Origin of the sequence: Rhizobium sp. CCGE531, from assembly GCF_003627795.1 — a bacterium.
GTDB lineage: Bacteria > Pseudomonadota > Alphaproteobacteria > Rhizobiales > Rhizobiaceae > Rhizobium.
Genome location: NZ_CP032687.1, coordinates 401478 through 459148 on the forward strand (window position 1 = coordinate 401478; position 57671 = coordinate 459148).

Sequence of the window (57671 nt, forward strand, 5' to 3'; positions counted from 1 at the left end):
TACCGATGGCAGGCGCGAGGCTCTGGGCATGGAAGTTGGCACTCCCGAAGCCGAGCCGATCTGGACGGAGTCCCTGCGTAGGCTCGCCCGCCGAGGTCTGCGCGGTGTGAAGCTCGTCGTCTCCGATGCTCATGAGGGCCTCAAGGCCGCCGTCACCAAGGTTCTCAGTGCCACATGGCAAAGATGCCGGGTTCACTTCATGAGGAACGTGCTGGCGCACGCCGGAAAGAGCGGCAGACGCGTCGTATCCGCCTTCATCGCCACTGCTTTTGCTCAGGACACATCGGAGGCGGCGAGCACCCAGTGGCGCAACGTCGCCGTCCAGATCCGGCCGAAAGTGCAGAAGCTCGCCGCCATCATGAATGATGCCGAAGAGGATGTGCTCGCCTGCATGACCTTCCCGAAAGAGCACCGGGTCAATTGCATTCAACAAATCCGATCGAACATCTCAATGGCAAATCAAGCGACGCACCGAGGTCGTTGGCATCTTTCCCAACGACGAAGCCATCGTCCGTCTCGTCGGCGCACTGCTGCCCGAGCAAAACGATGACTGGGCCGTCCAGCGTGCCAGGTACATGACACTTGAGACAATGGCATCAATGAGCGATGATCCGGAAATCAGCCTGCCTGCAGTCACGCGCTGAAATCCCACTCCGGCGCTCGCCGGAAAACACGGCTACCTGCCGGAAGCTACACCAATCCCTTAGGCTGAGACACGATCGGGAAACGTGAAACAGCGCATGGGTAGTGCCTCCGGATGACGCTGGTCCGAGTTGAGTCGGCAATTCCGGGCCGTCCTCATTTCGAAGCTAGGCGTACTGAGCTATCGGCGCGAATATCGCCTCTCTTTGAACGTGGCGAGCGACGGCAACCTTGTTACGGATGGAAGTCTGCCGAACCTCTTGTTGACGATCCAGGATCGTTGATCGGATGTGTGGAGGGGCGGAATGTTCGGTCGCCTGCGTAGAGGGGGCACCTCTGGCGATCTCGCGTTTCGTAAGCCAACCAAACCGCCTTCGCGTGGATGACTGGCTCAACGCTTGCAGGCGCGCGCCCTTTGCCGGTTTGTCGCGTATTCGCGCGAAGCTTCGCGTTCTGCCGCGCGACGATCAAGGTGGAAGTTCCTCCCAGATCGCCGCGCTATAGCGTTCCGCCATTCGTTCCGCTGATCCTTGTCGATTATAGTTTATATCGAGGCCACCACGCGTGCATCAATCTAAATCAGACGCAAGTTCACGTCCCTAAGCCAATATCCCGCCATGCCTCGACGCTCGGTGGTCCAGCGCAGACTGATATTTTAGTACGCTCGCCGATCTCATAGACGACCGCGCCAACGGTCATCGGTTCCGTCGCCAGTTGCGGGGCAACTAGCGAAACCTCACCGCCGGCCCGGCATGCCGCCAGTGCCGCCTTGACATCATCCGTGGTTACCCGCACGTCATCAAGATCGAGATGCAAGCTTTGGAGGCGACCGCGCGAACTATCGCTTCCTGCGAGGGGTATTGTCGCCGAACGCCTGTCGTCGCTCGCAAGCGGATGATTGGTATGCAGCGAACATCTAGACTTAGTAGCGAGCGGCAATACTTTGCCCGCGGAGCATTCGACAGTCGCGATGTTCTGACGGTCTCCCAATTGATAGTTCTGTCCCGAGGCGTGCGGAACGTCATGCAGGAACCTAATGGCGTCCGACACGCTCGAGCAGGCGAGGGCGCCTCGCATCACGAAAGCCACTGGCAACCCTGTCGGGCTGACAGCCAGTTGTGATAAGGTGTTCACACAGACGCCGACCCCGCGCTCGGACACGCCCATCAGGCCAATCAGACCTGCAGATGTGAAGACCATGGTCTCACCGGCTTCCGAGTCCTGCGTTTTCAGCAAAACCTGCGCCCCGTCGTGCCATCGTGGCAAGTCCATTGTTTGAGCAATTATTGTCGGGATAGGCCCGCAGGGGGCGATTGCAAGGCTGGAGCAATGTCCGTCTCCAGTGGAGCGGCCGAACCACCACTCCTCATCCAGTAGCTGGAGCGCAAATGCGGTTTCGTGGGCGATGTTGGATCCTTCCGCTATTCCTGCAACCTCTTCGGCGAGGTGGGGTGTGTATCGCTTCACCGCATCGCCGAACCGTGTTGCCGCCAAGAAGCGCGGAATGAACGTCTTGGCGGTGACGCCGTAGGCTTCCGCGATGGCGTCATGCCAGCGCATTATCTTTTCAGCGATAGCGGTGCGCAGCGCTTCTCCATGAGTGCGTCCTCGTTGACGGGGCGACCCAGCGCAGTCAATGACGGAAAGGAGATCGGTCTTCATTGGTCCTCCAATTTAAATGCGTGTCGCAAGCGGTGTTGCAACGGTATCGGCGTTTCAATCTCAGAACACCTCGAGAAGACGCTTCGTACGTGGTGTTAGGATTTCGAAACCTTCCTCTGTAATTGCAATGGAATCACCGAACCCGGCGGCGACCTCCCCAAACACTCTGAACGAGTAGCACGCGTGGAAGCACATCCCCGGCACGAGAATCTGGTCAGACTCTGCCAGCCAGATCGAGTTTTCAGGCCAGGACGGAGGAAAGGCCAGGCCGACGGGATAGGCCTTCCACGACCTGAATTTCTCAGTCAGGTAGTCAGCCAAAGTGGAGCCTACTATTCGGGTTCCAAGGCGAGTTCGCGCGTCCAAACTCATCAGTTCGCACTTCGTGCTAGTCAGAACGTCTCGCATAGTTCGGCGGGGCTTCAGATTGCTATAAAGTGTCTCAAGACAATGGAGCGCGACATCTGACAGAAGGCGTGTACTATCTGACGCACGCCCTGCTATCGCCGTGGAATAAAGCGGCGCGTTATAGCGCTCATGGACCCCGCTCATCTCCATGATGATGGGGTCGCCCCGCTTGATCTTGTTCCTACGAAACGAAGAATGCACTATAGCATGCCAATCTCCGGTACGGATGATGGGATCAATGGAGAAATATTCACTGCCTGCGCGGATCATACCTGCAGACGCCGCCGCGGCAATGTCATTGTCGGTGATGCCCTCCTGGATGATCGCTTCTGCTGCCGTCAGACCAGCTACCGAATAAAGCCCGGCCTTGCGCATATAGGTAATCTCTGTTGGGGACTTTACGGCACGAATGCGAGTGACCAAACCGGACGCATCGGCCACTATTGCATTAGGAAATGCAGAGCACAGTTTCGAGTAGGCATACGGAGTTAGTCCCTTTTGCCGACTCTCCAAGCCAATTTTTTTCGGCGTTGAATTTAAACTGTCTATGATTAAGGCTAGTTCCGTACCAGCCTCATCCATGCGACTCCACATTATCGACTCGATGCGCTCGACATTAGTATGGACGCGGCCAAGATCGACCTCCAGATCGCAAACATGGAGAACTAGGTTTCCCTGCGCAGGAAGGATCAAGCAGGAATACCAGTCCGATACCAATGTTTGAAAACCTGTTAGATAGCAGATATTGGAAAGGTCGGTAACGAGCAGCACGTCAATCTCAGCTTGCGCCATTTTCTCGCGCACGCGCTGAACGCGATAGTTGTAGTCTTTCTGCTCGAAAGCCGTAAACTTAAACGGTTGAACCTTTGGAGTCGCTTCAGTAGTAGTCATTGAACGATGCTTTCTGTGATGGTGGAGGCGTCGGGCGCAACGGCATACGCCTAAATGCGTCCGGGCGAACTCGGCTCGAATGCTGGATGAGAAAGAGCCTTTTCTGTGTTCTGCGTGTCGGTTCGCCGGTCGACTAATTTCCGCAGTTTATCTGCACTCACTCGGTGCAGTGTCCACAACGATCCTGTCCGATTCTCGAACTGCGAGTCTCCATCTTTAGTTGAGGAAACAACAAGCGCGGTTGCGATGCGGCAGTTACTCTCGTCTGAAGCTAGACCATTTGTAATTCCCTGTGTTTGTGGCTGGGACAAGCCTCAGTCTGCTCCTTTCAGCGACATCGGTACTTCTGATAGTTAGAATGCATAGCGAACTCTCTCCTGCAATGCAACACATGTTTTATAAGTTCAACTTGTGATGCAAACGTCCCGCTCTTTTTCAGGAGGACAAGGTCCTTGGGTCTTGTGATCAAAGAACCTCTGGACCTCTGGACCTCTGGACCTCGTACGCATTCGGCGAGTACCGCATTAATTTCGTATTTGCACGTGATAAGCTCTCGCAATGGATATCGACGAAGACAAGATCGACGATGCGGTGCTGGCGCTGTTGTGGCTGACGCTGCATGACGGGTATCGAGCCTGGAAGGGTTTGGACTGGGAGACGACGGATCGTTTGTTCAAGAAGGGGCTGATCGCCGATCCGGTGAACAAGTCGAAGTCGTTGATCTTAACGGATGAAGGCCTGCAACGGTCAGAGGAGCTGTTTCGGGAACTGTTTACGCGGCCGCCGCAATAGGTGCCGCCTTTTCGGCCTTCCAAGCCCACGGCAACAACTCGTCGATCCTGTTTGCCGGGTGGTCGGCGATACGGGCAAGCACATCGGCAAGCCAGGCCTGCGGATCGACATGGTTCATCTTTGCGGTGACGATCAAACTGTACATGGCGGCAGCTCGTTGACCACCACGGTCGGAGCCGGCGAATAGCCAAGCCTTTCTTCCCAATGCAATTCCGCGCAGCGAACGCTCTGCCGCGTTGTTCGACAGGCAGATCCGGCCATCGTCGAGGAAACGAGTAAACGATACCCAGCGGTTCAACATGTAGTCGAACGCTTTGGCCAGATCATTGTCGCGAGACAGCTTGGCACGTTGCTCGCGCACCCACCGCTCCATGTTGGCGATCAGTGGCTTGCTATGCTGCTGACGCGTCGCCTTGCGCTCATCGGCCGTCTGGCCATTGATCTGACGTTCGATCTCGAACAGCGCATCGATCCGGCGCACCATCTCGATGGCGATTGGTGAGATGACGGCAGCGGGTTTGCCCTGAGCCTTGCGCCGGGCATTGGCCTCGAGATCGGCCATGATGAAGAATGGTCGCCTTGCGTGCGCCCAGCACGCTGCCTCATAGATCGGACCTGGACTGCGATCAGGAAGATAGAGCTTGGTAATACCGCCATAGGCATCTGCTTGCAGGATGCCGCAATAGCCGGCCAGATGCGCCTGCGGATGGTCACCGCTGCGGTCGCGGGAATAATAGAACATCGCCGACGGCGGCGCCGTGCCACCGAACGGGGCATCATCGTGCACATATGTCCAGATCCGAGCAGTATCGGTCTTGCCGGCTGCGAGAACCGGAACCGTGGTATCGTCGCCGTGAATCTGGAGGGTTATTTGAGGGCGCATCAGGCGGTCCGGCGAATTCGGGCGACCTCATGTAAGCCGGATTGAACTAAGGCGCGGGTAGTTTGACGCTGCTATGGGGAATTTTAGAGCACGCCCGCCGGAGCGGTACCGGGAACAATTTAGCCACGGCCGGTCCATCGGGAAGATAGGTCGAATGTACGCTTTCAGGAGCGGTTTGCCGTACGTTTCGGGGATCTATTTGCGAAATGGGTCGGTACCGGCGGTCTTTTGACCTGGCTAAGGTCAAGCGATATCGCACGCTGGAGATGCGCTGGGTCTGTGGTCGTATAACGTGGCGCGGATTGTCGGGCGTCATGATGTATCGCACCGGAAGGATGAAGGTCGGAGGGGCGCAACTGGTGCAACGTTGACGCCTGTCCTACGCATGGGGCGCCGGCAGTCGGGGCATTCGTAGGAGTGCGTTTGCTGCGATTTGGCTGAATGGGGTTGCCCGCCTGTTGGTGATGGCTGGCCGAGGAGGCTTCTGCAGAGACTGATACGATCCCGCCGATGACAATTGGCGAGAAAGCCGAAGTGGCGCATGCGGTGGAAACCATCCGGAATTACATGAAGGAGAAAGCGCCGAATGAACTCGTAGGGACGAAGGCGCATGATCTTGTCACGGTCGCGACCATTGCCACGATAATCCTTCCATCGGAAGGCGACGTGGTCGCCATCGGCATGAACGATACGGCTGTTTGCGATAGCGACACGATGGGTGTAGCGGCCGAGATAGGCAAGCACCTGGTCCGGCCCACCGAAGGGCGGCTTGGCATAGACGACCCATTCGATGCTGCGAGCGCGCGAGAGATGGCAGGTGAATGTGTTGTCGTCGTTGAGATGAGCGAGTTCGTTGACGAAGTGCAGCTCACCTTGGGCGAAAGCTTCAGCGAGGGCGGTCAGAAAGAGTCGCCGAAACAGGCGTGACAACACCCGAACGGGTAGAAAGAAGCCCGGTCGGCACGCGACCCACCTTGATCTGTCTGGTGAAAGACCGCCGCCCGGCACGAGACAATGGGCATGGGGATGGTGGGTCATCGCCTGGCCCCAAGTGTGAAGGACGGCGGTGACGCCGATCTCGGCGCCCAGCCATTTGGGGTTGGCCGCGATGGTCTGCAGCGTCTCGGCTGAGATCCGCATCAGCAATGCATAGACGACCGCCTTGTTCTGGAAGGCGATCTCGGCGACGCCACGCGGTAGCGTGAAGACCACATGGAAGTATGGGACTGGCAAGAGATCGGCGACGCGTGCGTCGACCCACTCCTTGCGAGCCGCGCCCTGACACTTCGGGCAGTGGCGGTTACGGCAGGAATTGTAAGAGATGCGGGTCTTGCCGCACTCGTCGCAGGCATCGACGTGACCCCCGAGCCTGGGTGTCCGGCAAGCTTCTATCGCGCCCATGACGCGTCGTTCGCCGCGGCCAAGATGACCGACGTTCTCCCACCTATAAGAGTCCCCATGTCGCCGGAAGATGTCGGCGACTTCGAAGGTCGGGCGCAACCGATTTACGATCCCGGCGGCGTCACCTCCAGCTGCAACAGATCAAGTGGGCTGGCTGTTGATCGGATCGTGTCGGTGGAAACCTGCGTATAGTGTGCCGTGCTCGACAGATGGGCATGGCCGAGCAGGACCTGGATGATCCGGATGTCAGTGCCATTCTCCAGTAGGTGAGTGGCAAAGGAATGCCGCAACGTATGAACGGTGACGCGTTTTGAAAGACCCGTTGCGGCAACCGCCGATCGGCAAGCGGCATTCAAGACTGTCGGTTCGATCGGTTTGTCGGCATCACGCCCTGGAAAAAGGAATGCCGTGGGGCGCGATAGACGCCAATAGCTGCGCAGGATGCCGAGCAGTTCTGTCGACAGCATAACGTATCGGGCTTTGGCGCCTTTACCATGGCGAACATGCATCACCATGCGGGAGCTGTCGACATCCTCGACCTTCAGTCCGCAGACCTCACCGACCCTGAGGCCAGCAGCATAAGCCGTAGTCAGCGCCACGCGCGCCTTCAGACTGGAGACGGCCTCAAGAAATTGCACCACTTCGTCCGCCGACAGAATAACAGGAAGTTTCCGTGGCTCGCGCGCGTACGGGATCCGCTCGGGGACATCGTCCTGACCCAGAGTGATCCCATAGAAAAACCGAAGAGCGCATACAATCTGGTTCAACGATGCCCAGGATATCCCGGTTGAGACGAGGTAAACCTGGAAGCTACGAATATCGTCAAGATCGAGCCGATCAGGCGATCGGGCGAAATAGCGGCTGAACTTCCGGACTGCACTGATGTAGGATCGTTGGGTCGCCGGGGACAAATTGCGGACCGTCATGTCCTCAATCATCCGGCGGCGAAGAGGGCTCATCTCAGCCATCGGGGCCTCCTGTCTGAAGGGTGGGTTGCAACACAACCATCCTCTCAGTCAGGGCGCTCTCGTCAAAGCCTGCCTCAAATCGCCGCGATCAGCGGCTTAGTTCAATCCGCTCGGCTGCAAAGGTGTGAGCCTCGATCCGCCTCAGGATTGGATCAAGGGCATGGCAACAAGAACCGATAGCATCGGCTGCCGTCGACAGGCTGATTGACACGCCCTCAAGCGCAAATCGTTCCACCTGACGATTAAGGGGAATGTGTTGGCCGAATTTGTCGTAGAGGATCATCGCCAGAAGGCTTGGACCTGCCCAGCCTCTGGGAATGACGTGGAATGGGGCCGGTGCCTGGCTGATCTTCTCGCAGTCGCGGCAGGTGAACTTCTCGCGCACCGTCTGAATGACTTTCCAGGAGCGTGGAATGCTCTCCATCGTCTCGGTGACATCTTCGCCCAGCTTGCGCAGCCGGTCACTACCGCAGCAGCTGCAGGCGACCGGACCGGGCACAACGACACGCTCGCGCGGCAGGTGATCGGGGAATGGCTTCTTAACGGGGCGTTTGCGTGTGAAGCCGGCGACAGCAATGGGGGCGGCCGCAGCAATGGCCATTTCAGCGGCAAGTTCATCCTCGGTGGCCGCCGCCTCGGCATCCTCGAGCATCAGCTCCATTTGAGCGATCAGCCTGGCAGTCCGCTCCGATTTTTGACCACGCAATTGCCTTTGCAGCTTTTCGATATGGACCTTCTGACGCAGAATGGTGGCTTGATCGTCCGCTTCCTTGGCTTTGGCGACGGCAAGTTCGGCTAAGGCAACGGCGCGCTCCGCACGCGCCACGACCAGCTCTGCTTCAAGTGCAGCGGCATAATCGGAGTGGTTTTCCAGGCCGTTTTCCATGTCCGGATCAAACCACAAAGCCACTGATTTGCATAGCTTTTCTTCAAGGTTCAAGCCGCAAAATGCACCTATCCGGCGCTCGTCGGACGCCATGTCTGTTGCGGATTTCGCCAGTCTATTCCCTCAAGAAGGTAGGACATCTGCCCGGCTGTAAGGGCAATGGCTCCGTCCACTGTCGCCGGCCAAATAAAGTGGCCTCGGTCGAGCCGTTTGGCATAAAGCGATAGTCCGACACCGTCATGCCATAGGGCCTTGATCAATCGACCATTTCTCCCGCGGAAAACAAAAACGTCGCCCTGGAACGGATTGCGGCCAAGCCCCTCTTGCACGATGAGAGCCAACCCCTGCATACCCTTGCGCATATCGCAGTGACCGCTGGCAATCCACACTCTGACGTTCGAACTGATCGGGATCATCGTCCCTCCAGCACATCAAGCACGCGCGACAACGTCGAGGCATCAAAGTCACGAGTGACCCGCACCGACCGGCCCCGGCCAACATGGATTTCGATCGCAGAAGACGCCGTCGCAGCCGGCATTCCCATTGCCGAGTCCGGCGCCTGTTGTACCTTCACCGGAACGAAGGCGCGCGGCTCTTCCGCTCTCTCTGCAACACCAAGCTCACGACGCCACCGATAAACCAGTGACCGATCAACGTCGTGACGTCGCGCAACCTCCGTCACCGTCATCTCGCCAGTCAGCGTCTCCGAAACGATCGATTCCTTGGAAGTTCGTGTGAACTTCCGGCGCCGCATACTGCCCGCCAAAATCTCAAGCTGATGGATAGACACGTCGTTATCCTCGTTGTTAGCAACGTGGCGATACCGCTCACCTCAGCAAAACATCGCTATCACCGTGACAAAGCAAGGCGGTCCTCGGCGTGGGGATACTGGACCTCTGGAACTCCGGACTTCCTGTGAAGGATCACCAAACATGTAACCGATCGCGCAAGTCTGTGGTTACGACGGCTTCGGTAATATTGTTGGGAGATATCGACAAGCATGGGTGACGGCTAGCTCGCCGGATGCGGTGCCGCTGCGACGGCACCAAGCTGCCGCACGCCTCCTTGCGAAGGCGTTAGACGATAATCAATTGCGTCTTCGAGAAGATATAGGTCGACGCACGCAAAGCCACATTCTCGATAGTTCGCCACGTTAATGACGTCTGGTGTCAGAAGTCTAACCAGACAAAGCCAAGCGTGAAATAACAGCTTTCAATGTGTCAAGATTTGGCTGAGGAACAGCTTTGTTCTGTCGTGCTTGGGGTTGCCAAAGAAGTCATCGGGGTTGCCCTCTTCGACAATTCGACCACAATCCATGAAAATTACCCGATCCGCGACGGCTCGGGCAAAACCCATCTCGTGGGTGACGCAAACCATGGTCATTCCCTCACGCGCCAGACTAGTCATAGTTTCTAGTACCTCCGAAACCATTTCAGGGTCGAGTGCTGAGGTAGGCTCATCAAATAACATCACTGCTGGTTCCATACACAGAGAACGGGCAATCGCGACGCGCTGCTGTTGTCCGCCTGATAATTGGGCTGGGTATTTGTTCGCTTGATCGGGGATGCGAACGCGCTCTAGGAACTTAAGAGCGATCTTTTTGGCCTCTGCCTCGGGCACGCCATTAATCCACATTGGACCGGCCATACAATTCATCAGCACGGTCATGTGGGGAAAGAGATTGAAGTGCTGGAACACCATACCGACATTCTTGCGAACTTCGGTGACGTTACGCATTCTGTTGTGCAACCTGATCCCGTTAATGGCAATCTCACCCTCCTGATGCGCCTCAAGTCGGTTGAAACATCGGATCAGTGTCGATTTTCCCGATCCGGAGGGGCCGCAGATGACGATGCGTTCGCTTTTGCTGACAGTAATATTGACATCAGTGAGTGCCCTGAAGGCGCCGTACCACTTGGAAACGTTCGTCGCTTCAATTATTTTTTCTGCGCTCATCGAGACCTGCTTCTGCTTCGAAGACTTGTGGGATGACGGCACATGCACTGGCGGCATGTTGTCAATCCCCTGCAAAGAGTTGCGCTCATCGGCCCCCTTCACTTCAAATGTATTGCTAAGGGTCATCGTACCATACTCCTCCCGAAATGGCGCTCGAGCCGTGATTGACCAATCTCGAGGCAGACAGACATTGTCCAATAGATGAGCGATGCTGCTATCAGCATCTCCATGTGATGAAACGTCGGCTGACCGATTGTGCGGGCAAGGAACGTCAATTCCCACACGCCGAGTACCGACACAAGCGAACTATCCTTTAGCATTGAGATGAACGTATTTCCCATCGGTGGAATGATGACAGGAAAAGCCTGCGGCAAGATGATCTTGCGCATGGTCAGACCGAAGCCAAAACCGATGGATCTTGACGCTTCCCATTGGCCCCGGTCGATACTCTGGATACCGGCGCGAAAGATCTCTGTCATATAGGCTCCCACACAGAGCGACAACGCCAAGATGCCCGAGGGAACGGCATTGAGCACAATCCCCAACTGAGGCAAACCGAGGTAAATCAGATAAATCTGCATGAGAAGGGGCAGACCCCGGAAAAAAGAGGTATAAAAACTGGCGGTGGCATATGCGAAGCCATTGCTTGAAAGCTTTGCGACCGCGGCGACAATCGCGATTAGCGAGGCAAAGAAAAGCGAGACCGCTGAAACATAGATCGTAGTCACCACCCCTTGGGAGATGAGGTAAGGCAAATTCTCCCATATGAAGGGCATGCTCAGATTGAATGATCTGAAAAAGGCGAGAAACAGCAGCAAGAGTTCCATCCATACGATGCCAATCTGCACCTGTAATGGAATAAATCCAACTACTACGATGTTGAGGCTAAATATGATCGCAAGTACGAAGGCGATCGCAAAACGCCCGTAAATTCCGCTTTGTAGCGGGTCGCCAATAACCGGCCGCATAAGTTCGCCGAAGGTCGTGCCCGCAAGGTTGAACGAAAGAAAAAATGCAAGCACTGCGACGAAGATCAGGGCGACGAACCAAGGCTTATGAACAAGCACCTCGGATTCAACTGTATCCCGATATAGCATGATAGACCCTTCAAGAAAATGGGCCCGGCCGAGCCGGGCCGCTAACGCGTGATGTCTTATTTTTGTTCGGAGTAGTCCACCCCGAACCACTTGATCGACATCTTGGAAAGGGTACCGTCATCTTTCATACTCTTGACGGCGGCCGCGATCTTGTCATTGAATTCGTCGTCGCCCTTCAAAATTGAGATTGCACCTGGCGCGTAGAAGAGGGTACCAAGCACCTTGATCGGATAGCCTGATTTTATTGCTTCACGGGCCACCGTATCATCACCGAGAACCGCATCTAAACGAACACCGTCGCCGAGACGAAGGTCGTCGAATGCGACGTTGCTGGATCCATACGTCTTCACTTGGCCTGGCGTAAATTGGTACTGCACCGGCTTGGCGTCAATCCAACTGGGATTGAAGTTGTGATTGGCGTAGGATTCCGCCACGTTGCCCGCTCCGACGCCGACAATCTTTCCGTCCAAATCCGAAAGCGTCGTCGCCTTGCTGTCTTTGTGAACAACGGCAACTTCTGGCGCCCACACGTAGACAGCTGGGAAGTTTAATTTTTCCGCACGCTCCTTGGTTGGCGTCATTTGACCCATAGAAAGATCCCAGCGACCCTCCCACTGGCCAGAGGTGATGAGATCCCAGGCAGGCGTAACAAACTTGACCTCCACCCCTAGGTACTTAGCAACTCCCTTAGCGATATCGACATCGTCACCATCAAGTTCGTGCTTGTCATTCATGCGCGACATCGGCCCCCAGTCCGTTCCGACCGCAACTGTCAGCGTCTTGGTTGCGCGTACGCGATCAAGTACCTCACCGGCATTTGCTTTGGCTAATGGAATTGCCGAAGCAACCGCGACCGACGACGCCGCTGTCAACATTTTTAAAAATTTGTTCATCCGATATTCCCCTTTGTTAGTGCTTCTTGATTGTCGGCGCGGCTCATCGCGGCGCACCTCGGCTCAGCTTGTGCGTCCCGATCGGTATCCCAGGCTGCTGCCCCGTTTTCGAAGCGTATCGTGTGGTAAATCGAAATGCAACATTTGTTTTAAGTATGTCTGTTCGACCCGAATGTATCGCCGTGAGTTATTGGCTTAATAACGCTGCGGTATCCGTGTTGTGTAGCCGCTTGGCCCGGACCGAAGGGGGCGCGGGTGTCGTCACTTCTTGGAACTAAGTGTAATCGGTCGTCAAAGCGGACGGCCCGGAAGGCCTGATCAGTGGCCACGCCATTTACATTTAAACTTGCCAGGGTGCGGTGTCGCAACCTCGATTGGGGAGCGACATCCAATGGATGGCTCGTGCGCTGGCGCATCAGATGCAGCCCAATGATCTTGAAAGCGATGTTACACCTGATCCATATATCGCAAACTAAGACACTCGTTGCATTAGTGGTCATATTGCGTTAGGCATTGGTTCCGGCTCGTAGGGTCCTTGGGAGTGTGCCCCTACTTACCGGTCCGCCAGACTTGTGCCGTGTTGTTAATGGAAGGATGTTCGCAACAAAGAAGCGGCCTGATCGTCAGCTACTTCGAATGGGTGAAGAATCTCACGCATATCCCTTCGGCTTCGGCTTGATGGAGCGCCGCCGGCGCGAGCGGCGCAACCAGACCATCGCACCGGCCCTCGAATGCATGACCGGTAAGGAGTTCCCTGCCGACATCCGTGACGAGTTCCTCGAAGGCGGCGCGGAAATCGATCTCGTTCGTTCCGGACTGGAAGACGTGATGCGAAGCACCTGGGGGCGCATTGCTGACCTGATGGAGCAGCAACCGGAACTCGGTGACTACCGAACCGCCGCCTATGTCGCGTCAATCCGACAGATCGCCGATGCCTATGAAGCGATAGGTATCTGATCGGCGACACGTACGAAAAGGGCTTCGTTTAGGGGATCAGTCGCTTGAGCTTTGAATTCGCCTCCCAAGCGACTTGGCTGCCGCCGAACAAGTTTCGACGGCAGCCTCTTTTTTGCGAGAGAGACTGGTATCAACAGCGTCAAATCGCGGGAGGTCTTAATCCGCGTCAGAGGCCACCCAGGCAAAGGTACTTCATTTCAAGATAGTCCTCGAGGCCGTGGCGGGAGCCTTCACGTCCAATGCCTGACTGCTTGATCCCTCCAAAGGGTGCAGCCTCCGACGACATGCGGCCGGTGTTAATGCCGACCATCCCGTATTCCAGCGCCTCGGCCACACGCCAGACCCGCCTGAGGTTCGAAGCATAGAAATAGGCGGCGAGGCCGTAGATCGTATCGTTAGCGTATCGCACGACTTGCTCCGGGTCGTCGAAACGGATGATTGGTGCCAGAGGACCGAAAGTCTCTTCCTGGGCGATGCGCATTGAGCTGACGACATTTGTAATCACGGTCGGCTCAAAAAATGTTCCGGACGTGCCGATGCGCCGCCCACCACATCGCACTATTGCCCCGTTTTTGACAGCGTCATCGACATGCGCTTCGATCTTTGTCAGAGCATGATTGTCGATCAGAGGCCCGATCGCGGTGTCCTGTTCAAAGCCGTCGCCAACGCGAAGTCTTCGCGCGTGCGCGGTGAACTTTTCAGCAAATTCGTCATAGACGCGTTTTTGGACGTACAGCCGATTGGCGGACACGCAGGTCTGCCCAGCATTGCGAAACTTGGCTCGGATCGCGCCGTCAACGGCGGCGTCGATATCAGCATCGTCGAAGACGATGAAAGGGGCGTTCCCGCCGAGTTCGAAGCTGATGCGCTTGATTTGGTCGGAGCACTAGCGCATCAGTAATCGGCCGACTTCGTTCGACCCTGTGAAACTGATCTTTCGCACCTTTGGGTTTGAACACAATTCACGACCGATAGCGTCACCCTCTGACGCATAGACGAAATTGAGAACGCCCTCCGGGAAACCAGCTGCACGCGCGAGGGCGAACATGGCCCCGGCAACGAGGGGCGTTTGCTCAGCGGGCTTCAAGACAACGGTACAGCCAGCGGCAAACGCCGGCGAAATCTTGCGCGCTACCATCGAGGCCGGAAAGTTCCAAGGGGTAATGGCCCCGACAACACCGATTGGTTGCTTGATCACCAGCATACGCCTGTCATTGGAGGGCGCTGAAATGGTCTCGCCGTAAATGCGGTTGGCCTCTTCGGCGTACCATTAGAGATATGCCGCCGCGTACAAGACTTCCGATTTCGCCTCTCCCAGCGGCTTTCCCATCTCAGCCGTCAAGATCACGGCAAGATCGTCGCTATGTTCGAGGATCAGCCGGTGCCACTTCCACAGGATGTCCGAGCGCGCCCGGGCGGTGAGCCCAGCCCAAGGCGCTTGGGCAGCATGCGCCTTGTCAATGGCTGCGGAAACCTCTTCGGCACTCATGTCCGGCACCTCGGCCAGCAGATCGGACGGGTTAAAGACCGCAAAGCGCTTCATAGATGTAGCCGTGTGCGTGCTAGGCTCGGATAGGTCGAGGAATTGCTCCGGATTTTTTAGATGCCTCGTTAACGCAGCAGTGAGCGTCATTCCCGTTCTTCCTGTTCCGATCGTCAACGTCTACAGCTTTGTTCATCTGAACGTTTATGCTGAACGGGGACGCCGGAGCAATGTTGTTCCTGATCGTTGCGGTGAAGGCGGCGCGCAGCTTGACTGAGAGCGATCAAGGTCTCGATTTCACTTTTGCACCTTTCGCCAACGCCTTCCACCGCCAGCAGGGGTAGGGGGTCTAGAGGGGGGCGGCATAGATACGTTTGACGTCCGCGAAGTCGCTGAGTTCAACGAGCAGAACGGTCGCTTTCAACGTCTTCGCATGCTCGCGCTAGGCCTTCGCAAGGGAAGCAAGATTCGTCAAGCACCACTGTTCGGTCGCCATTGCATTCAACCCTGCGAGATCGCAGCTGAGCAGCCGGGTATTCGTTTCATCACGGATGTCGCTCAGCGCTTTGAAAGCGGAACGTATTCGCGCAGCGGTGCGCCGGTATAGAGCTGGCGCGGGCGGCCGATACGCTGATCCGGATCTTCGATCATCTCGTTCCACTGGGCAATCCAGCCGACGGTGCGGCCGAGCGCAAATAGTACCGTGAACATGGTCGTGGGGAAGCCGAGCGCCTTCAGCGTGATGCCGGAATAGAAGTCGACATTCGGGTAAAGCTTCTTCTCGATGAAATAGTCATCGGTCAGCGCGATACGCTCCAGTTCGATCGCGATGTCGAGCAGCGGATCGTCCTTGATGCCGAGTTCGCCGAGGACCTCGTGCGCCGTCTTCTGCATGATCTTGGCGCGCGGATCGTAGTTCTTGTAAACGCGATGACCGAAGCCCATCAATCGGAACGGATCGTTCTTGTCCTTGGCGCGGGCGATATATTCCGGAATGCGGTCGACCGTGCCGATTTCCGTCAGCATGTTGAGCGCAGCTTCGTTGGCGCCGCCATGGGCCGGGCCCCAGAGGCATGCGATGCCGGCGGCGATGCAAGCAAAGGGATTGGCGCCGGAAGAGCCGGCGAGGCGAACCGTCGAGGTCGATGCGTTCTGTTCATGATCCGCGTGCAGGATGAAGATGCGGTCCATGGCGCGGGCAAGCACCGGATTGACGACATATTCCTCGCAGGGCACGGCAAAGCACATGCGCAGGAAATTCGACGCATAGTCGAGATCGTTCTTCGGGTAAACGAAGGGCTGGCCGATATGGTACTTGTAGGCCATGGCGGCAAGCGTCGGCATCTTGGCGATCATACGAAGGCTTGCGACCATGCGCTGGTGCGGATCGGTGATGTCGGTGGAGTCGTGATAGAAGGCCGACAGAGCGCCGACGCAGCCGCACATGACGGCCATCGGATGCGCATCGCGGCGGAAACCGGTGAAGAAGCGGGACATTTGTTCATGCACCATGGTGTGGTGCACGACCCGATAGTCGAAGTCCTTCTTCTGGGCTGCGGTCGGCAATTCGCCGTAGAGCAGCAGGTAACAGACTTCGAGGAAGTCGCCGTGCTCGGCAAGCTGTTCGATCGGATAACCGCGATGCAGCAGAACGCCTTCGTCGCCATCAATAAAGGTGATGCTGGACTCGCACGACGCAGTCGAAGTGAAGCCAGGATCATAGGTGAACATCTTCGTCTGCTCGTAGAGGGATCCAATGCCGAGGACGTTCGGACCGATCGTGCTTGATCGAAGTTTCAATTCGGCACTATGGCCGTCGACTAAGACACAAGCATTGTTGTTATCCATGATATTTTTCCTCAGGGCTCGCTAGCTGGGAACTAACAGCTGCCGAATGAACTGATCTGTGTTCTAATTGTCTTCCCGCAGAGGGGGTTCGGAACGAAACTCTTCGAGCGCAATTGCGACGCGCGATTACAAGAGCTGCGATCTTAAGATATCCGGCCGAGCCGGTGATGCAGGTTTGAGTATTTTACTGCCACTGGCTCGTTTTTCACCACGTGCAGATAGTGGGCGACAGCTACCCGGATGAGCTCAAAGTCCTCTTGCGAAAAGACAGCCCGCGGTCGCTCCAGCAAGATGGGTTTCTTTTTCTCTTCATCGTTCGACATTACTTCCTCCGGTAAGGTAAAGGACGCAGGCCTGCTGCAGGTCCCTTGCAAGGTAGGTCTGCATCAGGCCGCAAACTGGTTCATCGTGTTATTGGCTCCGCCGGCCTTAAGCGCCGCCTCGCCGGCAAAATACTCTTTGTGATCGTCGCCAATGTCAGAACCAGCCATGTTCTGGTGCTTCGCGCAGGCAATGCCCTGGCGGATTTCCTTTCGCTGGACGTTGGCGACGTAACCGAGCATGCCCTGCGCGCCGAAATATTCTTTGGCGAGATTGTCCGTCGAGAGCGCCGTGGTGTGATAGGTCGGCAGCGTAATCAGGTGATGGAAAATGCCGGCGCGTTTGGAGGCGTCATGCTGGAAGGCCCTGATTTTTTCGTCGGCTTCCCGCGCCAAATCGCTGTCGTCATATTGTTCGCTCATCAGCTTGGCCCTGTCGAACCCAGAGACGTCCCTTCCTTCGCTCTGCCAACCATCAAAAACCTGCTGCCGGAAATTCAGCGTCCAGTTAAAAGAGGGCGAGTTGTTATAGACCAGCTTGGCATTGGGGATCACCTGCCGGATGCGGTCCATCATGCTCGCGATCTGTTCGACATGAGGCTTTTCGGTCTCGATCCACAGCAAGTCGGCGCCATTGTTAAGCGCATTGATGCAGTCAATCACGCAGCGGTCGGCGCCTGTGCCTTCACGAAACTGATAAAGGTTGGAACGCAGCCGCTTCGGCCGCAAGAGCTTCGAGCCGCGCGTGATCAACACGTCGCCGTTGGAGGGTGGCTGGCCGGTGACATCGTCGCAATCCAGGAAGCCGTTGTACTGGTCGCCGATGTCGCCTTCGCTGACGCTGAAGGCGATCTGCTTGGTAAGGCCTGCGCCGAGTGAATCGGTGCGAGCCACGATGATGCCGTCGTCGATGCCGAGCTCGAGAAACGCGTAGCGGCATGCGCGGATCTTGGCGACGAATTCCTCGTGCGGAATGGTCACCTTTCCGTCCTGATGGCCGCACTGCTTTTCATCGGAGACCTGGTTCTCGATCTGCAGCGCGCAGGCGCCGGCTTCAATCAACTTTTTCGCCAGCAGGTAGGTTGCTTCGGCATTTCCGAAACCTGCATCAATATCAGCAATGATGGGAATGACGTGGGTCTGATGATTGTCGACCGCCTGAACCAGCTGCTGTTCCCGCGCTTGGTCACCCTCCACCCGGGCTTTGTCGATTTCCCTGAACAACATGCCGAGTTCGCGTGAATCTGCCTGGCGCAAGAAGGTGTAGATCTCCTCGACAAGGGCCGGCACGCTCGTTTTTTCATGCATGGACTGGTCGGGGAGCGGACCGAACTGCGACCGCAGTGCCGCAACCATCCAACCTGAGAGATAGATGTAACGGCGTTCCGTCGTGCCGAAGTGCTTTTTCAGCGAGATGACTTTCTGTTGGGCAATAAACCCATGCCAGCATCCGAGCGACTGCGTATATTTGCTCGGGTCTTGATCATAGGCGCCCATGTCCCGACGCATGATCGCAGCGGTATAGCGCGCAATGTCTAGACCGGTTCTGAATCTGTTCTGAAGGCGCATGCGAGCGACAGCTTCGGCAGTGAGGCCGGACCATGCGTGGTTTTCGACAATCAAGGTTTTGGCTCCTTCAACACTATCTGAATACGACATTTACTCCTCCAAGGGTCGGCCAGTTGTGTGCACTGCAATAGCGGGTCGCCGTTTTCTTTTCAGCCGGTGCCTTTGTGATGTTGTCAAACTTTACAAGGATATTTTGTAATGCTGTAATCGGTGTATGGAAAAACTCTGCGTTTATCTCGGTCCGCGACTTCGACGCTTGCGGAAAAATCTTGGCCTCACTCAAGCCGACATGGCATCTGACCTCGATGTCTCCCCTTCTTATGTCGCGCTCATGGAGGGGAATCAGCGACCAGTTACGGCCGAGATTCTTCTGCGACTTGCGAAGATCTACAAGCTCGACATGTCGCTCTTTGCCGACGACGGCACGCCCGAAATCCTTGCGCGACTACAATCGACCATGAAGGATCCAATATTCAGTGGCATAGAGATATCACCGCTCGAAGTCGCAGACGTGCTCAGCAGCTTTCCGGGGTTTGCAGAAGCGATGCTGCGGCTCTACACCTCGTACAAGGAGGAACAGATTGTTCTTGCCGATCAACGACAGGCCGCCCTCGACGGAGGGATCGATGAAGGAGCAGATCCTGTTGCGGGCGTGCGACGGTTCCTCGCAGCTCGACGTAATTGCTTTCCTGGCCTTGATGTTGCGGCAGAAAAGTTGGCGGCGGCGGTGAAGGAGGCTGGCGGGCTTCCATTCTATCTTATGCAACGTCACAATCTTCGAGTGAGACGATTACCAACGGAGATCATGTCAGGATCGGTCCGCCGACTGGACCGACACAGGCATGAGGTTCTACTTGACGACTGCTTGGATCTGGCAAGCCAAAACTTTCAACTTGCACAGCAACTCGCCTATCTTGAATCCGAGGGCGATATTCAAAAGTTCGTTCAAGAAGGCAATCTTGCGACAGAGAGTGGGCGACGATTAGCGTACCGGGCGCTCGCAGGCTACTTTGCAGCAGCCGTTGTCATGCCCTACACGCAATTTGCCAAAGCGGTTGAAGCGCGCCGCTATGATGTCGAAGCGCTCTCGCGTCAATTTGGCACCAGTTTCGAACAGACGGCACATCGGCTGACCACACTGCAGAAGCCCGGACAAGAGCGGATCCCCTTCTTCTTTATCCGTGTGGATTCTGCAGGCAACGTGTCCAAGCGCCTCGACAGCGCAAATTTTCCCTTCGCACGACATGGCGGTGGTTGCCCCCTTTGGACGTTGCACCAGGTTTTTACAACGCCGAGGACGGTGGTAACGCAGTGGCTAGAGTTGCCGGATGGCCAACTATTTTTTTCGATCGCTCGAACCGTAAGTTCCGGGGGAGGTGCCTTTGGACTTCCGCGCGTCGATCGGGCCGTGGCGCTGGTTTGCGAAGCCAGCCACGTCGAACGTCTGGTCTATCATAAGGACAACACGTCCGTTGTGCCAACGCCCATCGGCATTACCTGTCGTCTTTGCCAACGCGATAGCTGCACATCCCGGTCGGAACCGCCAATCGGCCGACAGATCTTGCCTGATCACTACCGGCGCACGGACGCGCCATTTGGGTTTTCCGACTGAGGATGAGGGCCGCAGGAGGTGCGCCCTCGTGTTGTATCGGCGCCAAGGTGGAACGAATTCGGATCGGCTCCGCCGTTCAATCCGGGATCGTGGCATGTCACTCCTAAAGTGACGCTCTCTTAGTCAAAAAGCTTCCCGCCAAAGGGCGTCAACCTGTCTATTAATGCAGGTTTCCTGCTTCATCAACGTTGTCGGCGCCGCTGAACAAATCCTACGTTTCGCGCCATCTGGCCCGCCAATCAGTTCTCCAGTCTCGGCCGGCTAATGTAAGCGGTTGCGATCAGTTGGCTGATGGCGACCCTTTCGACCTCGGATGTGATGGTCGCATTGGTCCAGGCGTCTTCAACGTCACCTGCATTCATTCTGGCCATTTTCGTCGGGGCGATCGCTGACAACTTTAGCCGACGTAAGGTGATGATCATTGGCCGAAGCCTTATGATGACCGCATCCGCCATGCTCACGCTTTCCGTTGCTTTCGACGAAACTGATCCGTGGATCATTCTCGGTTTCAGTTTTCAGGCTGGCTGCGGCATTGCTCTCCACGATCCCGCCTGGCAGGCATCGGTCGGGGATATCGTCGAACGGCCCCACCTGCCGGGTGCAGTCACGCTTATTTCTGTCGGGTTCAATACTGTTCGCAGTGTCGGTCCCGCACTGGGAGGGATCGTCGTTGCCTCAGCGAGGCCCCTCTCTGCCTTTGCGATTGCAACATTTGGTTTTGCAGTTCCGCTGATCACCTTGTGGCAAAATAAATGGAAAACGCTTTCCTCATCCTTGCCGCGTGAGGCGATGTTTACAGCTATCTGTGATGGCTTGCGCTTCACCGCTATGTCCTCAGAAATCAAGGGAACGGTTGCACAGAGCCACTCGCTTTCGGTCGCATTTGGCTGCTCCACGGGCTGGCTGAGTGCCCGGCCGAAATCAAGTGGATCGATACCTAAAGGAACTGGAAGCTTTGAAAACGCCCAAGGCAGGAACCATAAACATGATGACCCAAGATCAAGAAATTGCCGTGCATCGCGTCGCCGAGGTTATGCGCGGTTCCAATTCGGCTGTGGGAGGCCTTGGCCGCTGGCCCGAAGGCTGTCGCCGCAGCTCAGCGTGGTTTGCAAAAAGCGCCGGCGTCTCCCATCATCCCCCAGCTCGACTTCAGCTGTTTGCAAGACATCGGTTCGCATCGGCAAATAGGTATGGTAAATCAATCAGTGGTAGAGCTTCGTGCTACAGCTATTTCAAAGTGACCGTTGCAATATCAAAATTGAAATTCTACTATGGCTTAGGCGAATTTTCCTTTCATTCGCCAAAGTGGCTGCACGAGCAGTCACCTTTGGGCCGCCAATAGCCCCTTCGAGGCGGCCCTTCCTTTGTGAGACGTCAACGGCATTTCGAATATTGGAACGAAAAGGATTCACATCGGCAAAGTGTTGCCCGCCGTGACCGGCAAGGTCGCTATCAAACCACGCCTCCCTGGCTCCTCTGCGATTCGGTGCCAGACAAGGAATCACGAGCGCTTCCTGCTACGGCAAGAGGGCAAATCACGAAAGCACTCACTGGAATAAATGTGGTAATTGAAAACCCAGTCGAATGGATACTTGGTTTGGGACGTCGTGCGCGGGGCTCGAAAGCGAAAATTCAGTGCAACCGTCTGGTGTTTGGATGCCAGCATGGCTACAATCTCAATCGTACGGAATGGGGAGGCTGCACTGACGTGAAACCGCAAAACTCTCACACCTCGTCCCCAGAGAAAACTCGCCGCAGTGCGATCGAGCTCGATCCGACATTCCGTCCATATCTCGCAGTGGCTATCGTTCGGTTTAGTGCGTCGCATCCAGATACAGAAATCGAAATATCGCAAACCATCAGCCTGTTGGATAACGGCGCAGCGCCGAGTGATCTGCTCGTTCGAGAGTTCCACCACTGTCTGTATCGCGAGAAAATTTATGCCGAGACGCTTCCGCTCAGGCGTGCCCTGGTCGACGGTGTCCTCGGGCGATGACCGTATTTCCCCTTAAGTTCAAACCGTTCGGCGCCGGCTATCTTTTTGCGGATGATGCGGGCGGTTACTTCAAAGCCGACGCTCACTTTCTCAATCGCTATGCGACCGGAAAGCTGACGGCACTGGATAGGGGCTTTCTTGAAGCAAATGGTCATGCGTTCAATGAGATCGACGATCCAGCCTATATGGGATTTGCCTACCGGTGGGCCCAACGGTTGCACCGTCCTCAAGAGCTGAATTACGTCATTCTCGTTCCGACCCTCCGTTGCAATTTGGCATGTGCCTATTGCCAGGTGTCTCGGGTGAACGAGAGCACTCCGGGCTTTGATTGGACGGATGAGACGCTTGAGCGCGTTCTCCGATTTCTCGATGCCATGACGTCCGCGAGCGTCAAAATCGAATTCCAGGGTGGCGAGCCACTGCTCCGATTAGACCTATTGGAGAAGGTTCGTGATTTCGCTCGCCGCAAGTTCCAAGAAGTTTTCTTTACGGTATGCACCAATCTGCAATCAGTATCGGAAGAAGCTTGGGATTTCCTGGATGCCTCGGACGTCTTCGTGAGTACGTCACTTGATGGCGAATTTTCGACGCATGAGCGGCAACGAACCGTAAACGCCAAAGACACGCAGCAATTCGTATCGAACCTCAGCTATGCCATCGAGCGCTTGGGGCAGGGAAAGGTCTCGGCTCTCCCGACGCTAGACATCAACCAGTTGCCGAGCGTTTCCGAGATCATTGATACATTTGGCCGGTTCGGATTTCGGTCAATTTTCCTTCGACCAGTTAATCATCAGGGTTTTGCCAGAAAACGGTTTCAGACCACCGGTCTCGAAGACAAATGGAATGCCTACCATGCCGATTTTATCGACGCTCTGATCGAGCACAATTGGACCGCCGGGCAGCCGGTTGAGGAGTTCTATTTCACACACTGCCTGCGGCGGGTTCTGCGTGGCGGCCACAATCAGCACGTCGACCTTCGTAATCCGAATATTCTCGGCCGAGACTACATCGTTATTGACTACGATGGCACCTTCTATCCGACGGATGAAGCCAGGATGGTCACGCGGGTTGGACAGGTCGATCTTAGCATTGGCAATCTTTGTGACGGCATCGACCAGTCCAAGCTAGACGTGCTGAACGAAGAGTCTTCCAATTCATTCCATCCCGACTGCATCCATTGTCCATACCAAGCCGCGTGTGGTGCGGACGTTGTTGACGATCTATCCCGTTATGGGCGCATCGATCTACCGAAGGCCGACACAGCCTTCTGTCGCCGTCATACCGCAATCTTCGACAAGATCTTCGAGCTGCTCTATTCGGCTGACGAGAAAGTCCAAAAGAGCCTTGCGTTCTGGGCCGGAATTCCGGAATTCGATCCGTCACTGGCGCCGGTACACACATGATCGATTTGCGGCTCAAGATCGATGACGTCCCGATCGACAATCCAAGTATCGTTCGCTTGCGCTCGCACGCGGTGGACAGTGAATATGATGCACTCCTGATCGACAGAGATCAGGAAAGTCAAACCTTCGATCTCGCGGGTTACTCGCTTCGCGTCCACTGCGGTCCCGAAACCGATCTTGACGGTGACGTCCTGCTTCTAGTTCCTGGGCGAAAGTCAGCGCATCGATTGGTGCGATCCCGGTCGAGACACAACACCTTCTTGGTCACCGAGCAATGCGACCAGCTCTGCGTCATGTGCTCGCAGCCTCCAAAGAAATATCACGCCGACCTCTTCGACCAGTTCACAGTCGCCGCCACCTTAGCGCCGGAAAACGCTCGGATCACCATATCTGGCGGCGAACCGCTGCTGCACAAAGGAAGGCTGTTTCAGTTTCTTCTAGCAGCCGTGAAAGCCCGGCCGGATATCTCATTTCATGTTCTGACCAACGGCCAGTTTTTCGAACCGGGCGACAGCACCGTGATGGATGAGATCGGACGTGATCGCGTGCTATGGGGCATTCCGCTCTATGCGCCTTATGCGGGACTTCACGACAGCATTGTTGGAAAATCCGGAGCCTTTGAAACGCTGTCGTTGAACTTGACGGCGCTGATGAGGGCGGGGGCAGCGGTCGAGCTTCGTACGGTTGTCCTCCAGCAGAACTGGGATGTGTTGCCACAGCTTGCGAACTATGTCTCGACCCGGCTTCCGTTCATTGACGTATGGGCGATCATGCAACTGGAAAATATTGGCTACGGCAGAATGAACTGGGCCCATTCGTTCAAGGATACGTCGCTGGATTTCGGCCGACTCCGCACAGCCATCAACCTCGCGATTGGGCGCGGTATTCAAACGCTGCTCTATAATTTCCCTCTTTGCAGTGTCCCTCCAGGGTACCGACATCTGGCACCAGGCACGATTTCAGATTGGAAGAACAAATTTTTGGAACAGTGCAGCGGATGTTCGCTGCGCTCTACTTGTGGTGGATTTTTTGAATGGTATAAAGCTGATCAGGGGTTTGGGGGACTCTCACCACAATGAAGAAGCGCAAGATCTACCTGGTGCCGTCGTTGATCGCGGCCGGTTTCATGCCATCGAAAGGTGATGCTGCGCCAATCATCGGCCTTACCGAAAAGAAGCCTGCCACCTCCTTGTTCGAACGGTTGCGGGTCAAGCAGGTCTACACCCTTGCGGGCCATAGCTCGCATTCGAGCCACGCAAGTCATGCCAGTCACGCAAGCCACGCATCCTCAGCTGGAGGTGGCTACGTCCCACGGGGCGATTATGACACTGCTTATCCATCGCCCGATCCGACACCGCGCTATCAGCCCAACCCGGGGCCGGTCATCAGAAGTCTCCCAACCACTCCAAACTTACCGGGGACGACGTCAACTGGCACCTATTCGACGCAATCCTCTTCGACGAGCGCGCAGCCAGTGCCACTGAAGACGTTGCCAGGCAACTCGGATAAATTTCGCCGTATCGTCATACAGGTCCAGACCGCTCTGATCGCCTTTGGTTATTTCGGCGGCCCGATAACAGGGCAAGTCGATGCCGCCACCAAGGGCGGGCTCAGTAAAATGCAGGATGCGTACGGTCTCAAAGTCACCGGCACCATAACTCCGCAGGTCCTGTCGGCCCTGGGGATCGCGACGAACTAAGCCAACATGCGAATGAAACGGCGTTTCCTTTATACGATTATCACAATTGTTTTGTCTGTTTCGGTTTCGATGGGCGCCGCGACTGCTGCGGTCTCCTACCGTCATCTCTCCACGACGAACGGGACCACGATCCTCCTTGTTGAGGGCAGCTTCGAGACTGGCGATGATCCTCAACGCATCGCCTTAGAACTTGCTGCGAGCCCGGCCAAATACATCGCGTTTAATTCGGCGGGTGGCGATCGATCAATCGCGATGGCTTTCGGGAAGGCAATCCGCAAGACCGGCCTTCCGACGCTCCAGACAAAAGGCTCCCCTTGTCTCGAAACCTGCCTTTTGGCTTTTATGGGTGGCCTTAATCGTTATGCCGAAGATGAGAGCATAGGCATATCTGTAGAGACGTTTGCGACATCTGCGGAATCTGACGGTCGTCTCAATCCCTCAGTGTCAGCAGCCCTCAAAGACTACCTCGGCACGATGGGTGTCAGCGCTTCGCTTCTGGACGCAGCGTTGTCAATGCCGCTGGGGCAATCGAAAGAATTGAATCTTGTCGATATGGCGGGCTATCAGCTGGTAACGGCGCAGCTCAATGGAGAAAGCGCTTCGGCAGATGAAGTGCAGGACATTCAGCCTACCGATCAAGCAGGGGCAGTGGAAGTGTTCAATGAGTTCCAGCGGGTATGGTCGGGCTCGAGCAGCGAGGCGGTAGCCTTTCTTCGCAACGTCTATGCCGACCGCATCCAGTACTACGGAAAAGACCTTTCGCGAGAAGATGTGCTTAAGGAGAAGAGCGCTTTCGTGGACCGATGGCCGACAAGAATCTACACAGCGCGGCCGGGTTCAGTTCATGCGCTTTGTGCAGACAAGTGTTCAGTCTTCGGCGTTGTCGACTGGTACGCCTTCAGTGCAACCAGAAAAAAGGGTGCTTCAGGCGCAGTCAACCTGGCGCTGACTTGGGACCCGGTTAGTCGAAGGATAGTCAGTGAGACGGGCAGGGTCATTGAGACCGACAAAGCAGTCGCCGGCCCCGATCGTATCATCCGCCGTTGGATTCTCGACGCTACCGCCTGCTCGATTGGGAACGCTGTCGACGCTGAAGTATGCAAATCGCGCTCGATCCTGGAGGCCGATTTGAATAGCTCTGGATGGTGTGATCAGCGGGGATTGGGCTGGAGGCAGTGCGCCAGCCCGTGATCAACTAGCGGCCGCCCTCGCGGCGTGGAGTTTCGACTGACCGTGCTGCAGGAGTCGGTTTGCGAGCAACAGAAAGCACCGGACTGGAGGAAATCGTCCCAGGAGGCACCCAGCCAATGGCGTCGCCGGCGCTAACGTGGGTCCAACCCGCTTCTTGCTCCATAAGAGATACAAGGGCGTTCTGCCCAAGACTGCCGACAACGATGTACTTAGGACCAGGGCCGTCTCTGAGTTCAAGAGGTAGCCGAATGTAAGCGAACCTCGCGGCAGGGGGCGGGGTGGCCTTATCGAAAGGATCGACCGCAGGCGCGATGGTGGTCGCCTCCGATTTCTCGATGGACGCGATCAATCCATCGAAGACGTAGGGATCAGGTTCAGGGGCGCCGCTCGTGATTGGCTGCGTGATCGGAAGCCGAGGGCTCGCCTCGGTGCTTTGAGGCGTAGGTGCGGAGAAAGACGGAGCCGCTTCCGAAACGGATGTCGCATTCGCTGTACTGGAAGATGTGGGCGACGGCTCTGCACCTGCAGGAGTCGCGGTTACCACCGAAGTTTGAGACGCGGGAAGCGCTTTTTCCTGAGCGCGTGTTGGGGTAGTAACCGGCGCTGTCACGATCTGATTGCGAGAGGGAATAAGTGACGAAACAGGGGCGTGAGACGCCGTTCCCGGCTTTGACGTCGTATTCGCTGCGAAGACAGCGCCCCCGATCATCGCCAGCATTACCCAGAAGTCTCGGTATGCTCCGGCCACGCGCGTCACCGTTACCCTATATCCATTTGGACTTGCTTAAGCCGCACATACGCTTCAACCAATTGCGGGGGCGGGTTCCTTCGCAGTTCGGAGGCAGTATCCAGAAGTTCCTTGAGCTCATCCGGAGCACGCCTCAGCTCTCCTTCCAGGTCAGCCCTCTGACGCGCTATGTCCGTTTTGACCTCATTGATAGCCTGCGGATCGGTGGCAATGTGACTATTGAATACAAATTTCTTTTCAACAGACGACGACCAATTCGCAAGGGCGTCGGCTTTTTTGGGACCAATGCCGGGAACGGCTAAAACCGAGCGAGTCTTCACATCCCACGCGCTGTCAAAACCAAACGACGAGAGCGTTACCGTCCTGCTCTGTCCAATGCCAGCGATTTTTGCGCGGGAGATCAAGTGCCCCTGCATGTGGCTCCTGAATTGAAGGTCTCTTTTCTTTCGCTCGAGCTCGGCGAGCCGTTCGCGTTCCTGTTCCGGAAGTTTGCCATGAGCCGAGGCCAGGGACAGATAGTGGCTTTTTCGTTTCAGGAACACGGCAGGCCCGGCGTGCTCTTCCCAAATTTTCTTCTTCTCCTCCCATGCTGCGGTAGCCGCCTGCAGTTCGACCCTAAATTCTTCCGCAGGACGGCGGGATCGGATCATCATTATGATTGATGCGATAACCAGAGCTGCACCCCAGAAGCCATTCAACTGGTTTGCAAGGAAAATACCTATCAGCAGTCCCGCAACCGAGGCGAAAAACGCCAGCTGCTTTCCACGTGAGAAGGATACCGCCACAGGGCTGCGGGTGAGAGACGGAACCGCAATGATGCTTTCAGGTGCTGGGGCTTGGTTTGGTGGAGCGGGACGGTTGATCAGAGCAATGAGGTCACCGATGTTCAGTGTGGAAACAGTGCTTGAAATCTTCGCGGCGAAGAGGCTCCTGCCCATCGATTTCTCGAGGCGGCACCAGGGACACGACGAACTCCGAAAATATGCATGCGATTTGTCAGCAGAGCACTCCAGCAAACCCTTCTCGAGCTTGCCGAGGATTTGGACCCACGAGGTCGCATTCGGTCGACCGCCCGGAAGATCACCACTCTTTCCGAAAGCGGATTCGAATGCGTCGGAAACCTCCTTGCCAAAGTCACCCAGCGCTGGTGTTAGCGGCGGAGGTTCCATGCGCGTCTCAGCCCTGCGTGCGCTATAGGCGAAACGGTGGTCGCCTATAGCGGTCGGGATGTCTATGTCGCCAGGACCGAGATGCTTCCCAGCAAACGGATGTCTCCCAAGAAAAAGCAGCTGAAAGATGAGGACGGCTAGACCAAAGTTGTCGTGGTTCGCCATCCGAACCACTTTTTCGAAGTCCGCGCCTCTCAGCTCAGGCGGCGTGTAATCCGGCACGCCTACGGTGCAGCGATAGACCTCTGGCCCCTTTTTGAACTGAAAGGAGTCGCTGTCGATCAGAGTTACCATAGCCTGGTTTGAAACGAGGATGCCGGAGTGGTTTACGTCGCCGACCACGCAGCCCGTGCTGTGGATTGCAGCAAACGCGTTCGCAAGATTGAACGCGCTGCGCACCAGGAACCGGGCGTCGGCAGAAGGAAATTCCGTCCGCCTGCTGCCAGGCCCATAGAGTTCATGGATATTCTTAAAACCTGCGACCTTCTTCATGGAAAACCCCATGAACATTCCGCTCTTGTCACTGACAGTGTCGATCGGGAAGGCGACGATGTCGGTTGTCTTGTGGAGTGCGGCCGACGTCATGGCAAGGATTTTTGCTTTCCTCTCGAAGGCCCTGCCGGGATTATAAATCTTCACCGCCAAATCGCCCTCCTCGTGGACGTGGTAGACCGCGCCTTCGCCGCCTTTTCCTAGCATCCCGCCAAGCGTCACCTTCCTCCCATCCGATCCGAATACGATAGTGCTCATTTGCGCACACCGAGTACGAGCGTCTTGTCGTCATCGGTTCTTTCGCAAACGGATGGGCTTTCAAGATATTCTCGCAGCGCCATCGACAGAGGAAGGTTCCTGCCGGCTTCCTCCGAAAGAGCCAGCGGCGTCACCATCCGATTGAAAAATGGCTCATGAGCCGAACGATTTGCGCTATTGAGGACTAGACGTTCGATGCCGTCGGAGAAGACTGCAAATCGATCGACACGACGGTCATTTCGAACGAAAGTGAGATGCGGTTGGGGATCATCGGTGATGAAGCTGGTTGTCGATGCATATTCGCCTTGATACGGCCACGACGGCACATCCCAGGCTTCGTCTCCTTCGTAGCGTACGACAGCCGCGCCATCGCCGATGTGAAAGATCACAGTACCGTTTTCAGACATGAGAGCAGCAACGCTTGTGGCCGCGAAATCGCGTCGCTGTGTTCCAGAGCGACTAGCCTTCGCGCTGATGTATTCGCGGATATCGTCTATCCAGTCCCAGACCATTTCTTCACGAAGCTGGGAGAGGGAGTGATTTGCGAGATATCCACGGATGAGCCGAAGCAGACCGATGCAGACTGATTTTGAACCAATCTGCGCCAGTTTTGCGCTTCCCGCACCATCTGAAACGATCACTGCCATGACGGTTTCATCGACGCTGGCTAAAGTCTCACTCAATGCAAAATCCTGACATGGCAAACCCGTCTTCACATGGGAGGTGCCACAAGCACGGGCCGCAGCCCATCGCCAGCCATCGGTCATGCGATTGAGGCCCATCCGTCTGGCGTTGCAGGATTAGAGAGAGGAACGGCGTCACCGGGATTGGATTGCGAGACGGAGCTTAGAGAGCTGGAAAGCCACTGGAACAGATCTCGGAACCTGAGTTCCTTCAGCGCCAAAGGCTGGCGCACGCAGATATGGGAAAGCGTTTCGAAATTAGCGCCGTCGACGCCCACAGCAAAAAAGCTGAAGGCCTTTTCAACTTCTCCAGCCTTGACCTGCGCCGCCGCACTCTGCCAGGCGTCTGTTGGGGCTCCGTCCGTAATCAGGAAAACCCACGGGCGATAGTATGAGATTCCGTTTTGGCGATAGGAGTTCTTCCGGTCGCGCAGAAGCCGGAGCCCTTCCTCGATTGCATGGCCCATTGGCGTATCTCCCTGTGCGGCTAACTCGGGGACGATCCAGTTTTGCATGCTTGTAAAGTCGTTGACGATGGTCACAGGGCCGAAGGAGACTATGCCTATCTCAACGCGCTTAGATGCGAGAGAGTCCGCATAGAGCTCGTCTTTGAACTGAACGAGACCTTCATTGAGTTCCCTAAGCGGGCGTCCCCGCATCGAACCAGAGACGTCTAGCAATAACAGGCAGGGACAACGCGGTTCGGGATTGTCCACGAACTCCGCGCCATCAAAGGGGATTTGCTCAAATGGATTCGGCATGTGGTTCTCCTCAAGCTTGTGAACAATGCATAGCAGCTCTCGTCGGCGCTGCATTTACAAAAGAGCGCTCAAAGATATTTTTTCGCCGGGTGTGGCTTTTTGGAAAGGCACCGGAACCGCGACTCTGGGGTTCGAGATGGCAGCATCGAGGTGTTACCGAAGTGCGCCGTGCAAAAGTGCAAACAGCCAGGCGACGACTAGCACCCAAAACACGGCCGAGTACATTATTTCGCAAGTGCGGCTGCGATAGCGGCGGCCAGTAGCAATGACATTGCCGAATTTAGGAAAGTGATACTGAAACCATAAGATGGCCTTCCCGGGAAATAGAAATGCCATCCACCAGAGTCGCGGCCGAGTGCTCGAGCCGCTTTGTGGTGAGGGGAGCTGGTGCATTGCCATCGCGATCTCGTTGCCTGCGGACTAAGATTCGTCAGGCAGCATATACGAGTCTCCGGGAGAAGCTACCCAGGGTTTTTCTCACGCCGACGTTATACAATCATGATGTTCGATTTAGCTCGTGGACGTTGCCGACAGCAATCTTCTTCCCACCTGGGTTCGTATTGGTCGTTGGCGACCGCAGGGCGGTGAATCAGGCGGAGAACGCCATCGACACTTCCAAGCGTGCTCTCCTTTTTGATCACGGCGTGGAAGTGCCGAACAAATGGGCGGCGATCTCCGAATTTACGCGGACCAAGAGGCTCCGAACCTCAAGCTAACAAGGGAGCCGTTGCGGAAGCCGTGGCCATTGCGCCTGGCCTATTTTGGAAGACCATTCGAAAGGGTTGCGGTTTCGATGAGACATTGGGGCGTTTGCGTTTGCTGCAATTGCAGCCAAAGTTAACCGAGCGAAGTCTGGCGAGGTGGTACGGACCTGCGTAGCGTAAGAGGCTACGGCGCGGCCTGCGATTGGACGTTAACGCTCGTTTATGACGTTGCCGAGTGGCGTAGACGGTCTCGACTTTGCACGTGCACGCTCAAACGCACCGAGTCTGCTCTTCATCGACGAAATCGATTCCGTTGGACCGTGCGGCGAGAAAAAAGAGGGCGTCTTTATCGTGGGCGCCTGTATTTTCCCTGAGCGTCTCGACCCCGCGCTCAAGCAATCGGCGTGTCTCGCAAACACATCGAAATTGCGCTGCGTTCGGCTGAGCAACAGCCGTCAAACCGCTCGGGTGTTCCATAATAATTCTTATCTGATTTTTTCTATGTAACAACCTGAAATTGCTGCATAATGGATGGCCGAAGTTCATCGTGCAATATTTCGGGAGTCTTTGGTCGCCTTCTTAAACGGATCCATGATTGTGACGCCGCGCTCCTGAAAATCAGCGACGTTGCGGGTGACGATGACCAGACCATTCGCCAGCGCCGTCGCGGCTAATCCTTTGTCGTCAATGTTCTTGTCGGAGTGTCCGAGCATCTGCCCCCAGCGGCGAGCGACAGCTTCATCGACAGGAAGGATACGCACATCGTAGGCTGCGAAGATGGCATCGGCCGCCTTGGCGATCTCGTTCGCCACAGCGTCGTCGGTTTTCCGCGTTTTTTCAATGCCTTTCGAGATCTCTCGGACCGAGGTCACGCTGATCGCGAGATCGGTATCGTCAACCGTATCGAGCCAAGCCGCCACATTTTCGTGCGGCACGGGTCGACCTATCTCTTTCAGAACATTGGTATCGAGCAGATATTTCAAGCTCAATCATCCAGCGCACTAAGATCGGCGGCTCGCATGGCGGCCTTTGCCGTTTGCTTCGGATATGGCCTGCCTGCCTTCGGATGCGCCTCCGCATAGACTCGCGCTGCAACGATCTGTTGTTCCTTCAGAGAGGGATAGTCGCGCATGACATCTTTGACAGTGGCGCCGGTGTCGAGGAGAGCGGCAATCCGATGCGCCTCGATTTGCGTTCCCCGGATTAGCGGTTCCTTGCCGGATAGGTCGATTTGAGCAGTGAGCTTGTCGAGTTCCTTCAGCTTACGCTCGACGAAGACCAGGTGCTGACCAATGTCGTAGCGCTGTTTACCGAACACGACCTCTTTCGCGTGACCGCGTTTGAGAGAGCTTCGCAACGCCTCGTAGAATTCGGACTGGCTCTTGGGTGTCAGCGCCTGTTTGAGTTCGTCATAGGCATGGAGAAATACCAGCTCGGCTTGACCGAACTGCCTGATATTCCGACCGCCTCGCTTCACGAGTTGTGGCTTGATCGGCGCGCGCTCGACAACCTTTTTGAAAGTGTCTAGAGGCGCATCAACCACAAAAGCCGCTTGTGCCGTCGTCAGATGTTCCACCCTATTGCCCTTTCTAATACACCCCCAAAGATAGGGGCGAATTAGAGAGAGTGCAAGGCCCGGACCGATGTGAGCCAAAGACTACGATTGACGCCGCACTTCGTCCACCAGGGTCAGAGTTTCGAGGCGATCAAGAAGCTGCTTGGCTTTCGATTCTCCGAGCAGTTCAGGTGCCATTGTCGGCCAATGTTCAAGCGCACGTCTGATTGTCGCAACGACCTCGCGTGTGATCAGCTTCGCGTCCAGGCGAAGAAAACTTGCGACCCTCTCAAAGCGATGCAGGTTCACGCTTTCGAAGCTGTGGGTTTTGACGAACCTCAGCGCCATAGTGTCGGACGGCATGTAAAGAACGGTCGGGACAATATCGTAGGCCGGCGACAGCCGGATTTCGCCAGGTGCCGGGAAACGGAAAGACCAGTTCTTGAGATGGTTGTCGCCATTTCCTAAAAGCACGTCTGCAACGACCCTGCGGATAGCTTCCAATATGTCATCACGATGGTCGGTGCTGAAGCGGCGCACCATGTTGATGATGGTCTCGGTCGTCGCCATCGTATATTTTCGATCGCCTATCGCTCCCAGAATTTGGGCCGCGTCTTCGATGTGGATGCGACGATCATCGTCGGCGCGGTCGAAGCGATCGACGACGAGAACGCGCTCGCCATGAGCCGACAGTTCCGCAGGGACGCCGCTGATTGCGGTGCTGGAGACAAGCCGGCAGTTTGCTGTTCGCACGCCGATCGTCCTTGCCATCTGCATGGCCGCATGTTCAGCTTCCGGCAGCCCTGGGTATCGCTCGCTTGCCACCTTGATGATGCAGCGGCCGGTGTTACCGCGACCGGGAACTGTCAATCTGTCGCCCTCGACGTTGGCCGTGAACTTGAGCTGCACACCGGCGAGCGAGAATTTAACCGCGCCGTCGGGCAGCGCGACATCCACGCCATGTACCTTTTCGATGGTGATTGGCCCGGCTGACGCTGGGATCGCGGTTTCCGGTACGACGAGGATTGCGCCAGGGAGATCGCCACCAAGGCGGGTCAGGACGTCGAACTCGTCGTGATCGCCAGGCCCCATTTCGTTCAACACGAGATCCCTGAGGGCGCCCTCGGGAAGCAATCCTGAAAACCATGGGGGCAATGTGCCGTGAAGCCCAATTTTGTCGCCACGCCGCGCCAGACGATTGCGTGTGCCCTCGTCATCGTCAGGATCGAACCAACCCAGGCTGAAAATTGGCCGCCTTGGATCCCGCAGAAATGTTTCGGCAACGACAAACGCGACCGCGCCGTCACTATCGCGCGTCAGGGTCCCTACCCTAACCTTCCCGAGTGTCTGATCGAGAAGATGGACGCCGAGGATCGCCGATGATTTCGCCATCACGGTTCCCCATTGTCGTCTTCATCGAGATCGACGAAAAGTTCCTCAAATGCGCTCACCGCCGTACCTTTATTCAGCTGTTCCCCAGCATCGCCAATCAGCTGCCTTACTTCCCCGATCCGGGACTTCGGCAGCAGGACGGGCACAAGGTCGAGGGCATCGCAGATTTCGGCAAACAGCGTCAGTCGATCCCTACCCCGTCGATCGGTTGCAAGGTCCCTTTCGAGTTCCGATATTCGCGCCCGGTCCCGGCCGAGCCTTGTCGCAAGTGCAGGCTGGCTGAGACCGCGTCGTTTACGGGCGGCCAACAGTTGCTCGCCAAGAGTATTGAAAATCGTGGTGCTCATGCGGAATATCGCTTGGCTGCGGGCCGGTGTCCGGAATTTCGTATGACTCTAAGATAAAGCAAAATGCGGAATTCCGCAACAGGACGTCATAAGAAGCGAAATAGCGCACCAACATAACGATGACCAGCGGCGATTTCGATCTTGGCTCGTCCTCATCAACCCAATGCCTCAAGTCCAACCGGCGACCGCCGATCCGTCCCAGGCCTTGATATCCTCCCCAACAAATTATTATTCCGACCCATCGGAAGAATTAATACGAGGCTCAACCATGCCCGCAGTTGCCGAGATGCTGAAGGCGAGCGAGGCTGCCGTTGTCTCGCGCGTGAGCCTGCGCGACGTCAATCGCGTTATCGACGAGCACATCTTGCCAGCGTTCATATCGCTCGACAACGGTCGTCATGTCCTCGCCGGAGCCTGCTCGCTTATCACGTTTTACTTCGAAAGCGCCCGCCGCCTTACCTCGGAAGAACGCCTGTTTACTATCCGGACGGCAGAGCCCCGACTCGCGAGAGCCCGCACCCTCCCGTGGTCCGCCCTATTGCTTGAAGATTGGACCGTGCACCACGAGTTTCTGACGATCGATCTAATGCCCTTTATGAGGGGCGCGAGCGAGCGGCTGGACGACCTTGCCGCAGCACGGGAGGTCGTCACATCGTCGGCCGACATCCTTGGTGGGACGCCTGTCATTCGAGGCACCCGCGTTCCTGTCCATGATGTTGCCGGGTCCGTATCCGCGGGCAATTCCACGGAGCGCATTCTCGAAACCTGGCCTAGCCTGGACAGAGAGAAGATCAGGCTCGCGACAATCTATGCGGAAGCTAATCCCTTGCGCGGGCGGCCCCGCGTGCTGGGCGAGCTCCCCGAAGGTTCGGTCATCCTCACAGATCGTCGCGTCCCCGTCGCAGGAAGGCGGGATGAAGTTTCTGATTGATGAGTGCCTCAGTCCTCAACTGGCTAAGATGGCGCGGGAAAAAGGTTATGGCGAAACGAGCCATGTCGTTTGGATGAAACTGGGTGGCCTGAAAGACTGGGAGCTCAAACCGATCATTCTTGAGGGCGACTGGACGTTCGTCACGAATAACTTGGTCGACTTCCGCGGGCCGAAAGACAAGCCCGGGACGAAAGGGCAATATGCCGACGTTGCCATCCATGCCGGGCTGATCTGCCTAAACGGCCCGTCCGGTATGGACCTCGAGATGCAGATCGAGCTGTTCGAACAGGCTTTGGCCGAACTCGACGACGACGATGATCTCGTCAATCGTGTGTTGGAAATTTCCCTCGACGATGAGGAGGAACTGCGCGTGCTCCGGTACGCGCTTCCAAAGGAATCATCGTTCAGGAAGGAAAAACGGCATACAAGCTCAATAATAAGCCAGCAACGTGCTAGAACTAATCGGACTGGCTGATACACTCCCGCTCAACGCAGAGTTCCTGCGCCAAGAACCTCGATAACGCCGGAATTCGTATCCGAGTTGCGGATAGTCTGTGGCGTCACCGTGTCGATGCGAAGCTCAGAGCCATCAAGAATGCAGATCGAAGACGTCACCGCGCGCGGCCCAACCACCCTTGATCCGCTACGCAGTATAGCATTCCGTTCGATCTGGAGTTCCACGCAAGTCGCCAACCTGGGATGGCTGGTGCAAACCGTCGCGATCAGTTGGCTCATGGCGACGATCTCCGCTTCGGATCTGATGGTCGCGCTTGTGCAGGCTTCAACGACGCTTCCGGCATTCATACTCTCCATTCCCGCCGGAGCGATCGCCGACACCTATAGCCGCCGATTGGTCATGATCACCGGGCTCTCATTGATTGCGCTCGCTTCCATCGTACTGGCGATTGCTGCCGCCTTCGGCTTCGTCAGTCCCTGGCTCATTCTAGGTCTGGGATTTATCGCAGGCTGCGGCTTTGCGCTGAATGACCCCGCTTGGCATGCCTCCGTGGGCGATATCCTCGACAAGCGAGATATTCCGGCTGCGGTGACGCTTATGTCGGTCGGATACAACATGACGCGCAGCGTTGGACCGGCTTTGGGCGGGGCCATTCTCGCGTTCCTCGGTCCGTTGGCGGCCTTTCTCTTTGCCGCCTGCAGCAACTTAGCGCCTCTCGGCGCGGTGTTGCGCAACAAGTGGCACGTCCGCAAGTCTCCGCTGCCTGCAGAGCGAATTTCAACAGCAATCCATGACGGAATGCGGTTCACGGCGCTTTCTTCCGACATCCGGGCGGCGATCATACGTGCCGCCCTTTTCGGCCTTGCCGCCATTGCCATACTTGCTCTTCTGCCGCTTGTCGCCCTCGATCGTTTGGCCGGCGGACCAATCATCTACGGCATACTGTTTGCCGGTTTCGGAACAGGCGCTTGCATCGCCGGACTGAACAACCGGCTCTTAAGGAGATTGATTCCTCAGGAATGGCTGATGGCGATCGCTTCCATCGCTTGCGCGTTTTGTTGCATCTCACTTGCCCTCACCTCCTCAGTACCTTTGGCGACACTTGCGCTTGTCATCGGAGGCGCCGGCTGGGTCATCACCTGGACCGGGTTCGACGTCTGGGTGCAATTGGCAAGTCCGCGCTGGGTCGTCGGCCGTACGCTCTCCATCTATTACGCATTCCTCTCCGGCGGCATGGCAGCCGGCAGCTGGATCTGGGGCACCGTCGCCCAGACCTATTCGCTTGCATCTTCTCTCGAACTTGCCGCAGCGGCCCTGTTACTCGTCGCCGCATCAGGGTTCGTCCTGCCGGTGCATCTGGCGGCCGAGGCAGACCAGCAGGGCTCGGTTTATCCGGCGCCAGCTGTGGCGCTTGATCTGAAGCCCCGAAGCGGCCCGATTGCAGCGCGGACGGAATATGCCATAGACGACAGCGACCTGGACATCTTCCTCGATCACATGCGCACTCGAAGATACGCCCTGGCCCGGGCAGGCGCACGCGACTGGACGCTCCAGCGAAATCTTCGAAAGCCTTCCCGTTGGACAGAAACATTCCGCACGCCGACCTGGATGGATTTCCTGCGTTTGCATCATCGTCTCTCCCCGTCGGATCAGGAAGTCGTACAGCTTCTCGCCGCTTTGCATATGAGTGACAAGCCTCCGGAAACTGATCTTGTGATTGAGCGCACAACAGACGCGCGACGGACCCGGAGCCAACCGGTCGCGCGCGTTTCGCGTCCATGAGGTGATCTTGCGATGAGGCCATTTATCGAGCAGCGGCAACGGTCCCATAATGGCGTCGGCCAGAAACAAAACCTCACGGTTCAGACTGTGGAGACTAGCCGCAAGCCGAACACAGCTCCTGGCCTGGGAGTGGCATCAACCCCTGCCATCCAGGTTCGCTCGGCTGTCGTCGATCCCTGCTCGACGACAGCCGCTTTTCCCTCGGTTTTCAATTCCGGCCTTGCCGCCACGCGTCGAAACCTGGCCCGCGAACTCTTGGACAAAGCGTCGACTGGGCAGGCGACAAATGATGGCAGACCGAAGTACGACTCCTTTCCCTCATCGCCGAATGACGCCCGTCAAGCACGGCCGAAGTGACCCGCCCGAAAGAGACTGAATGACATGCCTTCAATAGAAGAGACAGCATCCGTAGTGCTATTGGCGCCACTGAAGAATTCGACGTTCCGTTCGATTTTCTTCGCGTCGCAGCTTTCGAGCCTGGGCTGGCTGATGCAGACGGTAGCGCTCAGCTGGCTCATGGCCACGGTTTCGACGTCCGATGTCATGGTTGCCCTCGTTCAGGCCTCATCCACGCTGCCAGCCTTTTTTCTTGCGATCTTCGTTGGCGCGATTGCCGACAACTACAGTCGGCGCATGGTCATGATCGTCGGTCGAAGCCTGATGATGGCGGCCTCGGCGATGCTGACGATCCTCATGGCCTTCGGCATCACCGATCCATGGATGATCCTGGCGTTCAGTTTCCTTGACGGCTGCGGTATCGCACTGAGTGATCCTGCCTGGCGCGCTTCGCTTGGCGATCTGCTGGAGCGCCGCCATCTGCCGTCGGCCGTGACACTTCTTAACGTCGGCTTCAACACGATCCGTAGCGTCGGTCCCGCCCTCGGCGGCATCATCGTTGCTGTATTCGGGCCGCTCGTCACATTCGCGCTCACCACCTTCGGCTTCGTCGCGCCCCTCACCGCCCTGTGGCGAAACAAGTGGACCGTGAAAGCGTCGCCCCTCCCCCGGGAAGCGCTCATGACGGCCATCTATGATGGCCTGCGCTTCACCGCGATATCCTCCGAAATCAAGGCGACCATTGTCCGCGGGACGCTCTTTGGGCTGACCGGAACCTCAATGCTGGCGCTCCTGCCGCTCGTCGCGAGAGACCTTTTGAAGGGCGGCCCGATCGACTACGGTATTCTCATGGGGGGCTTTGGCGCCGGCGCGCTGGTCGCGGGGCTCGTGAACCCACCACTCAGGCGCGCGGTCACGCAGGAGCTGCTGATCGTTCTGGCATGCGTCGCGTGTGCGGCATGTGCCATCTCACTTGCTCTGACGTCCTCCCTTATCATTGCAACAGTCTGCCTTGCCTTCGGGGGCGCAGGCTGGGTGACAGGATGGTCGGGGTTCGGCGTCAATGTGCAGTTGGCAAGCCCACGTTGGGTCGTGGGTCGCACGATTTCCATCTACAGCGCCTTCACCTATGGGGGGATTGCCGGGGGCAGTTGGCTCTGGGGAATTATCGCGGAAAATCATTCCCTCTCCCTGTCCCTGGCATGTTCTGCTGCGTCCTCCTTGGTTGTTGCGGCACTTGGGCTCAAGCTCCCGATCAGCAACCGCCTAGAGTCGGAGCTCGAAGCCTCCGGCGCTTTCGATGCGCCTGTGCCGGCACTTGATCTGAAGCCGCGAAGTGGCCCGATTCTGGTCACGACAGAATACGCTGTGGCGGACGAGAATGCTGACCTTTTTCTTGAAATCATGCGCAGGCGTCGGCTAGTTCAAAGCCGCGTCGGTGCACGCCAGTGGACACTCACGCGCGACGTTCAGCAGCCTTCGCGATGGCTCGAGACCTTCCGGACGCCGACCTGGACGGATTACCATCGCCTTCATCACCGCCTCAACGAAGCGGACAAGCGCCTGGACGACGAGCTCAAGGCGTTGAGCGTGGCGTACGACCTCCCGCGAACAACCATTCTGGTGGAGCGCCCGACGGCTGCGCGCAAGTCCGCGCCCGTGCCATACGTTTCGCAGAAGTAGGGATGTCAGCAGACATCTTCCCAACGGGGTCTATATTGGTGGCTATTTTTCTTTGGAAAGCTTCGAGCGTCACCGGAAAACCGCTCTCCAGTTTCATATTGCTGATTACGCCACACTTGTCGTTATGCACTATTCGCAATTGACCCTCGCCGATCGGCGGCGCCTGCATCATTTAGTCGAGCGCAAGGTGCCGATCAACGAGATGGCACGTAAGCTCGGCCGTCACCGATCGACTATCTATCGTGAGATCAGGCGCAATACGCTCCATGACCGCAAACTTCCCGAATATAGTGGCTACGTCTCGACGGTTGCCGACGATATCGCCAAGAAACGCGGGCGACGCTTGAGAAAGCTGCGACGTGATCGGCGACCACAGGTCGGGTCGCTCTCATCTTTTCCCTCCCATGAGAACACCGCCCCACCGCTGCAGTAGTCAGCTCGCAAAATCTGATTTGAGGAGCGATATATGTCGACTTCGATTTTGACTGCTTGGACGGTGTGCGCGGGCCTAAGCACGTTGGTGCTGATGGTGGCGCAGCTTCTTCATTGACGCACGAAGCTTTCAGGGTCCGCTTGGTGACCAACCATTAGTCTGAACTTTACGGCGAGGCGGAATTCTGGCAAACTTCTGCCATCGTGGTCAGGACATGACGTCCTTTAGACCAAAGTTATCGGAGCTCCTTTCCATCCGATATCTCTCACTTCTCTGGCCCTGCGGATTCCCCCTCAGGGCTTTCTTTTGTGCTGAGCCGTGCCGGGTGCCGAAATGATCGACGAAACCAGAGAATACCTAATGGATCAGCGTAGCACGCTACTGTTCCAGATCGAGCGGGCGAAGCATCATCTTGCCGGCCTTGAGGCTGACGCGATCAAGATCATCAACAGCAAGGCTTCTCTGCCTGCGGCCGATATCGCCATCATTACCGAGGACTTGGCCGAGCACCTGAGAAGCGAGATCGAGGCGCTCTGTTGGGCGATCGACCACATTGATCACGAGCTGGAATATCTCGACGGCGATGATGAATTTGAGCCGTTCACCGGGCGTGAAGCTTGTTCGCGCGAGTGACCGATTTTTTCAACGAGCGAAACCGTTTTCGGCGCTGATGTGATCCCAACTCGTCGGCAGGAAGAGAAGGAATTTGTCTGATTTAGTTGCCCACACAACATCCCCGGCTCGGGATGCATTCAAGTTCTCCTATATACTCTGGGCTTTTCTGTTTGTTCTCTACGTTGACGTCATCAACGGGATAAGTTTTGCATACGAGCTCTATTTGGAAGGCGATTTGCTGTGGCTCGGCCCCACGCTCGTCGCCTTTTTTGCGTGGCTCTTTTTCATTGCCTCGAACGCGATAAAGGTACGTTGGCGGCGGATGTTGTCAGTAACGGTCGCGCCATTTCTTGGCGCTCTGCCGGTGGTCGCTTTCGCCTACCTAGGCGTTACCCCTGACCGCCTGCGTTTTGAATATCACAAGTCCGATTTTCTTAAGGATGTGGAAGACAGCGCAGCCGCTCACGGCCATCCCGTACTTATCAACTGGAGCTGGGGAGAAATTGCCGGCGGCTTCGGTGGATCAACCTTGGGATTCGACTTGATCTACGATGAGACTGATCAGATTGCGTCTCCCGCCAACGACTTGGTCCGCAGAATTCCGAAACCGATCGTTCGATCGGCAACCGCGTGAGCCCGGAAAGGACTACGGTCAAGACAGTAGTTTGTTTCCGAGCGACGAGAACATCTCGGAGCCGACCATAGAGAGCATGGGCGGCCACTTCTATCTCGCATCGCAGTTGTTCGAGTAGATCTACTCCGTGATCGGGCATGTCTGCCGGTGCAGGAACTGGATGAGGATAGCGAGGTGGATGGGACGGCGTGGCCGATGAGACAGGCCCATTAGCCCACGTTCATGAACTTCGCCGCAACGCCCCGTGGTCAGGAACCTTAGCTGCAGCTAGAGGTTAAGTCTCAAAGGAGCACTCCGATGAGCGACGATTTCAACAGGCCGAACCCAGATCTCAGAACGACACCGGTACGTCGGCAACCTTGGGTGCCATGGGTCGTCATTCTCGCGATTATTGTGGTCGCAGCTCTCGCCTGGGCTTTCTGGCCGCACACCAGCACGACAAACCCTGACGCCCCACCCCAGACGACGACGACACAGCCGACCACCACAACGCCGCCCGCGACAGCACCCGCTCAAAACAATAAATAGCGGCATTGGGACAAGACCATTCAAAGAATCGGGTGCCACGCGCGTAGCACAACTTTTGCGTGCTTTTGGAAATAAAAAGTTACCAAAAATGCTCGGACAGGGTTTGTGACCTTAAGTTTGGCCTTTGAGCATTCACTCGCGAATTCTAATATATTGCCATATTTCCTCCCCCCGCTGAAACGCAAGTAGGCGGGGGCTTTTTCTTTGCCATGTACCCATTTCCGGCGTACTGTGCCCCATCGATCGGCATTTTACGGCTACGATCGCTTGGGAGATCATACGCGCTTCTGCCTTATTCAGGAGGAACGCATGGCGTTTGATGTTTGTTATTTCCACGATTTTGAAGACGTTGACGCTCTGGTAGACGCCGTGAGCGGGTGTTGCAAAAGGCAGAATATCGACCCCATGAGCCCGAACGGTCGAAAACTAATCAGGGTTGTCCTTAACAGGCGCCGATTAGTGGTCGCTGCCGCCAGAAGCCGGGAAGAGATCGCGCCCTCCGAGTACCTTCATTAGCCAGTTGTCACCGTCGCGAACCCACGAAAAAGCCCCTATCCGATTAGGGATAGGGGCACAGTTTCCATGAAGTGCTCTGTTTCAATCGTCAGAGGCACACTTCCGACCGCTGAATTAGAACATGATAATGGCGTGGATGATATACGCCCTTCGGCCTGCGGACGCGGCCTGTTCGGCACGGCGCCTACCCCGGAATTGGCAAAAGCGTAAGTGGCGCTGACCCAAGGATGAAGGTTCGCAGTTGTCACCCGTTTCAGATGACAACTGCGTAGACCCAGAATTCCTTACAATGGAAGAGCGCATCATGATCCTCGCGAATGGGCATGAATGAAGTGACCGCTCCGGCGGGTTTCTTTTTGCGACGATGTCACGGCCACATCTTCGACAGGGGTGAAGAGCTGCGACAGATCAGCGCTGACTGCCGCTCTGCCGATCCTGCCGTTGCAGAATCTCGGGAACTACCTTCACGTCGCCGTTCAGCTCGTGAACCGAGGACGTCAGATCCTTGATCGAGGCAAGCACGGACCCGACCGATTGCTCGCTTGCTGACATTCGATAGCCGAGCGTCTTGATATCGCCCTCGGCGGTCGACTGTCGTGTTTCGATCGCCTGCAGGCGCTGATCGACACGGGCTGAATTCGCTTCCGCCTGGACGATGAAGTCTTTTCGCCAGCCCTGCAGGTCCTCGATGTCGCGGCTTTTGTTCGCCGTGACCCAAACACCTATGCCGACCGAAGAGGCGATCGAGAGAATTCCAACGAGGGTATTGATATTCGCCCCCATCTTCTTCGCGCGTTCCGGCATCTGCATCTCTTCATCTCCGGTTTCGTCAGCCACTGTTTTTCACGTCTTTCAATTCGGAATGGAGAGGAGACCGGCACCGATGGCGAGTGCAAGGGTGCCGGCACAGACGAAGAATAACGTCAGGAGAACGGCGCTGTTCATTTCTCGACCGGAGGCTCAGGCTTGATGAGGCCGCCGAAACCGTCTCGTATGACGTTGATCAGCGTTTTGGACGCCGCAAGAACGGTGATCGCAACCGTCGTGTAGGTCGGGCTGATCGAGGACTGCGAGCATTCCAGGAGGCCGGCCGCAGTCGTCGTGCAGCCGGTGGCGATCAGGAATGCCGTGACGGCCGCGAGAACGGCGATCAGGATATTCGGAAGATTGTGAATTGCGTTCGTATTGAACATGATGGTTTTCCTTTGCTGAGCGGCCTTGGCCTGCTGGAGAGCGCTGGAGACGACCGCATAGGCCTGTGCGACGAGCACAACGGCATTGACGGCGGTGGTGTGGGATGGATCGGCGCAGATCGTCTCGACGCCCGCGTAGGCGGCGCCTTCCTTGGACACTGTAGCCGGCTTGATCTTGCCGGTGGCAGCGACCGCGGAGAACGCCACATGGGCGATTTCGAGGGCCGAGCACATGCCAGAGCGCCGGTGCCGCAGTTGAAGACGACGGACGTTGCGCCGTCGAATATCCGAAGGCTTCGATGCTCCCGACAGTGGGGCGCGGGTAATGACCGACTTGACGAATGCTCGCAACGCTGAAGCAAACCGACTCTACGGCGCCGCTCGCGGGCAGGCCACACCGGTCGATATCTCGCCGGTGCTCGATACGATTGACCAGACGCTTTCTCCCGGCGTCACACGAACGTCATCTGATCCGAAATCCATCCGTATCGTTTCCGACGAAGGGGAATTCTTCGTCGCAGAGGTCAATCAGATCATAGTCGATTGGGTAAATGGCGGGGGCATGATCGCCGATTATGTTGCGCCAATCGTTGTCCCTGAGATGGTTTCAGCGCGCCATTCAAACTGCAGCTCCTCGCTGCAGGCCTTCTCGACCAGGTCGATGGATGGGTGAAAACGCAGGACCGATCGGTGCAGATCGCCTATGAATATTCCGGCTCGTTCGTCAAATCGTCGCCGATGATGCAGGAGGGCTTTCAGGCGATGGGCTTCACGCCCCAGCAGATCGACGACTTCTTCACCGCGGCGGCGAAGCTGTGACGTTCTGGAGCGGTCTTTAGTGAAATGGCCCCACCTCAAGGCAGTGAGGCAGGGCCGAGGAACCGGGTGTGGTTCATTGTGCGCGAGCAAATTTCCGGGGGGCGTTTTGCTCGCGCAACGGTCCGTTACCACACGATGAAATCAAACTGAATGCCGGTTGCTGCCGAAGCTATCCAAAAAAGGAAAAAACATCGTGGATCGCGCGAAATTCTTCGCCGCGGTGCGCCCATGGTCGTCAGTCGCGGATAGAGCCGATCCAGCGATCTTGAAGGGTTTCGCCTTCGGTCAACTCGCGATATTCAATGGCTGAGCCGTTCCGTCGACGCATGACCGGCCCTTCGATCCATTTGCCATTGATATCCACGACCTGATTGCGCGCGAATTACGGGCGCCACTTATCGGAGATCAGAAAGGTCAACACGCTTGTCTCCGATCGCTCCTGTTGGTCCTTGAGCCCATCACAGTAGAACAGTTTCACGGAATAACAATCTGGGCGCTCCTCGTGGCGCTTTTTCTTTTGGAGCACTCCCCTAATCTAACGGCGCGGCCGATAAGCGTCGCCGCTGCTCGGCTGAAAGCGATTGCGCGTCTGATCAATGGTTTGCCAGGTGCGTTTTGCAACCCATGGCACTTCTTTCCACTTTCGAGCCAGACCATGGACAAAGTCCTTGCGATCGAGATGGTCTTATTCAACCACCTCATGGCTCTGATCCTCATTCGCCTCATAGCGAGGCCACATGACGCCGCGGGCGTTGGTCGCCAGGTCATCACGCACGAGCTTCATGCTCTCGTGGATGTCCTGCAAGTCGAAGGACGTTACGAGCGAACGTTCAAGAATCTCGCTGGCATGGCGGTGATCGCCTTCCGATCCTTGAAGCGTGACGTCACCACCGGTGCGGGCGGCCGGGCATAGATCGAAGGTTTTAGAACCTCGATGTTTGCCCAGAGGATTTGCATCTCGCGTTCGGCATTCTCGCCGGAAAGCGCCTTCAGGTTGGCGTACACCTTATCGATGTTGTCGAACTTGTCCGGGTATTCCTGGAAATACTTCTCGGCATCCGTGATGTCCTGAAGCCACGCCTTGGATGCGCGCATGTCGGCATTCGGATCATCCTTCTTCGGATCATCCGTTGCCAATCAGTCTCATCGTCGATTTCATCGCTCGCGACGAGTTGGACGTTGTTGGTAACTATGTTCTTGACCACGGCGATATCACCACCGTCCAGATTATCTTCCGGTGATCAAGCTTGTCTGCCAAGTCACGGCGCGGCGAATAGCCTGCGCCGCGTTTGCCATGGCCTTGTCTTGCTCGGATTGGGTATAGGGGATGGTCGTCATGCTGAATCCGTGACGATGCAATTGAAGATCATGCCGTCTTCGAGCTTGACCAGTTTCCCTAGGTACATGAAGCCAGAGCGCTGGATGTCATCGCGGCGCTCGCCTTCGTAGGTGACGCTCACATATGCAGGCTGTTTTGCGAGTTGGCAGATCTGCTCGTGGCTGACAGATTTACCATCTATCTCGTGCTCATCGCGATTAACGATGATCTTGGCCGGCTTATAGGGAAAGCCAGTGGCGCTGCCGATTGCAACGTTAGCCTCCCTACATGCGAGGGCCTCCGCTGGCGAAAAGTGATCATGGTCGCAGCCGACGTGAAAGCCGCCGCCCTCATCGCTCTGAGCGCAGAGATGCCATAAGCCTGAAGGCTTGCCCTCAATCTTACGCTCTGGCGGGCCGACAAACCAAACCATTTTAACGTTCCCTTATCGATCTTGAAGGCGGCGAAGGCTACCGTCTGAGCGCCGTAGCGCTTTACTCAGGACGGAACGGCCACTCCCGAACCGCGACCTTCACGAATCACTATCTGCCGTCCTGATTTGGCTCCGCCGTTGCAACGATCGCAGCAACCGATATTCGTGAATGGACGCTTGGCTCACTACCCATCAGCGGAAATTGTACCGGGAAGCGACGCCGTAGCGCCGGCGGATAAATGTCACCTCTTCCCGATCTGTTTCGCGCCCCTGGCTCATGATTGCCATTTCCGGCCTGCAGGATATTTCCTGACCTGAGGCGTTCCAGCGCTTGCGTGAATTTGGTTGCAGCTCCGGAATTGAACCAGATGTTTCGAGGTTATGAGCCACGCGGCTTACCGTTTGCCCTGCCTGCGCGCGAATTCCCCTACCATCCTCCAAACGGACAGGTTGCGACACATTCTTCGCGATATTATTCTTCGCTTAAATTAGGGCTGGGCCAATGAAACGATTCTTGATTGTTTTTTTGCTGTCTGCGTTGCCTGGATTTGCTCGCGCGGATGCGTGTAACACAGACTGCAACAACAAGTGCTGCCGAACCATCCAGATAACTCCCTTCGACAGAAACTCTATCTGTGATCCTGCATGCAAAGCGAGCTGCGAGGCGGCGAAGGGCATTTGCAGAGCGGGAGGACACAGCCTTCCCTCAATACCGAGCTTAGTCAATGAAGTGACGAAACTGCTGGAGCAATCCTGCTCAAGTGCATTCGAAACGATCACGAAAGCCGTCGTATTCTCTCAGCCGTTCTACGGAGCTGGCTCGGACTACCTCATCAATTCATCCCGAGACGTCCTCGTGCAGACCAGGCTGTTTGCTTCCCAAGAATTCGGTGGTGTGACGATACGCTGGTGCAGACTTCTACAACATACCGCCGGCATGACACCTGATCCAAATTTGATCTGCATCAACGATGATCTCTTTAAGAACAATCAACCCTTGGAGACGGCGATAACCATCGCGCACGAAATGACGCATATTCGGGAATATAGGCGGATGGCGACAACCGACAGCTTTAAATGCGAATATTCGAAGGAATATGTTCGTTGCGGTGGGCGGCAAGACCGCTGCATGCCTCTTGAACGTGAAGCATATGACTTTGAAGACGGCGTCGCTTGCCCGACATTGACTAATTTGTATTACCACGGAACCGTCAATGCACAGGCATTTTGCACTAATCGAGCTAGCAGAAGATGACTCGGCTAGGTGCGGGCGCCATGATCAAAGAGCTAATTACATTTTTCTTGAAAATTTGGGTCCTTTTCGGCACCTTTTATTTGGCGGTCATAGTAGCCGACAGATACGACCTCGTGCCACCGCCGCCGCGGAAGTGGGTGGCGGAACTCCACAATGCTCGTGATCTGGTCGACAAGGCGAACGAGCTTGCAGACAAGACTCAACCCGTCACGAAAGCGGTGTCGGATGTGGCAAACGCATTAACCGCGCCACTCCAGCTGCTGACGCAAGTGCTGAAAGCAATTCCGCAATTGCCCACAGGTTCGGCCGGAGTGCCAGGGTTACCTACCGGGGTCCCGCAGCTTCCCGGTACGGTCCCAGGTTTGCCAGGGGGATCGTCAAACCCCTTGCCAAATATACTACAGCATGTCCCTAGCCCCGTCCCAACCGTTCCAGGCCCCATTCAAAAAATCATCCCCGGACCGGTCAAAAAAATCCTGCCATTTTGAGAATCGTTCATCCAAATACGTTCTGGCGCGGCAGAGCGCTCAACACTGGGGATTTGCAGGCGTCCAAAACGGCGCAGTTCTTCTATTGGGCCGTTTACACATGATCGGCGGCGGGACCGGCAGCAGCAGAGCGCAAAGCATGTGGAGCGCAAACAGTCATCCCAACGACAAATGATCTATGCTGCTTCGCTGAATTCATCAAGGCTCACGTCATCCTCAAGCCTGTTCAGCAGTTCGATTATCCCCAAGACGTGCGCCTTCAACTTCTCGTCCAGCTTTCCGAGCGTGTTCTCTGCGTGATAGCGCAGCGAAACGGTTCGGCCGCGCCCTCGTGGCAAAAGGCGCCCTAGCTGCGTATTGAGGTGCTTTCGGCGCTTGTGGCGAGCATCTTCCGTCGCGCTGGCCTTGGCGAAGCGATAGGCTTGCTGCTTGTCGAAGCCTGCCGACATCAGCGCCTGGATATCCTCTTCGCATGCTATCGGTCCGCCATCGCGGCTTAGGGAAACCATACCCCCTACCCCGTCCACGCCCCGAATCCGATCGAAGCCGCTGGTTTGGATTCTCCGGTGCATTCCACTCGAAATGCTTCCTGATCCAGACCCATTTCGTCGTTTCGCAACGGTTTGCGAAACCCTTGGCGAACTGTTCGCTGAACGCTTTGCGAACCCTTTCGATATCCGACTGAAGGTCTTCGCAAACGTAGCCGTCCGGTAGCCTCATGACGCCAGCGATAGTGCCGTGCGGGCTGGTCAGCAGATAGATCGCCAGCGCCCTGTCGTCTTCGCTCATGGATCGAATGGTGGCGCTGGACCAGAATGACGAGTGTACTTTGCCATAGTCTCGCATCAGGGCCGCTCTTCTCCCCCCGGTGCCATCTATCGTGAGATCAGGCGCAATACGCTCCATGACCGTAAACTTCCCGAATATAGTGGCTACGTCTCGACGGTTGCCGACGATATCGCCAAGAAACGCCGGCGACGCTTGAGAAAGCTGCGACGTCACCCGCATCTGCGTCGCATGGTCATTGAGAAACTGGAGGCTCACTGGTCACCGGAACAAATTGCCGGGCGTTTTCTGGCCGACAGCATCAGTCTTGTTCGCATCTGCAAAGAGGATCTGCCGCTTCATTTATGGCAAGAAGGATTAGGGGTTCGGCCTCTATGGCTATCTGCCGTAGGTGCGTCGCAAACGCCGGCCTCGCGGCTCCAGAAGGAGATAACCAAGCATTCTTCGTCTTGATAAGCGCAGTGTCCGAGTCTCGACAATGTCGGACCCAGGACAAGGCACGATGAGCGCCATCTGATTGGTTTAGAACAATGTTGCCGTATGGCACGATACATGCACCCACCGTCCGAAAAGCGCTGCGCCAAGGAGGAGGAATTATCCCACGATAGCTCACCGGTTGGGTACATTGTGCCCAGCTTGCTGCTGCGCCCGCTTACGGTATGGGACTGAGGAAGAACGGCCAGCCTGTTCTGTGAGCCTCGTGGCGGCGCAACAGAGCAGCCCTTGTTATGACCAATCTAATCAACGTTCAGGAAAGGGCAAATGACACTTCACATCGGATACGGGCGGCGTGCGTCAAGCGTTGCCGACCCGAATTCAAAACGATGTCCTGGGACCGCCGTTGCAACTTAGGACAGTGGTCAGCTACGAGGCTAACTGCATTTGCGGGCGTTGCTTCCAGCGGTTTTCTTGAGATCCCACAAACTTTCTGGGTTAGGAAAAGTGAACACGGCTCTAGTTACCGGCGGCTCCGGATATTTTGGGGAATTGTTGAGCAGACAACTGCTCAAGCAAGGAACCTCCGTTCGCGTCTTTGATTTGACACCCCCGAGCATGAGCCATCCGAATCTTGAGTTTCTCAAAGGCACAATTCTGGACCGGGATGCGGCAAAACAAGCAGTGGCCGGCATGGGAAAGGTTTTTCACAACATTGCGCAAGTCCCACTGGCTAAGGAAATAGATCTATTCTGGTCTGTCAACAGGGACGGCACTCAGATTATTGTTGACGCATCAGTCGCCGCTGGAGTGGAAAAGTTCGTCTATACGTCCTCAAGCGCTGTCTTTGGCGCGCCGAAGTCGAACCCCGTAACAGAAAAGACAGAACCGGATCCGGCTGAAGATTATGGTCGCGCAAAGCTGGCTGGAGAACTTATCTGTAAGGAAGCAATGCAGCGCCATGGTCTGGATGTGGCAATTGTGCGTCCTCGCACTATCCTCGGACATGGGCGCTTGGGCGTCGTTCAAATCCTTTTTGACTGGATTGAACGGGGGTTCGATGTTCCAGTGCTGGCTGGCGGGAATAACAAGTATCAGTTCGTGCACTCGGATGATCTGGCATGGGCATGCATTGCAGCGTCCAATGTAAGAGGGTTTGCCGCATACAATATTGGTGCCGCCGAATTCGGTACAATGCGTGAACTTCTTCAGTCTGTAATCGATCACGCCGGAACCCGTAGCCGAGTTAAATCCATCCCTGTGGGACCGACGGCGCTGGCAGCGAATATGGCAAGTTTGCTCGGCCTTTCTCCTCTGGGGCCGTACCACTCGCTGATGTATGGCCGATCTATGTATTTCGACATTTCAAAAGCGCAAAAGGAACTTGGCTATGCACCGAGGTATTCAAATTCCCAGATGATTATTGAATCCTATGATTGGTACCGGTCGAACAGGGAGGCTCTCTCGGAAGGAGGAGCGTCACATCATAGGTCGCCGGTCAAGCAGCGGATCCTTGCACTGGTTCCACGCGTATTGCGGATGATCCCGAGATGAACGCGCTACCCATGATCCTGGTTTTTGCTGCGAGCCTGAATTCCTGTATCGGCAATATGTTGCTGAAATGGAGCCGGGTCTCGCTGCCCGCCGACGCCGGAGTGGCCGACAAGTTCTTTTCCATAAGCTTTTTAAGTGGGCTGGCATTTTATGGTATCAACGTCGTGTTGCTCGCAAAGGCTCTCGATTCGATGGAAGTGTCCATCGCTTATCCGATTTTGGCGGGCTCCGGATTCGCGATGCTGATGGTTGCGTCGTACTATGTTTTCGGAGAGCCTTTCCGCCCCCACAAATGGATCGGTCTTGCCCTTATCTTGGCTGGCATCATCTTTCTGGCTCGAGGGAACTGAAATGGCATTCGATCGAGTGCTCGTGGCGACAATGACGCCAGTATGGCCATTACTCAATGGGGAAGAAAAGCCAATGGTGATAACGCAAGTCGCACGCAGCGTCACGCGCGCCATTGCTGCTGCCCCCTTTCATATTCGTCTGCCGGTTAAAAGCGTTTCGCTTTTCCTGAGCTTCTGCATTGTGTTTATTTCAGTCGGCGCGGGCGGTCCCTTGGCACGGAACCTCCGCGCAGAAAGGTTTTATCATTTCCTGCAAAGATTGCCGGGGCCGGTGGACTCCGTCGTGCGCCTTTACCGCTCGATGACCCTGCTTGCATTCTATGAACAGGCGCCTGTGGCCAAAAAACTGTTGGGCACGCAGGCTCTGCACCGATTAAGGGCTTGAGTATGCGAGGCAGTTTTCGCCCAAGTAGTGCGCTGCACCTGGAAGCGGATGCGGTTATTATTGGCTCCGGTGCGGGCGGTGCAAGCGTGGCAGATGTACTGACAGCTACCGGTTTGTCAGTGATCATGCTTGAAGAAGGCAAACATGTCTCATCATCATCGGCGTCGCCGGTCGCAAGTGAAGCGCTCGGGGCAGCTTGGCGCAGTGGAGGATTAACCGCCGCGTTTGGACAACCGCCGATAGCGTATGCGGAAGGCCGATGCGTTGGGGGAGGAACAGAAATCAACAGCGCCATTACCCAACGCGCCGATAGCGACCTCATCGATCAATGGCGTAAGCTCTACAAGATCGAGAATTTTACACCGGACGAATTGACGCAATATTATCAGCGCGCCGAGGCGACGGTAAATGCAAGTCTCACTCCGGGTCCGGTCGGACGTGCCACGGATATTTTGCGGCAAGGGGGCGAAGCGCTTGGCTGGGAAGTGTCGGAGCTGAAACGGGGCCAGCGTGGCTGCAAGGGTGCCAATCATTGTTCTTTTGTTTGTCGGAGCAGCGCCAAACAGTCCATGGCGATGACCCTTCTGCCACGGGCGATAGACCGCGGCATGCGGCTTTTTGTGCAAACGCGTGTGGCCAAGATTCGCTTTGCCAACGGACGCGCCACGGAAGTCATCGCCCGCTCGTGGGGTGCGGATGGCCAGGGTCTTTCGATACGCGTAAAGGCCGGCATGGTGTTTGTCTGCGCAGGAGCAATTCACACACCGGCGATCTTGCGTCGCTCCGGCCTGCGTGAACGCATTGGCAATACGCTCCGCGTTCATCCGACAATCAAGGCAACGGCATTGTTTGATGAGGCTGTTGATGCACATCAGTCGCGCCTTCCGCTAACAGCAATCACCGAATTCATGCCGGAACAGCGGATCGGCGGGTCGGTGTTCACGCCCGCGCTGTTTGGCCTCTCGCTTGCGGAAGACTGGATCAATCGCGGCGACCTGATGCAGCACTGGCGATTTTGCGGCTCATATTACGGCATGATACGACCGCGCGGAGTGGGCTCAGTCAGATCTCTTTCGGGTATCAATGAGCCACTTGTCCGCTTCACACTCACCACTGAGGACTGGATTGCTTTGAGCCAGATTCTCACCCGTCTTGGCCAGGTCATGTTTGCGGCCGGTGCCCGTAAGGTCTTCCCAAGCATATCCGGTCATGAGGGCTGGACAACCCCTGATCAGGTGCATGAATTCTGGCACAATCCTCTGCCGAAACGGCAGACTAATCTGATGACCGTACACTTATTTTCCAGCTGCCCGCCGGGCGAGCATTGGGATGTTTGCGCCGTCGACAGCTACGGACGCGTGCGAGGCGTCGAAAATGTCTTTGTCGCTGATGGCAGCCTCATTCCGGAGGCACCCGGCGTCAACCCCCAAATGACGATCATGGCCCTAGCATTCCGGGTCGCAGAAGCGGCACTTAGTCATTCCGTTCAAGAACGCGCCCGATCAGCCGCAAGAGAAAGACGCTGAAGCCCGCATGGTTGAGACCAAGGCAGGTTATCAAATATTGAGGCTGAGTAGCCTTACGATTTTGGCCAGGCACGGCGCGCGAACTCCCAGTAGGGCGTATTATCGATAGATGCGCCACTTGCCCTTTTCCTCGGAAACAAGCTTGTAAACTGAATTGTTGTCCAGGACCGGCTTGCCCCACAACCCATCTCTTGACGTGACGACCAGAGTCTTACAGAGGTATTTTTCCTTCATAACTCTAAGCCGATCTTCAGTGGCATTGCCTTCGAAAGCATCCACGAAGAATTGATAAACGCCTGATGCTTGCTCTGGTGTGAGTTGAGCAGCATAGGCGCGCAAAAGCCCCAGCGGCGTTCCGCAATTTCGTCTCCGTGACAAAACCGCCCAGGCAATGTTTCCCGGCCACCGTGTTACACTTGCCAGATCAAGCGGGTTATTGGCGACTGCTTCAGCCGATGGAGTGACCTGACGGACAGCTTTCCACATATCAGGAGAGGCCTTGAAAGCTATCCCCTCCTCTGTCTCGGGTCCTTCAACTCGAAATTGGAAATTGGCCGCGTATACACATTGGGCGCCAGCTAAAATTGAGGGCGTTAGAAATATAACTGCGGTCATCGTTGTTAGGCCCCCGACCAGCGTGCGTTCTCCGAAGTGTGTGGAGAAAAGTGCAGCAGTCATCCCGGTCATAAGAAGTAGCGACGGGATGAGGACGCGCCATCCTAAATCATTATACATAATGACACTGTGAAGGAACTGTGTGCAAAATAGCGGAGCAATCACCGCGACAATTATCGCGCGGTCAATATCTGGACGCCCGGTCGTTTCGTCTGAAACGATAGAGACACTCCAGATGAAAAATGACAAAAATACAATGCCGAATTCAAGAAGGAGCAAAACAGCCCAAAATCCGGGAACATCATAAAACCAATTTCCGCCAAGAAATGTCGGAAAAACCCAAAACGCCACGGCTTTTCTCGCGTGTATTAGGAAGGACTGTTCATAAACCAGGACACCCGCACAGAGTACGGCTATGGTAACAGCGACCGAAAGTGAAATGGCAACTTCCAGCAGTCGATGGGCCCTTAGCACATGCGGAACTGCCAGCACCCCCACAACGGGTAATATCAATAGCAGTGAGAAGCCGCCCGCCCACATCGAGCTTCCATAGGCAGAAGCCAACATCGCGCCCATGAATACTGCGAGAACCAGATTCCGCCCGGCGTCACAATATAAAATTCGCAAGTACGCCAGGACGATAATCAAGCTCAGAGCTCCGGAAAATAGGTGCTGGGGTACCCATGCAGCCTGAATGATCCACGTTTGGAGTCCGTGTTCGTGTGCCATCCATGTGTCGATCCACTTTCCGGAGGCAAATCGCACGATTGACTTGAGCGAACCGGCGAGCAGGAGCGGGAGTACCCACCATGCGGCATTCGCACTACTGCTTCGGGCAACCGCCAGCCACGCCACGACAAACGTCGAGAACAATGCCGTCAGGCCGGTAAGCGCAATGTCGGCCTCCCAGCCGCTCGCGCCTGTGACAACGGACGAACATGCGGCGATGAAGTGCCAGACGTAATAGTAAATAAGAGTGTAGGGAATTTCTGCTTGGGAATAGAATGGATTAGCGGGAGGCAACCCGTTTTGAGCTATTTCATTTACGATGGCAATTTTCACATGATCCCAGATCGGATGACCTACGCCAGCGCTCTCACCATAGTGCTGCGGAATGATGGCGAACGTTGGCAACAGACAGAGGAGAAATGCAACAACCAACCAGAACAAGCCCGGACTGGTCGGCGAGCGCAAGAGTGGTTCAATGGCCCCTTTCGATAACCAGAGTGCGACAGCGGACAAGGCAACAACGATCAGGATCAGATTGGTAGCGGTCAAAGGTAATAAGTGAAAAACGGAAACACCTGCAGCGCCGAATATTCCCAATCCAATGACCGGGGCTATAAGCAAGCGCATCCGGATATTACTTTCGAAGTACTTCGAAACAGGCAGTCCTATGGCATATCCTATGGTCATTGAAACAAGTGCGCTGGAGATCACGGAGGAAGTTTGTACAAGCAATGGTTGGCTCCGAATTCTTTGGTGAGCTTTAAATTGACTGACCGTGCTTGAGGCACCAATCGATCGAAAGTCGCACACCCTCGCGCAACGCTATCTTGGGTGTGTAACCGAGAACGCTTCTGGCTTTGGTGATATCGCAGGCGATTGTCTTGTTCATTTCGGACAGAGCATGGATTTGCTGGGAATAGATGCCCGCATGCTGGAGAGTCACATCCACTATCCTTGCGACGTCGCCGACGATGGTCGGCAGATGGAACTGGTTAGGCTTGACCGTCATGCCGAAATCGTCACGCAGTACTTTTGCGACGATCTCGATAATTTCATTCATGGTGTAGGGCGTCTCGTCTGCAAGCCAGAATATCTCTCCGGCCGCCTGCTCGTGAGCTGCGGCAAGAAGGACGCCTTGGGCGAGGTTGTCCGTGTAACCCATCGAGCGGCGGTTCCGTCCCGATCCAACGATAGGAAACCTGCCGTCCTTGACCATCTTGAAAAAGAGCGTTTGCCTTGGCGGCTGGTTGGGACCGTAAAACCACGGCGCGCGGACGATGACAATTTGCATCGGGCTGCCAGCAGCAATTTCCGCACGCACTGCCTTTTCCATCATCATCTTGGAGCGGCCATACCCACCCCAAGGGTTATAAGGGCTTTCCTCCGTGAACCTATGGTCGGGGTGTGGATTGGAGCCGAGCGGCGAATTCGATGACATGACGACAGCGCGCCGCACGCCTGCTTTTTGCGCTGCCGTGACCAGATTGATCGTGCCCTGTGTGTTGATCGCTTCAAACTGCGCAACCGTCCTGGGATGAATGACGCCGGCCATGTGGATCAATACGGCGCCCTCGGCGCCGGCCACGAATTTTCGCACAGATTCCATGTTCCGGATGTCGCCTGTCACGATCTCCAGGCCCTGTTCGCGCAACTGCGATACGTCATCTCCCACAGGAACTAACGCCCTCACCCGAAAGCTACCGGTTGCGAGGAGTCCCACTTCCGGCACACCCGTCGTTAGCGCCGCCGCCACGCGGCCGCCCAACCAGCCGGCAGCTCCGGTCAGGAGTACGAGAGGCGCATTCAGGCGTATCAGTCTCGTCTCTTGCATCTTGGCAACGCCTTATTTTACAAAGCCAGCCCAAACGCCAATGCAATGATGGCGCCGATGAACAAGCTGATCTTATCCCGGAGCGCAAAAACAATTGGATCGTCGTGCAAATCCATGCGATGGCTTAGGAGCCAGATCCTTTGCAACCATATGAACACGCCCGCCGGCGCAACATAGAGCCATTCTGGTTCGCCATATGGTTGCGTCCCTTGGGCTTCGAGGGCAATGAAAAGCAGCATGATAACGATCGAAGCCGCGGCCGAAGCAATGCCATAGCCCAGGGTGAGCGGCCAATCATTGGGCAGATATCCGCGCCCTTTGATGGTGCCCTTCCCTTTTGACCATGCGCGCATTGCTTCCACATGGCGTTTTGCCAGCGAAAGCGACAAAAAGAACATGGCTGAAAAGGACAAAAGCCAAGGCGAGAATGCCAAATCATGCAGCACCTGACCCATGACAATTCTCATTGTGAACAACATGCCGATGACCGTCACATCGAGCAACGCATAACGCTTCAGGCGGAATGAATAGGCTAATGTCAGCGCGAGATAGACTGCAACAGCGAGCGCGAATTGAGGGTGCAAAAGCAACGCGATCCCAAAGCCCGCGGCCAGCATAATCATGCTCACCAAGAAACCGTTCATAACGCTGATTTTTCCTGCGGCAATCGCCCGGAAGCGTTTGGTTGCGTGCGCCCGGTCCGCCTTCAGATCAGCCAAATCGTTGACGATATAGGTTGCCGAAGCAATCAGGCTGAAGGCGAGAAAGGCGACTGCCGTTTTCAGCTCGGCATAGAAGTCGCCAGCAAGATGGGCGAGAAACAAGGGAACGTAAATCAGCACGTTTTTTGACCACTGGTGAACTCTAAGTTCAGACAGCCAATCTTTCACCGGATTGCTTTTCTCGGGATTGATCGTCCTGACTTCGACGCCAGCCTCGCGGAGCTGGCGTGCGTATTTCACCCCGTTGCCAACCAGAACGGCGCCGGAAGCGGTCTCCCAGATCGGCAGGTCGGCGGCACTGTCGCCCGCATAAATGAAACCCTGAGGGAAGCTCTGCTGAAGCCATTTCAGCTTGTGGCGGCTTTTCATGTTCGATGAGCCATTACTGCCCTTCGCACCGTCGAAACTGCCAAGATAACAAATGACGTTATCCGCAATGCTCTGATCTGCTGCCGTCACGAGATAAGTTTTACGTCCGTCGGCTTTCGCGCAACGTATCAATTCCAATATCTCTTCACGATAAGGAAGTACCCGCGGCTCAATCGAACGAATGTTCGCCAGCGTTTGCTTCAAGGCTGCGCGACCCTTGAACCAGCTTGGAACGACGCGGAGCAACTGCTGCGGCGAATGAAAGACGGCTTCAAAGAAGTT

49 protein-coding genes, 1 tRNA gene and 7 pseudogenes (2 of these 57 cut by a window edge) are annotated in these 57671 nt (G+C 56.1%); 26 read left to right on the forward strand and 31 right to left on the reverse strand.

Going from position 1 to position 57671, the window contains the following annotated elements:
- Positions 1–644 (forward strand): annotated as a pseudogene (locus tag CCGE531_RS31760) (IS256 family transposase); it begins 479 nt to the left of the window's first position.
- Between the two features lie 589 nt (positions 645–1233).
- On the opposite strand, the gene CCGE531_RS31765 reads toward CCGE531_RS31760, so the two are convergent.
- Positions 1234–2304 (reverse strand): C45 family peptidase, encoded by a 1071-nt coding sequence (locus CCGE531_RS31765; protein WP_004129003.1) that lies wholly within the window; start codon positions 2302–2304, stop codon positions 1234–1236.
- A 60-nt stretch (positions 2305–2364) separates the two neighbouring features.
- A complete protein-coding gene (locus CCGE531_RS31770; RefSeq protein WP_004129006.1) occupies positions 2365–3603 on the reverse strand; it encodes a Xaa-Pro peptidase family protein in 1239 nt (412 codons plus the stop codon).
- 558 nt (positions 3604–4161) lie between these two features.
- Between CCGE531_RS31770 and CCGE531_RS31780 the strand changes: the two genes are divergently transcribed.
- Positions 4162–4395, forward strand: a complete 234-nt coding sequence (locus CCGE531_RS31780; RefSeq protein WP_004129017.1) for a DUF6429 family protein — start codon at positions 4162–4164, stop codon at positions 4393–4395.
- Here the strand turns inward: CCGE531_RS31780 and CCGE531_RS31785 are convergent.
- From CCGE531_RS31785 to CCGE531_RS31825, 9 genes and pseudogenes are all read right to left on the reverse strand, one after another.
- Positions 4376–5254, reverse strand: a pseudogene (locus tag CCGE531_RS31785) (IS66 family transposase); the annotation flags it as partial. The gene CCGE531_RS31780 and the pseudogene CCGE531_RS31785 sit on opposite strands and share 20 nt — an antisense overlap.
- A 336-nt stretch (positions 5255–5590) precedes the next feature.
- Positions 5591–6778 (reverse strand): IS91 family transposase, encoded by a 1188-nt coding sequence (locus tag CCGE531_RS31790; protein ID WP_120662594.1) that lies wholly within the window; start codon positions 6776–6778, stop codon positions 5591–5593.
- 5 nt (positions 6779–6783) lie between these two features.
- Positions 6784–7647 (reverse strand): tyrosine-type recombinase/integrase, encoded by an 864-nt coding sequence (locus CCGE531_RS31795; RefSeq protein ID WP_120662595.1) that lies wholly within the window; start codon positions 7645–7647, stop codon positions 6784–6786.
- A gap of 103 nt (positions 7648–7750) precedes the next feature.
- Positions 7751–8533 (reverse strand): annotated as a pseudogene (locus CCGE531_RS31800) (IS66 family transposase zinc-finger binding domain-containing protein); the annotation flags it as partial.
- Positions 8534–8601: 68 nt separating this feature from the next.
- A complete protein-coding gene (gene tnpB / locus CCGE531_RS31805) occupies positions 8602–8949 on the reverse strand; it encodes an IS66 family insertion sequence element accessory protein TnpB (protein WP_004129022.1) in 348 nt (115 codons plus the stop codon).
- A complete protein-coding gene (locus CCGE531_RS31810; RefSeq protein WP_004126183.1) occupies positions 8946–9323 on the reverse strand; it encodes a transposase in 378 nt (125 codons plus the stop codon). The genes tnpB and CCGE531_RS31810 overlap by 4 nt, the downstream gene beginning before the upstream one ends.
- 422 nt (positions 9324–9745) lie before the next feature.
- On the reverse strand, positions 9746–10489 hold the full coding sequence (locus CCGE531_RS31815) for an amino acid ABC transporter ATP-binding protein (protein ID WP_028755383.1): 744 nt from the start codon (positions 10487–10489) through the stop codon (positions 9746–9748).
- A gap of 122 nt (positions 10490–10611) precedes the next feature.
- Positions 10612–11586, reverse strand: coding sequence for an amino acid ABC transporter permease (locus CCGE531_RS31820; RefSeq protein WP_120670893.1), 975 nt, complete (start codon positions 11584–11586; stop codon positions 10612–10614).
- Between the two features lie 56 nt (positions 11587–11642).
- Positions 11643–12479 (reverse strand): transporter substrate-binding domain-containing protein, encoded by an 837-nt coding sequence (locus CCGE531_RS31825; protein ID WP_120670894.1) that lies wholly within the window; start codon positions 12477–12479, stop codon positions 11643–11645.
- A gap of 613 nt (positions 12480–13092) precedes the next feature.
- Here CCGE531_RS31825 and CCGE531_RS31830 point away from each other — a divergent pair.
- Positions 13093–13436, forward strand: a pseudogene (locus CCGE531_RS31830) (glutamate dehydrogenase); the annotation flags it as partial.
- Positions 13437–13602: 166 nt separating this feature from the next.
- Here CCGE531_RS31830 and CCGE531_RS31835 read toward each other — a convergent pair.
- The 4 genes and pseudogenes from CCGE531_RS31835 to CCGE531_RS31850 all read right to left on the reverse strand — a co-directional run bounded on the left by CCGE531_RS31835 (position 13603) and on the right by CCGE531_RS31850 (position 18746).
- Positions 13603–15069: pseudogene (locus tag CCGE531_RS31835) on the reverse strand (NAD-dependent succinate-semialdehyde dehydrogenase).
- A gap of 408 nt (positions 15070–15477) precedes the next feature.
- Complete coding sequence (gene gltA / locus CCGE531_RS31840; protein WP_120670895.1) at positions 15478–16767, reverse strand: citrate synthase; 1290 nt, start codon at positions 16765–16767, stop codon at positions 15478–15480.
- 143 nt (positions 16768–16910) lie between these two features.
- Entirely contained in the window at positions 16911–17090 is a 180-nt protein-coding gene (locus tag CCGE531_RS31845) for a hypothetical protein (protein WP_015342020.1), read from the reverse strand.
- A 63-nt stretch (positions 17091–17153) separates the two neighbouring features.
- A complete protein-coding gene (locus tag CCGE531_RS31850) occupies positions 17154–18746 on the reverse strand; it encodes an isocitrate lyase (protein WP_120670896.1) in 1593 nt (530 codons plus the stop codon).
- Between the two features lie 124 nt (positions 18747–18870).
- On the opposite strand from CCGE531_RS31850, the gene CCGE531_RS31855 reads away from it, so the two are divergent.
- From CCGE531_RS31855 to CCGE531_RS31885, 7 genes are all read left to right on the forward strand, one after another.
- The gene (locus tag CCGE531_RS31855; protein ID WP_004122953.1) at positions 18871–20268 is read left to right on the forward strand and encodes a helix-turn-helix transcriptional regulator; all 1398 of its coding nucleotides are present in this window, start codon (positions 18871–18873) and stop codon (positions 20266–20268) included.
- 291 nt (positions 20269–20559) lie between these two features.
- Positions 20560–21456 carry an MFS transporter gene (locus CCGE531_RS31860; RefSeq protein WP_004122951.1) on the forward strand — a complete coding sequence of 299 codons (897 nt, stop codon included), beginning with the start codon at positions 20560–20562 and terminating at the stop codon, positions 21454–21456.
- Between the two features lie 373 nt (positions 21457–21829).
- Positions 21830–22264 carry a hypothetical protein gene (locus CCGE531_RS31865; protein ID WP_245459553.1) on the forward strand — a complete coding sequence of 145 codons (435 nt, stop codon included), beginning with the start codon at positions 21830–21832 and terminating at the stop codon, positions 22262–22264.
- A complete protein-coding gene (gene hxsB / locus CCGE531_RS31870; RefSeq protein WP_120670898.1) occupies positions 22261–23667 on the forward strand; it encodes a His-Xaa-Ser system radical SAM maturase HxsB in 1407 nt (468 codons plus the stop codon). Before CCGE531_RS31865 ends, hxsB begins: the two co-directional genes overlap by 4 nt.
- Complete coding sequence (hxsC, locus tag CCGE531_RS31875; RefSeq protein WP_004122943.1) at positions 23664–24746, forward strand: His-Xaa-Ser system radical SAM maturase HxsC; 1083 nt, start codon at positions 23664–23666, stop codon at positions 24744–24746. Before hxsB ends, hxsC begins: the two co-directional genes overlap by 4 nt.
- Positions 24743–25366, forward strand: coding sequence for a His-Xaa-Ser repeat protein HxsA (gene hxsA / locus CCGE531_RS31880; RefSeq protein WP_120670899.1), 624 nt, complete (start codon positions 24743–24745; stop codon positions 25364–25366). Before hxsC ends, hxsA begins: the two co-directional genes overlap by 4 nt.
- A gap of 12 nt (positions 25367–25378) precedes the next feature.
- Positions 25379–26557: a hypothetical protein gene (locus CCGE531_RS31885; protein ID WP_245459555.1), complete on the forward strand. Its 1179-nt coding sequence runs from the start codon at positions 25379–25381 to the stop codon at positions 26555–26557.
- A 759-nt stretch (positions 26558–27316) separates the two neighbouring features.
- On the opposite strand, the gene CCGE531_RS31895 is transcribed toward CCGE531_RS31885, so the two are convergent.
- The 7 genes from CCGE531_RS31895 to CCGE531_RS31930 form a co-directional block, all read right to left on the reverse strand.
- Positions 27317–29224, reverse strand: coding sequence for a protein kinase domain-containing protein (locus CCGE531_RS31895; protein WP_120670902.1), 1908 nt, complete (start codon positions 29222–29224; stop codon positions 27317–27319).
- Positions 29221–29991 (reverse strand): PP2C family serine/threonine-protein phosphatase, encoded by a 771-nt coding sequence (locus CCGE531_RS31900; protein ID WP_245459557.1) that lies wholly within the window; start codon positions 29989–29991, stop codon positions 29221–29223. The genes CCGE531_RS31895 and CCGE531_RS31900 overlap by 4 nt, the downstream gene beginning before the upstream one ends.
- Positions 29988–30668 (reverse strand): VWA domain-containing protein, encoded by a 681-nt coding sequence (locus CCGE531_RS31905; RefSeq protein ID WP_004122927.1) that lies wholly within the window; start codon positions 30666–30668, stop codon positions 29988–29990. Before CCGE531_RS31905 ends, CCGE531_RS31900 begins: the two co-directional genes overlap by 4 nt.
- A gap of 1246 nt (positions 30669–31914) precedes the next feature.
- Positions 31915–32355: a type II toxin-antitoxin system VapC family toxin gene (locus CCGE531_RS31915; protein WP_120670905.1), complete on the reverse strand. Its 441-nt coding sequence runs from the start codon at positions 32353–32355 to the stop codon at positions 31915–31917.
- A gap of 2 nt (positions 32356–32357) precedes the next feature.
- Positions 32358–32948, reverse strand: a complete 591-nt coding sequence (locus tag CCGE531_RS31920) for a DUF433 domain-containing protein (RefSeq protein WP_120670906.1) — start codon at positions 32946–32948, stop codon at positions 32358–32360.
- An 81-nt stretch (positions 32949–33029) separates the two neighbouring features.
- The gene (locus tag CCGE531_RS31925; RefSeq protein ID WP_120670907.1) at positions 33030–34319 is read right to left on the reverse strand and encodes a type II toxin-antitoxin system HipA family toxin; all 1290 of its coding nucleotides are present in this window, start codon (positions 34317–34319) and stop codon (positions 33030–33032) included.
- Positions 34319–34666 (reverse strand): helix-turn-helix transcriptional regulator, encoded by a 348-nt coding sequence (locus CCGE531_RS31930; protein ID WP_120670908.1) that lies wholly within the window; start codon positions 34664–34666, stop codon positions 34319–34321. The genes CCGE531_RS31925 and CCGE531_RS31930 overlap by 1 nt, the downstream gene beginning before the upstream one ends.
- Before the next feature lie 268 nt (positions 34667–34934).
- Here CCGE531_RS31930 and CCGE531_RS31935 point away from each other — a divergent pair, with 268 nt between their 5' ends.
- The 7 genes and pseudogenes from CCGE531_RS31935 (at position 34935) to CCGE531_RS31965 (ending at position 41537) form a co-directional block, all read left to right on the forward strand.
- The gene (locus tag CCGE531_RS31935) at positions 34935–35597 is read left to right on the forward strand and encodes a DUF433 domain-containing protein (protein ID WP_120670909.1); all 663 of its coding nucleotides are present in this window, start codon (positions 34935–34937) and stop codon (positions 35595–35597) included.
- Positions 35581–36072 carry a DUF5615 family PIN-like protein gene (locus CCGE531_RS31940; RefSeq protein WP_245459559.1) on the forward strand — a complete coding sequence of 164 codons (492 nt, stop codon included), beginning with the start codon at positions 35581–35583 and terminating at the stop codon, positions 36070–36072. The genes CCGE531_RS31935 and CCGE531_RS31940 overlap by 17 nt, the downstream gene beginning before the upstream one ends.
- A 120-nt stretch (positions 36073–36192) precedes the next feature.
- Complete coding sequence (locus tag CCGE531_RS31945) at positions 36193–37836, forward strand: MFS transporter (RefSeq protein WP_120670910.1); 1644 nt, start codon at positions 36193–36195, stop codon at positions 37834–37836.
- Between the two features lie 381 nt (positions 37837–38217).
- Complete coding sequence (locus tag CCGE531_RS31950; protein WP_120670911.1) at positions 38218–39855, forward strand: MFS transporter; 1638 nt, start codon at positions 38218–38220, stop codon at positions 39853–39855.
- A gap of 124 nt (positions 39856–39979) precedes the next feature.
- Positions 39980–40216 (forward strand): annotated as a pseudogene (locus tag CCGE531_RS31955) (helix-turn-helix domain-containing protein); the annotation flags it as partial.
- A 405-nt stretch (positions 40217–40621) separates the two neighbouring features.
- On the forward strand, positions 40622–40921 hold the full coding sequence (locus CCGE531_RS31960; RefSeq protein WP_245459560.1) for a hypothetical protein: 300 nt from the start codon (positions 40622–40624) through the stop codon (positions 40919–40921).
- 73 nt (positions 40922–40994) lie between these two features.
- Complete coding sequence (locus tag CCGE531_RS31965) at positions 40995–41537, forward strand: hypothetical protein (protein ID WP_120670913.1); 543 nt, start codon at positions 40995–40997, stop codon at positions 41535–41537.
- Between the two features lie 1452 nt (positions 41538–42989).
- On the opposite strand, the gene CCGE531_RS31975 is transcribed toward CCGE531_RS31965, so the two are convergent.
- Positions 42990–43418: a hypothetical protein gene (locus CCGE531_RS31975; RefSeq protein WP_245459562.1), complete on the reverse strand. Its 429-nt coding sequence runs from the start codon at positions 43416–43418 to the stop codon at positions 42990–42992.
- Positions 43419–43522: 104 nt separating this feature from the next.
- Positions 43523–44008 (reverse strand): hypothetical protein, encoded by a 486-nt coding sequence (locus CCGE531_RS35115; RefSeq protein ID WP_245459564.1) that lies wholly within the window; start codon positions 44006–44008, stop codon positions 43523–43525.
- A 91-nt stretch (positions 44009–44099) separates the two neighbouring features.
- Here CCGE531_RS35115 and CCGE531_RS35350 point away from each other — a divergent pair, with 91 nt between their 5' ends.
- Positions 44100–44447 (forward strand): hypothetical protein, encoded by a 348-nt coding sequence (locus tag CCGE531_RS35350; RefSeq protein ID WP_348633857.1) that lies wholly within the window; start codon positions 44100–44102, stop codon positions 44445–44447.
- 17 nt (positions 44448–44464) lie between these two features.
- The gene (locus CCGE531_RS35355) at positions 44465–44593 is read left to right on the forward strand and encodes a hypothetical protein (protein ID WP_348633052.1); all 129 of its coding nucleotides are present in this window, start codon (positions 44465–44467) and stop codon (positions 44591–44593) included.
- Between the two features lie 816 nt (positions 44594–45409).
- Here CCGE531_RS35355 and CCGE531_RS31995 read toward each other — a convergent pair.
- The 3 genes from CCGE531_RS31995 to CCGE531_RS34595 form a co-directional block, all read right to left on the reverse strand.
- Entirely contained in the window at positions 45410–45730 is a 321-nt protein-coding gene (locus CCGE531_RS31995) for a hypothetical protein (RefSeq protein WP_120670915.1), read from the reverse strand.
- Positions 45731–45927: 197 nt separating this feature from the next.
- Positions 45928–46344, reverse strand: a complete 417-nt coding sequence (locus tag CCGE531_RS32000) for a multiubiquitin domain-containing protein (RefSeq protein ID WP_120670916.1) — start codon at positions 46342–46344, stop codon at positions 45928–45930.
- A gap of 342 nt (positions 46345–46686) precedes the next feature.
- Positions 46687–46760, reverse strand: a tRNA-Met gene (locus CCGE531_RS34595).
- A gap of 86 nt (positions 46761–46846) precedes the next feature.
- On the opposite strand from CCGE531_RS34595, the gene CCGE531_RS34600 reads away from it, so the two are divergent.
- Both CCGE531_RS34600 and CCGE531_RS32005 read left to right on the forward strand, forming a co-directional pair.
- On the forward strand, positions 46847–47599 hold the full coding sequence (locus CCGE531_RS34600) for a hypothetical protein (RefSeq protein WP_162944143.1): 753 nt from the start codon (positions 46847–46849) through the stop codon (positions 47597–47599).
- 20 nt (positions 47600–47619) lie between these two features.
- Complete coding sequence (locus CCGE531_RS32005; protein WP_162944145.1) at positions 47620–48087, forward strand: hypothetical protein; 468 nt, start codon at positions 47620–47622, stop codon at positions 48085–48087.
- A gap of 176 nt (positions 48088–48263) precedes the next feature.
- Here the strand turns inward: CCGE531_RS32005 and CCGE531_RS34605 are convergent, their stop codons facing one another.
- Positions 48264–48596, reverse strand: coding sequence for a hypothetical protein (locus CCGE531_RS34605; protein WP_162944147.1), 333 nt, complete (start codon positions 48594–48596; stop codon positions 48264–48266).
- Positions 48597–48960: 364 nt separating this feature from the next.
- Between CCGE531_RS34605 and CCGE531_RS32015 the strand changes: the two are divergent.
- From CCGE531_RS32015 to CCGE531_RS32035, 5 genes and pseudogenes are all read left to right on the forward strand, one after another.
- Positions 48961–49261: pseudogene (locus CCGE531_RS32015) on the forward strand (IS30 family transposase); the annotation flags it as partial.
- Between the two features lie 554 nt (positions 49262–49815).
- Positions 49816–50862, forward strand: coding sequence for an NAD-dependent epimerase/dehydratase family protein (locus tag CCGE531_RS32020; protein ID WP_120670918.1), 1047 nt, complete (start codon positions 49816–49818; stop codon positions 50860–50862).
- Positions 50859–51212, forward strand: a complete 354-nt coding sequence (locus CCGE531_RS32025; RefSeq protein ID WP_120670919.1) for an SMR family transporter — start codon at positions 50859–50861, stop codon at positions 51210–51212. The genes CCGE531_RS32020 and CCGE531_RS32025 overlap by 4 nt, the downstream gene beginning before the upstream one ends.
- Position 51213: 1 nt before the next feature.
- On the forward strand, positions 51214–51597 hold the full coding sequence (locus tag CCGE531_RS32030) for a hypothetical protein (RefSeq protein WP_245459568.1): 384 nt from the start codon (positions 51214–51216) through the stop codon (positions 51595–51597).
- Between the two features lie 2 nt (positions 51598–51599).
- The gene (locus CCGE531_RS32035; RefSeq protein WP_120670920.1) at positions 51600–53123 is read left to right on the forward strand and encodes a GMC family oxidoreductase; all 1524 of its coding nucleotides are present in this window, start codon (positions 51600–51602) and stop codon (positions 53121–53123) included.
- 99 nt (positions 53124–53222) lie between these two features.
- On the opposite strand, the gene CCGE531_RS32040 is transcribed toward CCGE531_RS32035, so the two are convergent.
- The 3 genes in view from CCGE531_RS32040 to CCGE531_RS32050 are tightly spaced (at most 28 nt apart) and all read right to left on the reverse strand, a layout consistent with a single transcriptional unit that may run on beyond the window.
- On the reverse strand, positions 53223–55199 hold the full coding sequence (locus CCGE531_RS32040; protein WP_245459570.1) for a hypothetical protein: 1977 nt from the start codon (positions 55197–55199) through the stop codon (positions 53223–53225).
- A 28-nt stretch (positions 55200–55227) separates the two neighbouring features.
- Positions 55228–56298, reverse strand: a complete 1071-nt coding sequence (locus CCGE531_RS32045) for an NAD(P)-dependent oxidoreductase (RefSeq protein WP_120670922.1) — start codon at positions 56296–56298, stop codon at positions 55228–55230.
- Positions 56299–56315: 17 nt separating this feature from the next.
- A protein-coding gene (locus tag CCGE531_RS32050; RefSeq protein ID WP_120670923.1) for a UbiA family prenyltransferase crosses the window boundary here: on the reverse strand, positions 56316–57671 show its 3' portion. It continues 87 nt past the right edge of the window; 1356 of the gene's 1443 nt are visible here — the last part of the coding sequence; its start codon lies off the right edge, out of view; the stop codon is at positions 56316–56318.

Excerpts from the sequence above, each read along its gene's own strand:
- CCGE531_RS31765 (WP_004129003.1), bottom strand. The coding sequence starts at position 2,304 with ATGAAGACCGATCTCCTTTCCGTCATTGACTGCGCTGGGTCGCCCCGT.
- CCGE531_RS31770 (WP_004129006.1), bottom strand. The coding sequence starts at position 3,603 with ATGACTACTACTGAAGCGACTCCAAAGGTTCAACCGTTTAAGTTTACG.
- CCGE531_RS31780 (WP_004129017.1), top strand. The coding sequence starts at position 4,162 with ATGGATATCGACGAAGACAAGATCGACGATGCGGTGCTGGCGCTGTTG.
- CCGE531_RS31795 (WP_120662595.1), bottom strand. The coding sequence starts at position 7,647 with ATGGCTGAGATGAGCCCTCTTCGCCGCCGGATGATTGAGGACATGACG.
- tnpB (WP_004129022.1), bottom strand. The coding sequence starts at position 8,949 with ATGATCCCGATCAGTTCGAACGTCAGAGTGTGGATTGCCAGCGGTCAC.
- CCGE531_RS31815 (WP_028755383.1), bottom strand. The coding sequence starts at position 10,489 with ATGAGCGCAGAAAAAATAATTGAAGCGACGAACGTTTCCAAGTGGTAC.
- CCGE531_RS31820 (WP_120670893.1), bottom strand. The coding sequence starts at position 11,586 with ATGCTATATCGGGATACAGTTGAATCCGAGGTGCTTGTTCATAAGCCT.
- CCGE531_RS31825 (WP_120670894.1), bottom strand. The coding sequence starts at position 12,479 with ATGAACAAATTTTTAAAAATGTTGACAGCGGCGTCGTCGGTCGCGGTT.
- gltA (WP_120670895.1), bottom strand. The coding sequence starts at position 16,767 with ATGGATAACAACAATGCTTGTGTCTTAGTCGACGGCCATAGTGCCGAA.
- CCGE531_RS31845 (WP_015342020.1), bottom strand. The coding sequence starts at position 17,090 with ATGTCGAACGATGAAGAGAAAAAGAAACCCATCTTGCTGGAGCGACCG.
- CCGE531_RS31850 (WP_120670896.1), bottom strand. The coding sequence starts at position 18,746 with ATGTCGTATTCAGATAGTGTTGAAGGAGCCAAAACCTTGATTGTCGAA.
- CCGE531_RS31855 (WP_004122953.1), top strand. The coding sequence starts at position 18,871 with ATGGAAAAACTCTGCGTTTATCTCGGTCCGCGACTTCGACGCTTGCGG.
- CCGE531_RS31860 (WP_004122951.1), top strand. The coding sequence starts at position 20,560 with ATGGCGACCCTTTCGACCTCGGATGTGATGGTCGCATTGGTCCAGGCG.
- hxsB (WP_120670898.1), top strand. The coding sequence starts at position 22,261 with ATGACCGTATTTCCCCTTAAGTTCAAACCGTTCGGCGCCGGCTATCTT.
- hxsC (WP_004122943.1), top strand. The coding sequence starts at position 23,664 with ATGATCGATTTGCGGCTCAAGATCGATGACGTCCCGATCGACAATCCA.
- hxsA (WP_120670899.1), top strand. The coding sequence starts at position 24,743 with ATGAAGAAGCGCAAGATCTACCTGGTGCCGTCGTTGATCGCGGCCGGT.
- CCGE531_RS31885 (WP_245459555.1), top strand. The coding sequence starts at position 25,379 with ATGAAACGGCGTTTCCTTTATACGATTATCACAATTGTTTTGTCTGTT.
- CCGE531_RS31895 (WP_120670902.1), bottom strand. The coding sequence starts at position 29,224 with ATGAGCACTATCGTATTCGGATCGGATGGGAGGAAGGTGACGCTTGGC.
- CCGE531_RS31900 (WP_245459557.1), bottom strand. The coding sequence starts at position 29,991 with ATGACCGATGGCTGGCGATGGGCTGCGGCCCGTGCTTGTGGCACCTCC.
- CCGE531_RS31905 (WP_004122927.1), bottom strand. The coding sequence starts at position 30,668 with ATGCCGAATCCATTTGAGCAAATCCCCTTTGATGGCGCGGAGTTCGTG.
- CCGE531_RS31925 (WP_120670907.1), bottom strand. The coding sequence starts at position 34,319 with ATGGCGAAATCATCGGCGATCCTCGGCGTCCATCTTCTCGATCAGACA.
- CCGE531_RS31930 (WP_120670908.1), bottom strand. The coding sequence starts at position 34,666 with ATGAGCACCACGATTTTCAATACTCTTGGCGAGCAACTGTTGGCCGCC.
- CCGE531_RS31935 (WP_120670909.1), top strand. The coding sequence starts at position 34,935 with ATGCCCGCAGTTGCCGAGATGCTGAAGGCGAGCGAGGCTGCCGTTGTC.
- CCGE531_RS31940 (WP_245459559.1), top strand. The coding sequence starts at position 35,581 with ATGAAGTTTCTGATTGATGAGTGCCTCAGTCCTCAACTGGCTAAGATG.
- CCGE531_RS31945 (WP_120670910.1), top strand. The coding sequence starts at position 36,193 with ATGCAGATCGAAGACGTCACCGCGCGCGGCCCAACCACCCTTGATCCG.
- CCGE531_RS31950 (WP_120670911.1), top strand. The coding sequence starts at position 38,218 with ATGCCTTCAATAGAAGAGACAGCATCCGTAGTGCTATTGGCGCCACTG.
- CCGE531_RS31960 (WP_245459560.1), top strand. The coding sequence starts at position 40,622 with ATGATCGACGAAACCAGAGAATACCTAATGGATCAGCGTAGCACGCTA.
- CCGE531_RS35115 (WP_245459564.1), bottom strand. The coding sequence starts at position 44,008 with ATGTGCTCGGCCCTCGAAATCGCCCATGTGGCGTTCTCCGCGGTCGCT.
- CCGE531_RS35350 (WP_348633857.1), top strand. The coding sequence starts at position 44,100 with ATGACCGACTTGACGAATGCTCGCAACGCTGAAGCAAACCGACTCTAC.
- CCGE531_RS32000 (WP_120670916.1), bottom strand. The coding sequence starts at position 46,344 with ATGGTTTGGTTTGTCGGCCCGCCAGAGCGTAAGATTGAGGGCAAGCCT.
- CCGE531_RS34600 (WP_162944143.1), top strand. The coding sequence starts at position 46,847 with ATGAAACGATTCTTGATTGTTTTTTTGCTGTCTGCGTTGCCTGGATTT.
- CCGE531_RS32005 (WP_162944145.1), top strand. The coding sequence starts at position 47,620 with ATGATCAAAGAGCTAATTACATTTTTCTTGAAAATTTGGGTCCTTTTC.
- CCGE531_RS34605 (WP_162944147.1), bottom strand. The coding sequence starts at position 48,596 with ATGGTTTCCCTAAGCCGCGATGGCGGACCGATAGCATGCGAAGAGGAT.
- CCGE531_RS32025 (WP_120670919.1), top strand. The coding sequence starts at position 50,859 with ATGAACGCGCTACCCATGATCCTGGTTTTTGCTGCGAGCCTGAATTCC.
- CCGE531_RS32030 (WP_245459568.1), top strand. The coding sequence starts at position 51,214 with ATGGCATTCGATCGAGTGCTCGTGGCGACAATGACGCCAGTATGGCCA.
- CCGE531_RS32035 (WP_120670920.1), top strand. The coding sequence starts at position 51,600 with ATGCGAGGCAGTTTTCGCCCAAGTAGTGCGCTGCACCTGGAAGCGGAT.
- CCGE531_RS32045 (WP_120670922.1), bottom strand. The coding sequence starts at position 56,298 with ATGCAAGAGACGAGACTGATACGCCTGAATGCGCCTCTCGTACTCCTG.